At 53.2% G+C, this 57,671-nt stretch carries 51 protein-coding genes and 1 pseudogene (1 of these 52 running past the window's edge); 28 read left to right on the plus strand and 24 right to left on the minus strand.

From position 1 onward, the window contains the following. Positions 1–221: 221 nt before the first annotated feature. From ACMHXE_RS18765 to ACMHXE_RS18775, 3 genes are all read right to left on the minus strand, one after another. Positions 222–875, minus strand: coding sequence for a DUF2290 domain-containing protein (locus ACMHXE_RS18765; RefSeq protein WP_413733064.1), 654 nt, complete (start codon positions 873–875; stop codon positions 222–224). A gap of 4 nt (positions 876–879) precedes the next feature. Then, positions 880–2,985, minus strand: coding sequence for a DEAD/DEAH box helicase (locus tag ACMHXE_RS18770; protein WP_413733066.1), 2,106 nt, complete (start codon positions 2,983–2,985; stop codon positions 880–882). Positions 2,986–3,592: 607 nt separating this feature from the next. Beyond that, positions 3,593–4,054 carry a hypothetical protein gene (locus ACMHXE_RS18775; protein WP_413733067.1) on the minus strand — a complete coding sequence of 154 codons (462 nt, stop codon included), beginning with the start codon at positions 4,052–4,054 and terminating at the stop codon, positions 3,593–3,595. Positions 4,055–4,382: 328 nt separating this feature from the next. Here ACMHXE_RS18775 and ACMHXE_RS18780 point away from each other — a divergent pair, with 328 nt between their 5' ends. Further along, positions 4,383–4,967, plus strand: a complete 585-nt coding sequence (locus tag ACMHXE_RS18780; RefSeq protein WP_413733069.1) for a cold shock domain-containing protein — start codon at positions 4,383–4,385, stop codon at positions 4,965–4,967. A 65-nt stretch (positions 4,968–5,032) separates the two neighbouring features. Further along, positions 5,033–5,265, plus strand: a pseudogene (locus ACMHXE_RS18785) (helix-turn-helix transcriptional regulator). A gap of 282 nt (positions 5,266–5,547) precedes the next feature. Here the strand turns inward: ACMHXE_RS18785 and ACMHXE_RS18790 are convergent. Both ACMHXE_RS18790 and fumC read right to left on the minus strand, forming a co-directional pair. Continuing rightward, positions 5,548–6,096 carry a DUF2799 domain-containing protein gene (locus ACMHXE_RS18790; RefSeq protein ID WP_101056035.1) on the minus strand — a complete coding sequence of 183 codons (549 nt, stop codon included), beginning with the start codon at positions 6,094–6,096 and terminating at the stop codon, positions 5,548–5,550. Between the two features lie 100 nt (positions 6,097–6,196). Further along, complete coding sequence (gene fumC, locus ACMHXE_RS18795) at positions 6,197–7,588, minus strand: class II fumarate hydratase (protein WP_101056034.1); 1,392 nt, start codon at positions 7,586–7,588, stop codon at positions 6,197–6,199. 139 nt (positions 7,589–7,727) lie between these two features. Between fumC and ACMHXE_RS18800 the strand changes: the two genes are divergently transcribed. After that, positions 7,728–8,708 (plus strand): catalase family peroxidase, encoded by a 981-nt coding sequence (locus ACMHXE_RS18800; RefSeq protein WP_101056033.1) that lies wholly within the window; start codon positions 7,728–7,730, stop codon positions 8,706–8,708. Positions 8,709–8,823: 115 nt separating this feature from the next. On the opposite strand, the gene ACMHXE_RS18805 is transcribed toward ACMHXE_RS18800, so the two are convergent. Continuing rightward, positions 8,824–9,057, minus strand: coding sequence for a transposase (locus tag ACMHXE_RS18805; protein ID WP_101056032.1), 234 nt, complete (start codon positions 9,055–9,057; stop codon positions 8,824–8,826). A gap of 519 nt (positions 9,058–9,576) precedes the next feature. Here ACMHXE_RS18805 and ACMHXE_RS18810 point away from each other — a divergent pair. The 3 genes from ACMHXE_RS18810 (at position 9,577) to ACMHXE_RS18820 (ending at position 11,761) form a co-directional block, all read left to right on the plus strand. Further along, on the plus strand, positions 9,577–10,239 hold the full coding sequence (locus ACMHXE_RS18810) for an OmpA family protein (RefSeq protein ID WP_101056031.1): 663 nt from the start codon (positions 9,577–9,579) through the stop codon (positions 10,237–10,239). Between the two features lie 189 nt (positions 10,240–10,428). Continuing rightward, positions 10,429–11,220, plus strand: a complete 792-nt coding sequence (locus ACMHXE_RS18815) for a molybdate ABC transporter substrate-binding protein (RefSeq protein ID WP_101056030.1) — start codon at positions 10,429–10,431, stop codon at positions 11,218–11,220. Positions 11,221–11,377: 157 nt separating this feature from the next. Next, positions 11,378–11,761: a hypothetical protein gene (locus ACMHXE_RS18820; RefSeq protein WP_101056029.1), complete on the plus strand. Its 384-nt coding sequence runs from the start codon at positions 11,378–11,380 to the stop codon at positions 11,759–11,761. A 160-nt stretch (positions 11,762–11,921) separates the two neighbouring features. On the opposite strand, the gene mgtE is transcribed toward ACMHXE_RS18820, so the two are convergent. The 12 genes from mgtE to ACMHXE_RS18880 all read right to left on the minus strand — a co-directional run bounded on the left by mgtE (position 11,922) and on the right by ACMHXE_RS18880 (position 21,130). After that, a complete protein-coding gene (gene mgtE / locus ACMHXE_RS18825; RefSeq protein ID WP_101056028.1) occupies positions 11,922–13,286 on the minus strand; it encodes a magnesium transporter in 1,365 nt (454 codons plus the stop codon). Between the two features lie 83 nt (positions 13,287–13,369). Next, the gene (locus tag ACMHXE_RS18830; protein WP_039033490.1) at positions 13,370–13,645 is read right to left on the minus strand and encodes an HPr family phosphocarrier protein; all 276 of its coding nucleotides are present in this window, start codon (positions 13,643–13,645) and stop codon (positions 13,370–13,372) included. After that, positions 13,632–14,486 (minus strand): RNase adapter RapZ, encoded by an 855-nt coding sequence (gene rapZ, locus ACMHXE_RS18835; RefSeq protein ID WP_039033489.1) that lies wholly within the window; start codon positions 14,484–14,486, stop codon positions 13,632–13,634. The genes ACMHXE_RS18830 and rapZ overlap by 14 nt, the downstream gene beginning before the upstream one ends. Next, complete coding sequence (ptsN, locus tag ACMHXE_RS18840) at positions 14,483–14,926, minus strand: PTS IIA-like nitrogen regulatory protein PtsN (RefSeq protein ID WP_039033488.1); 444 nt, start codon at positions 14,924–14,926, stop codon at positions 14,483–14,485. The genes rapZ and ptsN overlap by 4 nt, the downstream gene beginning before the upstream one ends. 2 nt (positions 14,927–14,928) lie before the next feature. Then, positions 14,929–15,216, minus strand: coding sequence for a ribosome hibernation promoting factor (hpf, locus tag ACMHXE_RS18845; protein ID WP_039033487.1), 288 nt, complete (start codon positions 15,214–15,216; stop codon positions 14,929–14,931). A gap of 31 nt (positions 15,217–15,247) precedes the next feature. Next, positions 15,248–16,711, minus strand: coding sequence for an RNA polymerase factor sigma-54 (locus ACMHXE_RS18850; RefSeq protein ID WP_101056027.1), 1,464 nt, complete (start codon positions 16,709–16,711; stop codon positions 15,248–15,250). A gap of 95 nt (positions 16,712–16,806) precedes the next feature. Beyond that, complete coding sequence (gene lptB / locus ACMHXE_RS18855) at positions 16,807–17,535, minus strand: LPS export ABC transporter ATP-binding protein (RefSeq protein WP_025011764.1); 729 nt, start codon at positions 17,533–17,535, stop codon at positions 16,807–16,809. After that, the gene (gene lptA, locus ACMHXE_RS18860) at positions 17,532–18,065 is read right to left on the minus strand and encodes a lipopolysaccharide transport periplasmic protein LptA (RefSeq protein ID WP_101056026.1); all 534 of its coding nucleotides are present in this window, start codon (positions 18,063–18,065) and stop codon (positions 17,532–17,534) included. Before lptA ends, lptB begins: the two co-directional genes overlap by 4 nt. Next, the gene (gene lptC, locus ACMHXE_RS18865; protein WP_025011766.1) at positions 18,052–18,612 is read right to left on the minus strand and encodes an LPS export ABC transporter periplasmic protein LptC; all 561 of its coding nucleotides are present in this window, start codon (positions 18,610–18,612) and stop codon (positions 18,052–18,054) included. Before lptC ends, lptA begins: the two co-directional genes overlap by 14 nt. Continuing rightward, positions 18,609–19,160, minus strand: a complete 552-nt coding sequence (gene kdsC / locus ACMHXE_RS18870; protein WP_101056025.1) for a 3-deoxy-manno-octulosonate-8-phosphatase KdsC — start codon at positions 19,158–19,160, stop codon at positions 18,609–18,611. The genes lptC and kdsC overlap by 4 nt, the downstream gene beginning before the upstream one ends. Next, positions 19,160–20,137 carry a KpsF/GutQ family sugar-phosphate isomerase gene (locus ACMHXE_RS18875; protein ID WP_101056024.1) on the minus strand — a complete coding sequence of 326 codons (978 nt, stop codon included), beginning with the start codon at positions 20,135–20,137 and terminating at the stop codon, positions 19,160–19,162. Before ACMHXE_RS18875 ends, kdsC begins: the two co-directional genes overlap by 1 nt. A gap of 30 nt (positions 20,138–20,167) precedes the next feature. Continuing rightward, on the minus strand, positions 20,168–21,130 hold the full coding sequence (locus ACMHXE_RS18880; protein WP_413733084.1) for a calcium/sodium antiporter: 963 nt from the start codon (positions 21,128–21,130) through the stop codon (positions 20,168–20,170). A 284-nt stretch (positions 21,131–21,414) separates the two neighbouring features. Here ACMHXE_RS18880 and mlaF point away from each other — a divergent pair, with 284 nt between their 5' ends. Genes mlaF through murA form a run of 7 tightly spaced genes read left to right on the plus strand, consistent with a single transcriptional unit; the run spans position 21,415 to position 26,016 of the window. Next, positions 21,415–22,242: a phospholipid ABC transporter ATP-binding protein MlaF gene (mlaF, locus tag ACMHXE_RS18885; RefSeq protein ID WP_224865895.1), complete on the plus strand. Its 828-nt coding sequence runs from the start codon at positions 21,415–21,417 to the stop codon at positions 22,240–22,242. Further along, positions 22,229–23,014, plus strand: a complete 786-nt coding sequence (mlaE, locus tag ACMHXE_RS18890; protein ID WP_039033480.1) for a lipid asymmetry maintenance ABC transporter permease subunit MlaE — start codon at positions 22,229–22,231, stop codon at positions 23,012–23,014. Before mlaF ends, mlaE begins: the two co-directional genes overlap by 14 nt. 43 nt (positions 23,015–23,057) lie before the next feature. Next, on the plus strand, positions 23,058–23,531 hold the full coding sequence (mlaD, locus tag ACMHXE_RS18895) for an outer membrane lipid asymmetry maintenance protein MlaD (protein WP_101056043.1): 474 nt from the start codon (positions 23,058–23,060) through the stop codon (positions 23,529–23,531). A 10-nt stretch (positions 23,532–23,541) separates the two neighbouring features. Further along, positions 23,542–24,198, plus strand: a complete 657-nt coding sequence (locus ACMHXE_RS18900; protein WP_101056022.1) for a phospholipid-binding protein MlaC — start codon at positions 23,542–23,544, stop codon at positions 24,196–24,198. After that, positions 24,195–24,482 (plus strand): lipid asymmetry maintenance protein MlaB, encoded by a 288-nt coding sequence (locus ACMHXE_RS18905; protein ID WP_101056021.1) that lies wholly within the window; start codon positions 24,195–24,197, stop codon positions 24,480–24,482. The genes ACMHXE_RS18900 and ACMHXE_RS18905 overlap by 4 nt, the downstream gene beginning before the upstream one ends. A 7-nt stretch (positions 24,483–24,489) precedes the next feature. Continuing rightward, positions 24,490–24,747, plus strand: a complete 258-nt coding sequence (locus ACMHXE_RS18910; RefSeq protein ID WP_039033477.1) for a BolA family protein — start codon at positions 24,490–24,492, stop codon at positions 24,745–24,747. Between the two features lie 9 nt (positions 24,748–24,756). Then, complete coding sequence (murA, locus tag ACMHXE_RS18915) at positions 24,757–26,016, plus strand: UDP-N-acetylglucosamine 1-carboxyvinyltransferase (RefSeq protein ID WP_101056020.1); 1,260 nt, start codon at positions 24,757–24,759, stop codon at positions 26,014–26,016. A gap of 65 nt (positions 26,017–26,081) precedes the next feature. Here murA and ACMHXE_RS18920 read toward each other — a convergent pair whose 3' ends face one another. Both ACMHXE_RS18920 and ACMHXE_RS18925 read right to left on the minus strand, forming a co-directional pair. After that, positions 26,082–27,041, minus strand: coding sequence for a GGDEF domain-containing protein (locus tag ACMHXE_RS18920; protein ID WP_101056019.1), 960 nt, complete (start codon positions 27,039–27,041; stop codon positions 26,082–26,084). Between the two features lie 15 nt (positions 27,042–27,056). After that, positions 27,057–28,052 (minus strand): response regulator, encoded by a 996-nt coding sequence (locus tag ACMHXE_RS18925; protein WP_101056018.1) that lies wholly within the window; start codon positions 28,050–28,052, stop codon positions 27,057–27,059. Between the two features lie 363 nt (positions 28,053–28,415). Here ACMHXE_RS18925 and ACMHXE_RS18930 point away from each other — a divergent pair, with 363 nt between their 5' ends. Continuing rightward, the gene (locus ACMHXE_RS18930; RefSeq protein WP_101056042.1) at positions 28,416–29,219 is read left to right on the plus strand and encodes a crotonase/enoyl-CoA hydratase family protein; all 804 of its coding nucleotides are present in this window, start codon (positions 28,416–28,418) and stop codon (positions 29,217–29,219) included. A gap of 90 nt (positions 29,220–29,309) precedes the next feature. After that, positions 29,310–29,813 carry a YqhA family protein gene (locus ACMHXE_RS18935; protein ID WP_039033473.1) on the plus strand — a complete coding sequence of 168 codons (504 nt, stop codon included), beginning with the start codon at positions 29,310–29,312 and terminating at the stop codon, positions 29,811–29,813. 75 nt (positions 29,814–29,888) lie between these two features. Here the strand turns inward: ACMHXE_RS18935 and ACMHXE_RS18940 are convergent, their stop codons facing one another. Together ACMHXE_RS18940 and rapA are read right to left on the minus strand one after the other, a co-directional pair. Then, on the minus strand, positions 29,889–30,869 hold the full coding sequence (locus ACMHXE_RS18940) for a DUF3530 family protein (protein WP_146226012.1): 981 nt from the start codon (positions 30,867–30,869) through the stop codon (positions 29,889–29,891). A gap of 227 nt (positions 30,870–31,096) precedes the next feature. Then, positions 31,097–34,003 carry an RNA polymerase-associated protein RapA gene (gene rapA, locus ACMHXE_RS18945; protein WP_101056016.1) on the minus strand — a complete coding sequence of 969 codons (2,907 nt, stop codon included), beginning with the start codon at positions 34,001–34,003 and terminating at the stop codon, positions 31,097–31,099. Between the two features lie 345 nt (positions 34,004–34,348). Here rapA and ACMHXE_RS18950 point away from each other — a divergent pair, with 345 nt between their 5' ends. The 4 genes from ACMHXE_RS18950 to ACMHXE_RS18965 all read left to right on the plus strand — a co-directional run bounded on the left by ACMHXE_RS18950 (position 34,349) and on the right by ACMHXE_RS18965 (position 44,940). Then, positions 34,349–35,743, plus strand: coding sequence for a PhoH family protein (locus ACMHXE_RS18950; protein WP_039033471.1), 1,395 nt, complete (start codon positions 34,349–34,351; stop codon positions 35,741–35,743). Between the two features lie 134 nt (positions 35,744–35,877). Beyond that, a complete protein-coding gene (locus ACMHXE_RS18955; RefSeq protein WP_101056015.1) occupies positions 35,878–39,570 on the plus strand; it encodes a response regulator in 3,693 nt (1,230 codons plus the stop codon). Between the two features lie 60 nt (positions 39,571–39,630). Beyond that, positions 39,631–42,036 (plus strand): zinc-dependent metalloprotease, encoded by a 2,406-nt coding sequence (locus ACMHXE_RS18960; RefSeq protein WP_101056014.1) that lies wholly within the window; start codon positions 39,631–39,633, stop codon positions 42,034–42,036. A gap of 120 nt (positions 42,037–42,156) precedes the next feature. Continuing rightward, on the plus strand, positions 42,157–44,940 hold the full coding sequence (locus ACMHXE_RS18965) for a M16 family metallopeptidase (protein ID WP_101056013.1): 2,784 nt from the start codon (positions 42,157–42,159) through the stop codon (positions 44,938–44,940). Here ACMHXE_RS18965 and ACMHXE_RS18970 read toward each other — a convergent pair. Then, positions 44,937–46,745: a protein kinase domain-containing protein gene (locus ACMHXE_RS18970; protein ID WP_101056012.1), complete on the minus strand. Its 1,809-nt coding sequence runs from the start codon at positions 46,743–46,745 to the stop codon at positions 44,937–44,939. The two genes, ACMHXE_RS18965 and ACMHXE_RS18970, sit on opposite strands and share 4 nt — an antisense overlap. A 228-nt stretch (positions 46,746–46,973) precedes the next feature. Here ACMHXE_RS18970 and ACMHXE_RS18975 point away from each other — a divergent pair, with 228 nt between their 5' ends. From ACMHXE_RS18975 to ACMHXE_RS19010, 8 genes are all read left to right on the plus strand, one after another. Further along, positions 46,974–47,321, plus strand: coding sequence for a hypothetical protein (locus tag ACMHXE_RS18975; protein ID WP_101056011.1), 348 nt, complete (start codon positions 46,974–46,976; stop codon positions 47,319–47,321). Positions 47,322–47,606: 285 nt separating this feature from the next. After that, the gene (locus ACMHXE_RS18980) at positions 47,607–47,804 is read left to right on the plus strand and encodes a YheV family putative zinc ribbon protein (protein WP_039034984.1); all 198 of its coding nucleotides are present in this window, start codon (positions 47,607–47,609) and stop codon (positions 47,802–47,804) included. A 173-nt stretch (positions 47,805–47,977) separates the two neighbouring features. Continuing rightward, positions 47,978–51,649, plus strand: coding sequence for an ATP-binding protein (locus tag ACMHXE_RS18985; RefSeq protein WP_101056010.1), 3,672 nt, complete (start codon positions 47,978–47,980; stop codon positions 51,647–51,649). Then, positions 51,649–52,299 (plus strand): hypothetical protein, encoded by a 651-nt coding sequence (locus ACMHXE_RS18990; protein WP_025011291.1) that lies wholly within the window; start codon positions 51,649–51,651, stop codon positions 52,297–52,299. Before ACMHXE_RS18985 ends, ACMHXE_RS18990 begins: the two co-directional genes overlap by 1 nt. After that, a complete protein-coding gene (locus ACMHXE_RS18995; protein WP_101056009.1) occupies positions 52,296–53,516 on the plus strand; it encodes a phosphoenolpyruvate carboxylase in 1,221 nt (406 codons plus the stop codon). The genes ACMHXE_RS18990 and ACMHXE_RS18995 overlap by 4 nt, the downstream gene beginning before the upstream one ends. A 273-nt stretch (positions 53,517–53,789) precedes the next feature. Then, positions 53,790–54,932 carry a transglutaminase-like domain-containing protein gene (locus ACMHXE_RS19000; protein WP_101056008.1) on the plus strand — a complete coding sequence of 381 codons (1,143 nt, stop codon included), beginning with the start codon at positions 53,790–53,792 and terminating at the stop codon, positions 54,930–54,932. A 16-nt stretch (positions 54,933–54,948) separates the two neighbouring features. Beyond that, a complete protein-coding gene (locus tag ACMHXE_RS19005; RefSeq protein ID WP_101056041.1) occupies positions 54,949–55,266 on the plus strand; it encodes a mercuric transporter MerT family protein in 318 nt (105 codons plus the stop codon). After that, positions 55,263–55,547 carry a heavy-metal-associated domain-containing protein gene (locus tag ACMHXE_RS19010; protein ID WP_101056007.1) on the plus strand — a complete coding sequence of 95 codons (285 nt, stop codon included), beginning with the start codon at positions 55,263–55,265 and terminating at the stop codon, positions 55,545–55,547. The genes ACMHXE_RS19005 and ACMHXE_RS19010 overlap by 4 nt, the downstream gene beginning before the upstream one ends. A 95-nt stretch (positions 55,548–55,642) precedes the next feature. Here the strand turns inward: ACMHXE_RS19010 and ACMHXE_RS19015 are convergent, their stop codons facing one another. Next, entirely contained in the window at positions 55,643–56,062 is a 420-nt protein-coding gene (locus ACMHXE_RS19015; protein ID WP_101056006.1) for an HPP family protein, read from the minus strand. Between the two features lie 247 nt (positions 56,063–56,309). Here ACMHXE_RS19015 and ACMHXE_RS19020 point away from each other — a divergent pair, with 247 nt between their 5' ends. Then, positions 56,310–57,671: the 5' portion of an alkaline phosphatase D family protein gene (locus ACMHXE_RS19020; RefSeq protein WP_101056005.1), read on the plus strand. The gene runs 402 nt beyond the window's last position; only the first 1,362 of its 1,764 coding nucleotides appear in the window; its start codon is at positions 56,310–56,312; its stop codon lies off the right edge, out of view.

The raw sequence follows: 57,671 nt of genomic DNA on the forward strand, positions 1-57,671 counted from the left end.
CGCTGTGAATACATCCTTGTAAGCTCGGCGCCAACATCCATGTTGGCGACGGTCACTGATGCGCATATGCCGGGTGATTTGGTGCAATCTGTGGGTGAAGTGTTTTGGCTATCCTCACTCTTTCTCTCACTCACTCTTTCTCTGCCTGAGAGGGACTCGAACTAGAGTTAACCTAGTTATCTAGTGTAACTTGTGTGGAAGAGTTTCCGCGAATGCATAATTTAAGATATAGACAAGTGTACTATGTTTCTTTCTTTATCAAATATAGTCGGTTTCATTAATATATTTTGGAAGTTTAAAGATAATTCCACTTGGGCTGTATAATAAAATGAACGCATTATAAAATTTATAAAGTTAGCTGGGCATATTGGTGCGATAACAGGTATACGACAATTTTTATATTGACCTAGGCTTAAGTGGCTTATTGGATGTTCCAATTCTTTAGCATTTTGTGGATCAAAATCAAACCTAACAGGAACCGGTAAGATAGATTTCAAGATCATATCTGCATAGTAATTGCTTTCGTCTAAATAAAGTTCTGGGTCATTTTGGAACGCTTCATAATCTGGTGATGGAAAATAACACAACCTATGTTTTATTAGCTCATTACGTTTATTGAAGCAATATAGTAGCTGGATTAACCCTCCATCTAGCAGCTTAAGGTTAAATTGCCTATTAGATGACAAATATTTATAAATATCGCTGTAATTAACATTCTTTAAAGCTATTGATACATCGGAGAAACCAGAATAACCTACATGGATCTCATTATTGGTAGTAGTTTCTGATGGAAAGTTTTGATCATCACATAGTCCTGATTTTATAAGTTCCTGTGTTATTTGACTTATTGAGCTTATAGCTTGCTTGTTATTCAAATTGTCACCTCTGACTTAATTTTGCTAGAAGCGCCAATCTTATTTCTTCTGGAATATCTTCCAGATTTACTTCGCCATCTAATAGATTTGATAAGTTCTCAGCGCTTCGTTTAGCTGCGTTGACCCTACGTTTTTCAGATGATGTCATATCTCTGTTTACTACACGCATCTTCTGCCTTTCTGATTCAGTAGGATATCTGAAATTGAGTGTATAATTATTCTCAATTATTTTGTTATATTCATTAATTATCCCATCAAATTGAGTGCCAACACCGCAAATTCTTAGCCAAGCTTTTGTTCTTGTCATTGCAGTGAATAATATATTCCTCTTTTTTGATAATTCGTAATCGCTATTGCAATACTCTGAGTGCATAATATAAACCATTGCAGCTTCATTACCTTTTGCACGGTAAATAGATGTAAAAGTAATACTGTTATCAGAGAAGAACTCATCTGGAGAAGCAGTAACACCAGCAATTGATGAATTAATTCCTTTTTGGAAAAGAAAATTTCTAAGATTCCCTACTTCATTCCTAAGTCTTAGCGCATTTGGATGGATTACTACAATATCACTGGCAAGAATTTCATCCTCATTTATATTCTTTTCTATTTGTTCTGCAATCCATTGTGCTTGTTCCATATCATTATTAAACTTTTTAACTTGTAGGGTTTCATCTGGTGCATTATGACCTTTTAGTAGGGCTGGACTCGAATGGTTACTTCTTGATAGTGTAACAATTGAATTTTCTTTGAGTTCCCCATTTACTATTTCATAACCTATTTCGCCCCATAACTCAGGGTAATCAAACATTTGAATCATTGGGTTATGGTATACACCAAATCCAAGGGCGTGTGCTGCAGTTAGAATGTTTCCAGGGTTTCTGTAACAAACATCAAGAATAATATCTTGAGCTGCCTTATCAAAAGTTACAATAGGGTTTCCAGATGCATCTAATCCCCATATTTCGTCTGGGGAAGACATGCCATTATCCCCAAGGTTTTGCAATTCATCATATGCATAAATTAGCTTTTTTGGGTTTTTAAGTATTGCGTAGCAAATTTTTAAAAATGCATTTGAAAAATCTTGTGCTTCATCTATCAAAATTAAATCATAGAGAGGCGTGAAATCGCTAACTTGGTCTAAAAGTAATTCGCATACAGTTTCAAACTCTTTCCCATATGTATTGGATATTCTTTTTGCAGAGGACCAGTCATAATAATTAACATTATTGGAACAGCATGCTTCATAATAAACTCCAGTACTTTTTGGACTGCCCCAAGCATGTAGAATATTTACCATATCCCAATCAGGTTGCTCACCAGTTGCATCTTCATAAAACTGCGTTATTAGGCGTTTGAATTGTTCTTTAAGTGACCTACTATTAAATGTAACAGCTATTTTCCAATTGGGGTTTTGGGAATGGATGTGGGCAACTTTGCGAGCTAGTACTACAGTTTTCCCCGAGCCAGCTAGGCCTCTTATTCTTTGAACTCCTTCAATATTTTCAAGAACAGCCCTAGTTTGACTTATATCAAGGGTTGCTAACTCACCTTCTAAATTTTTGAGTACAGCACCTTTTGAATCATCACTTTTTATGTATGAACGCTTTTTTGTTTTTTTCAAACTAGACAATGACTGTAGCCTAGATAAAGTTGGTTTTAATAAACTTGGACTGGGAAGACTTTCTGATTTAACTGAAGCAAGAACTTCTTCTGGAGTTCTGCAAACGTTAATTGCTTCGATTAAATCTTGGTTGTAGCCATTTGGTATAAGTGGAGCAAAAGTAATCGAGTTTACTGGTACGATTAACTTTCTATTTTTTGTCAACTCTTTTAATTCTGAAAGTCTGGCTGTCACTTTTAGGTGTACTTCATCAACATGATCAATATCGTCTTCTGTAATAAATCTATTGTTGTTAAAGTGAATAATACTTACTCCGCATTCTTTTGTGCAGAGCAAAGCATCTAGCTTTATGCCACCCTCACTTGAGGAAATAATTGGAAATCCTCTGTAAAAGTGACCTTCTAGCTCTTTATCTTGTCTTAATATGTTGTCCAAACTTGTGCCTAGAGCTTGGCCTTCTGCAGGTGTACCTAAAAACGTGATCATTTCATTTCCATAATTAAGAGTTTAAATAATGTACTTTGGAAGTTTATGAAGTCTATATAAGGTATAGACCGGAATTTATTGCTAGTTCTGAGTATTGAAAATGCTACCACTAGATGGTTATCTAGACTACCATACTGCAGGAATTACTCATTAATTCAAGTTAGATGAAAAGAGTGGGAACACCCACAACTATTTCACTACATACTATGACCAAAGGTTTCAGACTGTTTCAGCCCATAAGGCCAAAGTGCTCGGCTTTGTCGGGTGAAGCTTGGAAGGCTTAGATTCTGTGTCGCTTGTAAAGCAACAAATCCCAAAAGGTTTGGCCAAGCGCAGCTTGGCGCATGGTTGCAATTGGACAGGGATGGCTACCGCAGTGAATTCTAGCTATCCCAGAGCGTACTAAACCGAGTTAAATTTCAATAAAAACAACACTAAAACTATCAATTTGTGGCTGGCAAAACCTTAGCTTGGGTCACAAGTTGCACAGCGGTTAAAGTGGCTTGAGTCAGGGAGGAATATGAGGTGAGGTATTGAAAGCTTGTCCTTGCCTTTTGCCTACTCGGGTGAGCGCGGCTGCCATCCCTGATTGTTGTTAACACTTTAGCTAGCGCTTAAGTATTGCTTTTCGTTGGTTTTTTGTTAAAAGCCTAGCCAATCCTACAGTATTGCTGCGGTGAAAAACAAGCTTTACCGCATGGGGTTTTGTTGTGCGGTTTGGCCCAAGTAACTTGTTTGAGTGACTTGTTTGAGTGGCCTGCTTTAGTTGCCCGTTTAAGTTGGTCGGCTGAGCTAGCGGCTTCTGTGAATGGTTTTGCCGGCATTTTAACTGGCATAAAGTGGCTGGCGGGGAAGCGGCGATGATTTTTAGGAAAAAGTGAACGGTTTTAACCGGTTTTTGAGGATGTTGCAGCAGTAGCTGCCGGGTTGAGATGTTAGTATCGGTTGCTTGGATCTGTTCTGTTGCTGCGGCGGTTTTTTGTGGCTGTTGTTGTATAGGGCTTTGGAAGTCGTAGAGAAAGTTATCGGGATTGTGTAGTGAAAGGAAAAGTCGTTTCGTATGTCTCATCTAAAAAATTTGGCTTTATCAATGGGGATGATGGTGAAAGCTATTTTCTGCATGTTTCGGCGTTGGTGAACAGGAGTGATGAGGTAAGGAAGGTGCGAATAAGTCCTCGTGGCACTCTGGCTTACACAGCAATTGGCGTTCAAGGCATCTGACTGAAGGCATGCCGGGGCCTGTCGAAGTCGGATAACGCAGAGAGCCGGTTGCTGTGAAAGCCCCGAAGGGCGTGGCTTACAGACCTGTCTGCTGTGTTGTGCTTCTTGCAAAGGACTAGGCCATTTGCTGCGAACCACGCCTTGCATCCAAGCCCGTAAGCCGACGCAGAGCACACATGGGACTTGTTCGCACCTTCCCTAAGAATGTGCTGGTCGAGTTTGACCCTACGCCAACCCCAAAGGGATTGTCTGCCAAGCAGGTCCGTATTCCTGAAGTCTATATAAGCGAGCGACTGCTGAATTTCTTCACCTCCAAGGGTATCAGCCCCAAGCATGGTGATGCTGCGTTGCGCTTGCCTATTTCGACCCGTTTTTTCAAAGATCCGGCCAAGGGGCGCCAGTATATAGAAGAACTGGCTAAGCAGTGTGGCTGCAATGCCGTGCTCGGGCTCGAGTTTGAAAAGAAGACCTTCTCCGAAGGCAACTATCGCTTTACCGGGCATGCTTTCAAGGGGGAGTTGGCCCTGGTCACTGAAAAGCAGCCCTGTGACACCAAAGAGATGGCCCTTGCTGCCGAGCGGCAGTTGCAGCAAAGAATTCAGGCGGCTGATCAGGCCTTTGGGCCGATACAAGAGGCTGAGCTTAAGGCCAGACAGAGCCAGCTTTCCGGCTGCCTCGGCAGCGCCGTCGCCGTGCTGGCTGTGGTGGCCATCCTGCCCGCGGCCATTATCGCCGGTATCGCCGGTCTGTTCCCGCAGTAACAGGCATGGTGATTTCAGCTTGAATGGATGAAAAAGTGTATTTCACTACACTTTGCGTCGTTCTTATGGCCCCATTAACTCCATATGCGTCGGGCGCTTGGATTAAGGCCCGCAGAAAGGAAGCGGCACTCACTCAGGATGTGGCGGCAATGCTTTGTGGTGTCACCAACAAAACCTTGATCCGGGTAGAGAAGGGGGAAGATGTCCATATCTCTACTGTCTTCAAGATACTCGATGGTTTGGGGTTCGTTTGCTGGCGCAGCCCAAGCCTGATGTTGATTCGACCGGGTGGTACTAGATATGAGTGGTACTGGATATGGGGGGTATAAGTGGAACCGCAAACCTTGTCTTGGATATGCATCTTGGTGACCGAATCAAAGGTGAGTTGTTATTCGATGCCGCCTAGAGCTTTGCCGTCAGCTATCGCCGGTATGTTTCCTTGCTGAGGTAGGCTGTTGTTTCAGCGCTTCTCTGTCTCTTGCCCGAGCGACAGATAAGCGGCGAGACTAAGCTTCTTGCTTAGTCCTTTGCTTATCTGCCTGTGCGGTCTGTCGGCGGTTTAACTCAAGGTCGGTAAGTCTCAGAATTGCCACCTGAACTGCACATCCGGGACTTGCAGATATCTGAGCTCGTTCACCAGCTTGTCTTTTTCATTCAGCAGCTGTTTTTTCTTCTCCAGGGTGCTGGCCTTGTCTGTCATGGACACCAGCTTCTGATCCAGATCGCGGATTTGATAATCTATCTGACGCAGGCGGCTGCGGATCTCATCGGCGCGTTTGTTGAGCTGGTATTGGCGGTAGCCGGCATTGTACTGTTCGACAAAGGCGTTGCTGGAACAGACCCCGGCATAGCCTTCACCCGCCAGGCCGACTCGGTAGCCGTTTTCCGGCTGACAGTAGTTTTGCAACCCCTGTAGATAGCCATCGCGCCACTCGCCATGATCAACCCGAATGCCGAACTCGGCACAATCCTCGGCATAATCATTGACTCTGCTGGCATGAGCGCCATTGTTGCCATCCTGAAGCCCGAGGGAAAACCAGTTTGAGTTTTGGCATTGGTTGAGGTCGAGTGAACTGCATTGGGTCAGCATGAGCGCGCTCAGTGCCAATAAGATATTTTGGTATTTCATTCTGTAAATGACTGCTTATCAGTTGAATAAGCCTAATCCATGGCGAGGAGTTGGCATAATACAGCGATTAGCTCTAATGTTGATACGTTTTAATACAAATTTACAATTTAACCTCGAAAGGACCTAACATGTTCGCCGGGTTGACCCAAGTATCAAACTCGGCCTCGGTTACCAGTCCTGACTCCAACGCGGCTTGCCTCAGACTAATGCCTCTTTGGTGGGCGTCCTTGGCGATTTGGGCAGCCTTGGCATAGCCTATGTGAGGATTGAGGCTGGTGACCAGCATCAAGGAGCGCTGCAACTGCTTGGCAATCATCTGGCGGTTGGGTTCCAGCCCCGAAGCGCAGCGCTCATCAAAGCTCAGACAGGCATCACCCAGCAACTCGGCGCTTTGCAGCAGATTGGCGGCGATGAGCGGCCGAAAGACATTGAGCTGAAACTGACCGTTGCTGGCACCTATGCTGACGGCAAGATCGTTGCCCATCACCTGAGCCGCCACCATGGTCAGCGCCTCGCACTGAGTCGGGTTAACCTTGCCGGGCATTATGCTGGAGCCGGGTTCGTTGCCAGGCAACTGCAGTTCCCCTATACCGCAACGGGGGCCGCTGGCGAGCATGCGAATATCATTGCCTATCTTCATCAGGCTGACCGCCAGGCGCTTGAAGGCGCCGCTGAGTTCCACCATGGCATCGCTGGCACTCAGTGCCTCGAACTTGTTGGCGGCGCTGACAAACTGCTCACCACTGAATGAGGATATCAGCTCGGCGGCGCGCTCGGCGTAACCTGCGGGAGCATTGAGCCCTGTCCCCACGGCTGTGCCGCCAAGGGCCAATTCACGGCAGTTTGCCAACGCCCGCTCTATGGCGCCTATGCCTTTATCCAACTGAGTCACCCAGGCACTGATCTCCTGTCCCAGTGTCAGCGGGGTGGCATCCATAAAGTGGGTGCGGCCGGTTTTGGGAATATCGGCAAACTGTTGTGACTTGTGTTTTAGGCTATCGCGCAGCGCAGCTATGGCGGGCAGTGTGTGCCTACAGGTCTTGAGCACCACGGCAATATGCATGGCGCTGGGGAAGGTATCATTGCTGCTCTGGCTGCGATTGACATCATCATTCGGGCTCAGGTTGATGGCCTTGTTTGCCAGAGCCATGCCGCGATTGGCTATCACCTCGTTGAGGTTCATATTGGTTTGGGTGCCGCTGCCGGTCTGCCAAATGACCAGTGGAAAGTGCTGCTCCAGTTGGCCCGCCAAGATTTCGTCGCAAACTCTGGCGATGAGCGCCGCCTTGTCCTTGGGCAGTTGCCCAAGCTCGGCATTGGTCTGGGCTGCGGCTTTTTTCAACAGGGCGAAGGCGTGGATGATGGCCTTTGGCATACTCGCTTGCGGGCCTATGGGGAAGTTTTCCAGGCTGCGCTGGGTTTGGGCGCCCCAGTATTTGTCTGCTTCGACCTTGACTTCGCCCAGAGTGTCTTGCTCAATCCGATATTGCATTGCCGCCTCCTGTCGTCTGTCATCGTCCTCAGCATAGCATGGCCTTTGGCCCACTCCTGAAATAATCCGCCGCTGTTCCCGGTCTGGGTTGGGCGGCCTGTTTCAGGCCTGGATTCTGATTTTTACAAAGGGAGTAAGCATGAGAGTATCGGTTTGGTCTGCGTTATTGCTCTTGGGGACTCAGTTGGGTGTTTTGGGCTCCAGTTCGGTAATGGCGGCTCAGGCAAATGATTTTATTCAAGTATTTGAAGCACTTTCCGGTCAACATCCGGGAGAGCGCAAGGGACATGCCAAGGGAATTTGCACCATTGGCAGTTTCCGGCCGAGTGCCGGGGAGGTCTGGCTTAAGGAACTACCTCTGTTTGCCACAGAGCAGGCACTGCCCGCTCAGGTACGTTTTTCCATGGCGGGTGGCGATCCTTTTGTGGCCGATACCAGTCGCAGCCCAAGAGGGATAGGCGTGCGCATCGAACTGCCAGACGGGCAGGTGCATCAGTTGGCCGGGCTGAGTACGCCTGTGTTTCCGGGTAAAGATCCCGACAGTTTTCTTGGTTTGCTGCGCGCGTCATTGGCTCAGCGTGAGGGGGAAACCGGCGCGGTTGCACGCTATCTACAGCAGCATCCGGATGCTGCCCGCCAGGGGCTGTGGCTCAAGCAGCACAATCCACCGGCGGCCTATACCTCGGTCAGCTACTTTGGCATTCACAGTTTTATTTTTGGTAACCAAGGCCAGCAAAAGCGCTTTGGCCGTTGGGAGCTTTGGCCTGTGGACGGGGAGCAACCACTGACGGATGCCGAGTTGGCACAATTGCCGGATGATTTTCTGCAGGACAGGTTGATGCAGAGGCTGAAAACTGGACCGGCTCAGTTTGAGCTTAAGCTGGTCCTGGCCGAGGAGGGGGATCCCTTGCTGGACCCTTCACAGCAGTGGCCGGATAACCGGCCCAGAGTCGCCCTCGGGCGCCTGAGCATAGACTCGGTTGCGACTTCAGCCTGTGACAAGCTGAACTTTGATCCCAATGTGCTCAGTAAAGGGATCGCCGCCAGTGACGACCCTGTGCTGCGGCTGAGATCCGCGGCCTATGCCATCTCTTTTGGCAAGCGCTTAAGCGGCCGGTAACGGTAATAAAATGACAGGAACGAACCTAAAAAATGTAGCGCTTTATCATTGTTATATGTACATTTTTTATCGTTGGGGGCGATAACTGTGTGTCAGGTTCGCTCCTGTCGAAACTTTAACGGATTAAGCTGAACTCCTGGCTCAACTGACGAATGCGCTGCTGCAGTTGCTGCAGTTCCCCCATCAGCCGGGATTGTCTGGGTCTGCCTGCCGCTTCATCCTGCGCCAGCCATTGATAAACCAGTTTGGTGGAGATCCCATGCTGACGGGCAACGTCAAACATGAGCCTGCCGTTTTGAGTCACTTCCTTAATGGCTTGCTGTCGCAGCTTCTGCTCGTTAATTTCCATACTGCCTCCTTGATGCTCCAAGAATGGTTTTCCAGAGCTGTGATTCCACCTCTGTTATTCCACATCCCATTGGCTGTAGCCCAAGTGCTTGAGGCAATGCCAGAGTGAATGCCAGAGCGAATGCCAACTGTCGCGTATTTTCATCAGTGTTTTCATCATGACTCCTGAACAGTGGAATACTGCTTTATAGGTATGTAAGAAACATGCCAGTTTTTATATTTACTTTAATGCATTGATATAAAAGTGAATTAACTCATTTCCTTGTCGATAGAGCCTGCCGGGCGCTACCCAATAGAGTGCAGTCTGCTCTATTTTGGGGTTTTACTTGATGTCAACGCCATGACACTTGGTTGACAATCCGGGATGGAAAAGTCGGATTTGACTGAATCTATGCTGAATGCCGTGCGGATTTGCCACCTCTATGACCTCCGGGGGATTGTCTGCTTGAAGCGCTGCTATATACTTTGGCGCCAGATAGGTTCCGCTTAGGTTGGAACAAGCAGACGAAGGAAAAATAACATGAAAAAGCGCGCTTTTCTGACAGCTCCTCTGTTGCTGGCATTGCTGGCAACTGGCTGTACCACAGTGAATCCTTATACCAATGAACAACAGACTGCCAAGGCGACCAACGGAGCACTGATCGGTGCCGTAGCCGGCGCGGCCATAGGTGTGGCCTCTTCCAGTAAGAGCGACAGGGGCAAGGGCGCCCTGATCGGGGCAGCATCCGGCGCTGCCGTAGGCGGTGGTATCGGCTATTACATGGATGTACAGGAAACCAAATTGCGTCAGCAACTGGCTTCAACCGGCGTCAGCGTAACCCGGGTGGGCGATACCATAGTGCTCAATATGCCCAATGAAGTGACTTTCCAGGTCGACAAGACAGATCTCAGTAGCGGCGCCATGCGGGTATTGGACAGCGTAGTGCTGGTGGCCAAGGAATATGACAAGACTCAACTGAATGTGGTGGGTTATACCGACAGTAGCGGCTCTGAGTCCTACAACCTGAGATTGTCACAGGTTCGTGCCAGCGAAGTAGGTAATTACTTGATCCGTAAAGGTGTATCCGGACAGCGAGTATTGACCCAAGGCCGAGGTGAGGCCAGCCCAATCGCCTCAAATGCCACCCCTCAGGGGCGGGCACAGAACCGTCGGGTAGAGATTATTCTTAGTCCTCTCGGCTAAGATTTTAAGTTTAAGGGTCGCTGCGGCGGCCCTTTTTATTGGGTCAAATTGTCCCTTTCTCCGGTTTTCCCTGTCAGATGGCGTGATCTTGAGGGGAATTTATGACAAGTTTTGCCGTGGTGCGTTGATTTGTGATGCGGTTTGGTTGAGTTTAGCGGCATCTGTATCTTATACACCGGAGAAAAATAAATGAAAAAGAGTGTCTGCTTACTCGCCCTGTTACTGCCCGCCTTCTCTCAGGCGGCGGATCTTGAGTTCAGGGCTGCGGGAAGTTTGAAGACCGCCATGACGGATGTTATCGCCAGTTATCAGGCCGATGGCGGCGTTAAGGTCAATGCCCAGTTTGCCCCTTCAGGCTTGCTCAGAGGCCGAATTGAAGAGGGCGAGAAGGTCGACTTGTTTGCTTCGGCCAATATGAAGCACCCACAGAAGCTGATGCAGGAAGGCAAGGGCGCGCCTGTGGTGATGTTTGCCCGTAACCGCCTGTGCGCCTTGGCGCAAGATAATGTCCCGCTGACGACAGAAAACATGCTGGATACTCTGCTGGACAGCAAAATCAAGCTGGGCACCTCCACTCCCAAGGCCGACCCTGCCGGTGACTATGCTTTCAAGGTGTTTGACCGCGCCGAAGTTATCAAGCCCGGTAGCCAGGCCAAATTGGCGGCCAAGGCGCTCAAGCTGACCGGTGGTGCCGACAGTGCCAAACCCCCTAAAGGCAAAAACCCCTATGGCTGGGTGATGGCCAATAAACAGGCGGATGTATTTTTAACTTATTGCACCAATGCCGTATTGGCCAAGAAAGAAGTGCCTGATCTCAAGATAGTGGCGTTGCCTGAGTCGCTGGCAGTAGGTGCCAACTATGGCATGCTGGTGCTGGATAAGGCCGACCCTGCCGCTTGGCCGCTGGCCATGTATATTCTTTCTCCCAAGGGGCAATCCATTCTGGCCTCTTACGGCTTTGAAGCGCCGCTTAAACCTTAAGCGCTATAACTGAAAATATTTGGAGAGTGTGCTTCAGTTCCCCGGAACTGAAGCACACTCTCTTTATGGGTATATAGCTACTTTTTGGCCAAATCAGCTTGCACCGGCAATTATTATCCTTCTAAAGTAAGGCATTATATCCTTACCAGGGGGGAGCATGCTCGAAACCAAAGGCTTACCGATAGCGACAGATTATCTCGGTGATGAGGTGAGGTTTATTCGCCTTTGCTATGACAGTCAGGGCTTGGATATCGAGGTAAGTGTCGAAGGCTGCAGGGCGCAGGTTCATTTTGACTCTGTGGTTGGCTTTCGAATGTTGGATGAGGGCGATCTGATGGAGTTCTGGACCGAATGCAGCCTCTCCAATGGCTGGTTATTTCAGATCTCCAACGGCGGCTGGTACCGCCAGGAGGCCAAGCGCAGCGGCTTTATGGCCAGCGCCAACCTCAAGTTGCAGGAATTTCTGTTGGTGAGCCGTGGCGAGTGTGTCTCCGTCTTCTGTGAGCAGGATGAACCCAAGGTGTATTGGCTTAAAGACTGACTCGCTTTCTTTCACAGCCCAAGGGCGAGCTTGGTCGCCCTCTGTTATTTATTCTATTCATCAAGGTCAGAGCTTGATGCTCTCGGCCCCCGTTCTTCTACCCTCAAAAGCAGACTTTTGCTCACTAAAACCAGAGCCTCAGCCCATTAATACCTGAGCCTCAGCCCATTAATACTAGAGTCGCCAACCCCAGGAAGGCGAACAGGCCTATTACATCTGTCACTGTGGTCAGCACCATGCCACCGGCCAATGCAGGATCCACATTGAGCTTTTTCAGTATTAAAGGGATGCTGGCTCCGGCGAGACCGGCTACCGTCATATTGATTAACATGGCACCGCCAATAAGGGCGCCGAGTGCCAGATCGCCTTTCCAGATCCACACGGCAGTGAATACCAGCGCCGACCACAACAGGCCATTGAGAAAGCCGATGGCCAACTCCTTGCCGATAAGCCAGCGGGAGTTGCTCTGACCTATGTGGCCGAGGGCGATACCGCGGATCACCAGCGCCAGAGTCTGGTTACCGGCAACGCCGCCCATGCTGGGCACTATGGTCATCAGAATCGCTATGGTGGCAAATTTTTCCAACGTGCCTTCAAACATATTGCTGACCGAGGCGGCCAACAAGGCGGCAAACAGGTTGAAGGTCAGCCACAAAGAGCGGCGAAAGGCACTCTTGAACACAGGGCCGAAGGTGTCTTCATCATCGTCCATCCCCGCCATACCCATCATGGAGTGTTCGGCGTCTTCTCGGATAACGTCCACCACATCATCAATGGTGATCCGCCCAAGCAGATGGCCTTCACTGTCGACCACTGGCGCCGAAACCCAGTCGTGACGCTCAAACAGCTGGGCCACTTCATTGTCCGGCATGGTGACGGGAATGCTCTCAAGCTCGGGATCCATTATGCTGCGGATCCCGGCGGTGGGGTTACAGGTCAGTAGGGTGGAGAGCTTAACGCCACCGAGCAAAATATCGCGCCTGTCCACCACATAGAGGGTATCAGTGGCTTCGGGCAGCTCGCCCCTTTGGCGCAGATAACGCAGCACCACATCGACGTTGACGTCCGGCCTCAGGGTCACGGTATCTGTATTCATCAGACTACCGGCGCTGTCTTCCGGATAGGAGAGCGCCTGTTCGACCCTGGCCCTGTCTTGGGCACTCATGGAGTGCAGTACCTGTTTGTAGAGTGTATCCGGCAGGCTTCGCAGCACGTAGGCCAGATCATCGGTATCCATACCCGCGGTCGCTCGTGCCAAACGCTCAGGACTCATCAGGCTGATCAGCTGGTCTTTCATATCTTCACCCAGCTCTTCGAGGATCTCACCGCTCTGTTCCTGATCCACCAGTTGCCAGAGTACCTGACGGGTACGTGGCGGTGAAGATTCGAGAATAAAGGCGATATCCGAAGCCGTCATTCGCTGCAGCATGTCGCGCACATGCACGAACATACCACTGCCAAGAGCTTGGTTTAGTTGAGTAAGACGTTGTTCTGTCAGCTCTTGGTCGAGCGCTTCTATTGGCATGCAGTTCCCCCTGTGATGCAAAGCGAGGATATGTTACCTCAAGACAGGGGAGTTATAGAAACAAAGAGTGCAGCGCTAAGGCTTTAGCTGGCTTCGTCGAAACGGGCGTTGATCAGGGCGCAGATGGCATCCATCGCCGGTTCGGCATCCGGGCCTTCGGCAATAAGGCGTATGGTTTTGCCTTGACCGGTTTCCAGCATCAAGAGCCCAAGCACGCTGGCGGCCGAGGCCTTTTTCTCGCCTTGGATCAGAGTGATATCGGCTTCGAACTCGCTGGCCAGCACCGCCAGCTTAGTGGCGGCGCGGGCATGCAGGCCCAGTTTATTGACTATGGTGACTTCCCGTTCAACCTTTGCCATTGCCCAGCTCTCTATGACGGGCCTGTACCTTGTGTTTGCTGTTGCCAAAACGCTTGGCCAGCTGGTCGGCGACATAGACAGATCTATGCTGGCCGCCGGTGCAGCCTATGGCTATGGTGAGGTAGCTGCGGTTGTTGCGCTCAAGGTGTGGTAGCCAGGTTTCCAGCAGATTTTCTATCTGCCAGATAAACTTGTTCACCAATGGCTGACGGATAAGGAATTCCTGCACCGGTTCATCCAGCCCGGTCAGCGGCCTGAGCGCCGGTTCCCAGTGGGGGTTGGGCAGAAAGCGCACATCAAACATGAAGTCGGCTTCCTGGGGCATGCCGTGCTTGAAGCCGAATGATTCGAAGTTGATCACCAACTCTTTGTCGACGCTGCCCAGCAGAATTTCTCGCACTTTGTCACTGAGTTCATAGATATTCAGTGCCGAAGTATCTATGTAGTGATCCACCAGTTTCGACATGGGCTCCAGCAGTTTACCTTCGTGCTTGATGGCATCCTGCAGCGAGACAGTGCTTTTGGATAGAGGGTGTAGTCTGCGGGTTTCGCTGTAGCGTTTTAGGAGTACTTTATCGGAGGCGTTGAGGAAGAAGCTGGTCAGTTGGGTGTTTTCCGGCAGCGCCGCCAACTGTTTTTCCAGCACCTTTTCCTGATCCGGCATGTTGCGCACATCTATGCTGATGGCGACCAGATCATTGCTGCCGCGGAGGTTTTCCAGCAGGCTGCCTATCATGGGCAGGGGCAGATTATCCACACAGTAGTAACCCAGGTCTTCGAGTACCCTGAGGGCAACGGATTTTCCGGAACCGGAGCGGCCTGAGACTATCGCGAGTTTCATCCTGTGATCACCTGATAGAGTTCTGTTTCATCGCGGGATTTACGCAACTGCTTGAGTATTGCCTTATCGCTGAGCTTTTCAGCCATGGCAGACAGGGTACTCAGATGTTGCTGGCATTGATCTGCGGGCACCAGAAGAGCGAATAGTATGTCCACCGGTTGGTTGTCTATGGCATCGAAGGCGATAGGCTCTTCGCATTTGACCAGCACGGCAATCGGCTCTGTGATATCAGGCAGCCGGCCATGCGGAATCGCAATACCATTACCTATACCTGTGCTCCCCATCTTTTCGCGGGCCAAAAGGCTTTCAAAAATCGCTTGAGAGGAAAGGGTGGGGTACTGGGCGCTGGCGAGATCGCTAATTAGCTCCAGTACCTTTTTCTTACTGCCCGGAGTGGCACAGGTAGTGCACTCCGGCCGCAGGATGGTACTCAGTTCCATCGTTAGTGTTTTGTCAGCTTTTCTTTGTGTTTAATGACCTGACGATCCAATTTATCAATCAGAACGTCGATGGCGGCATACATGTCGGCATGTTCAGAAGTTGCATAGACTTCGCCGCCTGTGAGGTTGATCTTGGCTTCGGCAATCTGTTGCAGTTTTTGTACATTGAGCACAACGTGCACATTATTGATCTGTTCGAAATGGCGTTCAAGTTTCGAAAACTTACTTTCCACATAGTCACGCAGTGAGTCGGTGATCTCGATATGATGTCCTGTCAGGTTGATTTGCATAGAAAGATTCCTCCAATTTCCAACTGTGGATTTATAAACTCTTACGCTGGTTCGACGGTGGTATCATCATAGCCTCGCGATACTTGGCTATGGTGCGTCTTGCAACGTTGATTCCCTGTTCTGCCAGAAGTTGTGCCATTTTGCTGTCGCTCAAAGGTTTCTTCTGGTTTTCCGCCGCCACGAGCTTCTTGATAAAAGCCCTGATCGCCGTGGAAGAGCATTCTCCGCCATCTTCGGTACCGACATGGCTGGAGAAGAAGTACTTCAATTCAAATATTCCCCTGGGGGTATGCATATACTTTTGAGTGGTGACCCTGGAGATGGTCGATTCATGCATCTCGACCGCCTCGGCGATATCGTTGAGTACCATGGGTTTCATGGCCTCTTCACCATATTCGAAAAATCCCTGCTGGAACTGCACTATGCAGTTGGCCACCTTGAGCAGGGTGTCGTTGCGGCTCTCCAGGCTCTTGATAAACCATTTGGCTTCCTGAAGATGACCACGAATAAACTGGCTGTCTGATTGACTGCGGGCGCTGCGGGCCATGGCAGCATACTGTTGGTTGATCCCGAGTTTGGGCATACAGTCCGGATTGAGCTCTACCACCCAGCGACCGTTCTTCTTCCAGACGCTGACATCCGGGATCACATATTCCTCGTCCATCGGCTGCACCAGCAAACCGGGGCGGGGATTGAGGCTCTGAATAAGGTTGATGGCGTCACGCAGTTGATCTTCCTTGAGCTTGGTCTTGCGCATCAGGGTGCGAAAGTCGCGGGTAGCGATGAGATCCAGATGCTCGTCGATCAACAAGCGGGCATCGGCCAGATGCGGGGTGTCGGCGTTGAACTGTTGCAACTGGATCAGCAGACATTCGCGCAGATCTCTGGAGGCGATGCCGACAGGGTCGAAGTGCTGGATCCGCTTGAGTACCGCTTCGACTTCATCGAGCTCAATCTCAGGGTTACCCATGGCTTCGAGGATCTCCTCTGTGCTCTGGGTCAGATAGCCCTGCTCGTCGATGGCATCTATGATGGCGGTGGCAATAGCGTCGTCGGTATCGGAAAACGGGGTCAGGTTCTTCTGCCATTCCAGGTGTTCATAGAGACCTTCGCTGGTTTCCCCCTGAAAGGGCATATCATCTTCACGGCCCATGGCTGGCCCTGAGGCGCTGGCGGCGGTAAAGACTTCATCCCAGGTGGTATCCATAGGCAATTCATCCGGCATAGACTCATTGTTCAATGCCTCTGAGGTTTCTACTGTGGAACCATCTTCCTGCTTGGCGCTCAGTTCGCCGGCGTCGTTTTCCTTGTGATTGTCGTCAATCTGTTCCTCCTGGCTGTCCTCGGCCATCTCCAACAGAGGGTTGGCTTCCAAGGCTTCCTGGATTTCCTGCTGCAGCTCAAGGGACGACAGTTGCAGTAGGCGAATGGCCTGCTGCAACTGAGGTGTCATGGTCAACTGTTGACCTAGTTTGAGCTGGAGTGACGCTTTCATTATACCGCTAATCCCTACTCGTTATTTTTCAAGGAAAAAATTCAATAATAACAAACTATAATACCCGGAATTGCCGCCGGATGACATGATCCTAACTATAGCCTGAATTGTTCGCCTAAGTACACAGCACGCACTTGCTGGTTGTCCAAGATTTCAGCGGGTGTGCCCTCGGCGATCAACTGCCCATGGCTGACAATGTAGGCTCGCTCACAAACGTCGAGCGTTTCGCGAACATTGTGGTCTGTGATCAGCACCCCCAAACCGCGGGACTTAAGCTGTTCGATGATTTTCTTGATATCGATAACTGAGATGGGATCCACACCGGCGAACGGCTCATCCAGCAGAATGAACTGTGGATTGGCGGCCAATGCCCGGGCGATTTCCACCCGGCGGCGTTCACCGCCGGAGAGGGACATCCCCAGGCTGTCACGTATGTGGGTAATGTGGAATTCTTCCAGCAGCTGTTCGAGTTGTTCCTCGCGCTCGTCGCTGTTGAGTTCTTTGCGGGTTTGCAGCACGGCCATGATGTTGTCATGCACCGACAGCTTGCGGAAAATACTGGCTTCCTGTGGCAGATAGCCTATGCCTTTACGGGCACGCAGGTGCATGGGATCCAAGGTCAACTCGTCGTCGTCAATGAAGATACGACCCTTGTCACTTTGTACCAGCCCAACCACCATATAGAAGGTGGTGGTCTTGCCAGCTCCGTTGGGGCCCAGCAGCCCGACGATTTGGCCGGTGTTGACCGATAGGCTGACGTCTTTGACTACGTTGCGCTTCTTGTAACTCTTTGCCAGGTTTTGTGCCGTCAGGGTGCTGGTCATTGCGGTTCCTGCTGCTGTTCTTTCTTGTTGAGATCCTGATAGTTTTCCGGCTGGATAACAGTGGTTACCCTGTCTTGGCCTTTGCCGCTGCTTTCCGCTTCAAGCTGTTGCTTGTTGATGTCGTAGACTATCTTCTCGGCGGTCACTTCGCTGCCGTCCTGTTCCACTTTGGCCTGGCCCAGCAGGGTCATGATACGACTGTCTATGTTGTAGTGGATCTCTTTGGCCTTGGCACTGGCCAGACGGCCGTCTTCCAGTTTCTGGGTATAGGTAGCGGGTGAGCCCTTGGCCACCAGGATCCGCTCGCCACTCTTGTCTTCTGTGTAAGCCGTGAGTTCATCGGCCAGCAGTTTCAAACTGCCCTGGGTGACTGTGACAGGCCCGCCGTATACCACACGCTTGTTTTTGATATCGGCAAACTGATTGGCGGCTCTGATCTGTACTTTTTGCCGCAGATCTTCTTCAATGGCCACTGCCGACAGGCTTGTGATGCACAAGAGGGCACCGATAAAAAGCTTACTTGGTTTCATAGGTTCCTTTCACCTGACTGGTCAGCTTCACTTGCTGAGCATTGAGATCGGCGTACAGGCCGGATCCCTTGATATTAAAGTCTTTGCCTTCGATCAGGATCTCGCGATCTGAGGTCATGATCATGGTGTCCAGATCCAGCTCCACATAACTGGTTTTCAGGCTCTGGATCGGTTCATTGGGGCTAATGGCGTCGATGATAACATTATTTTCAAGTACCACTCGGTTACTCTTGCGATTGAGCCTGCCCTCGTTGGCAGACAGACGCCACTGTGCCTCGCCCTTGTCCGGATAGACCAGATAAACCGGTTGGTTGAAGAAGGTCTTTTCACTGGCTTCATAATGTTCCATGTGCGCCGCGGCGACCCTACTGGCGACATTGCCCTGCTCGTCAAAGTTGACCGAGCGCAGGTCATCGGCGACAAAGTCAGGCCTAACCACATCCACAGGCGCCTCACTCTGTTGAGCGTTGCGCTTGTTCTGCACCTGCCAGTAAAGGATAAGTGCAGTGGAGAAAAACAAAATAATGGCCAGGGTGACCCTATTCATATACTCATTCCGTGGGCATTTTCAAATTTGTCCTGACTGAGCAGGATAAGATCCGCCAGCTCCCGGAGTGCACCATGGCCGCCGGCAATCTGAGTGACCATGTGGCAGTGTTGCCTTACCCAAGGATGACCATCGGCCACGCAAACCGCCAGTCCAACTTGCTTCATCACCGGCAAGTCGACAATGTCGTCACCTATATAGGCCACTTGTTCAGGCTTGAGATCATAATGTTTCAGCAGCGCCTCATAGGGCTCCAGCTTGTTGTCTATGCCTTGATAAATCTTGTCTACCCCCAGGGCCGTCATACGGTTTTCGACTATCTGGGACTTGCGGCCGGTGATCACCGCCACCTGGATACCGCAGGACAGCAGCGAGCGCACCCCATAGCCATCGCGGGTATGGAAGGCTTTCAGCTCTTCACCGCTGTTGCTCATATAGATGCGGCCATCGGAGAAGACACCGTCGACATCACAGATAAGCAGTTTGATTTTGGCGGCTCTTTGCCAGTTATCTTCGCTTATGGGGCCGTAGAAACCTTGATGACTCATCAGATAACCCCCGCCTTGACCATATCCAGCATATTGAGTGCCCCAATTGGCTCATTGGCGCCATTGATGACAATAAGACCGTTGATGTCATTCTCGTCCATCACCTTGAGCGCCTGAGCTGCGAGGATATTGTCACCACTGGTGATGCAATTCCGGGTCATGACGTCGCTGATTTTTGTGGTACGCAGGTTGACTCCGGCGTCTATGACACGTCTCAAATCACCATCGGTGAAAATACCCACCAGTTGTTTCTGTTGATTGACCACTGAGGTCATACCCAGGCCCTTTTTGGAGATTTCATAGAGGGCGTCGGTGATACAGATATCTTCTGTGACCAACGGCAGCTCTTCGCCTTTGTGCATCACATCACTGACCTTGAGCAGTAGCTTGCGTCCTAAAGCGCCGCCGGGATGCGACAGGGCAAAGTCATCTTTGGTAAAGCCCTTGGCCTGCAACAGCGCGACCGCCAGGGCGTCTCCCATCACCAGGGTAGCCGTGGTGCTGGAGGTGGGTGCCAAGCCCAGCGGGCAGGCTTCTTCCTGCACCTTGATGCACAGATGCAACTGCGCCAGCTTAGCCATGGTGGATTCTGGCTTGCCTGTCATGGAGATCATAGGGATCCCCTGGCGCTTGATGACGGGTATCAGGGTCAGAATTTCGCTGGACTCGCCCGAGTTGGAGATAGCCAATACGATATCGTTTTCACTCAACACCCCCAGGTCGCCGTGGCTGGCTTCGCCCGGGTGAACGAAGAATGCCGGGGTGCCTGTGCTGGCGAGGGTGGCAGAAATCTTGTTGCCTATATGGCCCGATTTCCCCATCCCCATCACTATCACCTTGCCGCTGCAGTTGAGGATCAGTTCGCAGGCTTGGGCGAATTCGGGGGAATCAACAAACTGGTACAGGTTGTCCAGTGCTTGTTTCTCGATATCTATTACTCTGCGGCCCCATTGGCGCAGTTGCTTAGCTTCTGCCATAGTTGTCTCTCGTCTTTTTGCCCTTCATCGCTAGTGGGATTGAAACAGGCTGTATTGATAGCCAATGAAGCTTATCAGTAGTAAGGCACCGTGCCAGCGCTTGAGTTCACGTTGTTTGCCTGTGCTCAGCACCAGGAGTGCCAGGGCACAACTGGTGCCCAAAACCATATAAAAGTCGCGTCCGGCCGCCGCGGCATCGATTACGCCCGGGGCGATAAGGCCGGGTATTGCCAGTACCGCCAGTATGTTGAACAGGTTGGAGCCGACAATATTACCTATGGCCAAGTCGTCCTCTTTCTTGAGTACTCCGGCCACGCAGGCCGCCAGTTCCGGCAGGCTGGTGCCCACGGCAATGATGGTCAGGCCGATAACCAGATCAGACAGTCCAAAAGACTTGGCAATACCTACAGCACCTTCGACCATCCAGTCTGCCGACAGCGGCAAGAGTACCAAGCCTATGATCAACCAGAGTACCGCTTTGGCAGTGGGCACATCTTTGGGGATCTCGGCATCGGCTTCGTCGGCGAGCGGATCCTTGTTCTTGTTGGTCAGTGCATGCCAGATAAGATAGCCCATTAAGCCGAAGAACAGCGCCAGCAAAGTACCCCCTTCGCTGCGGCTCAGATACTGATCGTGCAGGAAGTAGCCTGCCAGCACAGTGGCGCCCAGCATCATGGGGATCTCCCGCTTCAGGGTCTTGGAGCTGACGGCAATAGCTCCGAGCAGGGCGGTTAAACCCAGGATCAAGCTGACATTGGCGACATTGGAACCCAGCACATTTCCCACGGCCGTATCCGGCATGCCGGCCATAGAGGCGCTGGCGGCAACGAACATCTCAGGGGCCGAACTGCCCATGGCGACTATGGTCAGTCCTATCAACATGGGAGGTAATCCCAGGTTACGGGCAAAAGCCCCGGCGCCATAAACGAATTTATCGGCACTCCAGACCAGGACGGATAAGCCGGCGAGCAGCAAGAAAATATTGAATAACATGCAGTAAATAAAGCTACGGATTCTGGCGTGCATTTTCGCCGTATTTGCTACAAATTGAAAGTATCACGGCGCGATACTATTGATTCAGTTGTGCGCTTATCCTCAATTGCGTACAATTTATCGCTTATCTTTGGCTTGGCCAGACGGGTTACCGGGCGCCATTCAGCGTCAATTCAGTAAGCCTGCGGCAGTATCAAGCCTTATAACGGCGGGCCTTATGTGCCGTGGTGCTACAGCCGCGCCGTAACTTGAATTCCACTAGACAAGGTCTCCATTTCATTTTGATGCCGGAATCCAACAAGCAGCAAAATCCTTCTCCCCTGGTCGAGGTCAACAACCTCGGCTTCAGTCGTGGCTCGAGGGTAATTTTTGAGCAGGTAAGCCTCACGATTCCCAGAGGTAAAGTCACTGCCATCATGGGACCCAGCGGCATAGGCAAGACTACGCTGCTGAAGCTCATTGGTGGGCAACTGACTCCGGATCATGGCGAGGTGCTGTTCGATGGTCAGGATCTTCACAAGCTGAGCCGCCACGAGCTGTTTGAAGCTCGTAAGCGGATGAGCATGTTGTTCCAGAGCGGCGCCCTGTTTACCGATATGAATGTGTTCGATAACGTGGCGTTTGCACTCAGGGAGCACTCAGGGCTGCCGGAAGCTATCATCCGCCGCATAGTGTTGATGAAGCTTGAAGCCGTAGGACTTCGCGGGGCGGCGCAGTTGATGCCGAGCGAACTTTCCGGCGGTATGCAGCGCCGGGCAGCCTTGGCTCGTGCCATAGCACTCGAGCCGGAAATGGTGCTGTATGACGAGCCGTTTGCCGGTCAGGACCCCATCTCCATGGGAGTGCTGGTGAAGCTGATTAAAGAGCTGTCCGATGCCTTGAATCTCACTTCAGTGGTGGTTTCCCATGACGTTGGCGAAGTGCTGAGCATTGCCGACTATGTGTATGTGATTGCCGACAAGCGCATCATAGCCCATGGCACACCGGCCGAGCTCAAGCAGGCCGACAATCCACAGCTGAGGCAGTTTATCGACGGTATGCCGGATGGCCCTGTGCCTTTTCACTATCCGGCGCAGGATTATCAGAAGGAGTTGCTCGGTGAGCTTGACTGATTCGATAGCCAACCTTGGCCGCAATGCCCTGGGTCTGATAACAGGTCTCGGCAAGGCCGGAGTGATGCTTTGGGGCGCCCTGGTGCAGCTGCCACGGCCGCGCAAAGGCTTGCCACTGCTGATAAAGCAGGTTTACGTCGTCGGCGTGCAGTCCATGGTGATCATTTTGGTTTCCGGGCTGTTTATTGGCATGGTGCTGGCGCTGCAGGGCTACAACATTTTGGTGGATTTTGGCACCGAAGAGAGCCTGGGCCCCATGGTGGCGCTGAGCTTGCTCAGGGAGCTTGGGCCAGTGGTCACAGCCCTGCTGTTTGCCGGCCGCGCCGGTTCAGCCCTGACTGCTGAACTGGGGTTGATGAAATCCACAGAGCAGCTCTCCAGTTTGGAGATGATGGCGATAGATCCGCTACGGCAGGTGATTGCGCCGCGCTTCTGGGCCGGGGTGATCAGCATGCCGTTGCTGGCCTTGATGTTTACCACTGTGGGTATCTATGGCGGTTATCTGGTTGGGGTTGAATGGAAAGGTATAGACAATGGCGCCTTCTGGTCGATTCTGCAGGCCGCGGTGGAGTGGCGGCAGGACATAGTCAACTGTCTGATTAAAAGTTTTGTTTTTGCCATAGTGGTGACCTGGATAGCCCTCTATCGAGGTTATCAGGTGGTGCCTAATCCGGAAGGGATTAGCCGCGCGACCACTCAGACTGTGGTGCAGTCCAGCCTGGCGGTATTGGCGCTGGACTTCTTATTGACGGCGCTGATGTTTGCCCGCTGATTTTGGCGCCGGCGCATAATGGATGATTAACTCTGGTGACTCTATGTTGACACGAAAAATTGAATTTATGGTGGGACTCTTCCTGTTGGCGGGACTGGTGGCTTTTTTGCTGCTGGTATACAAGGTGGCCAATGTGGAGGTGCAGTCCGCTAGCAATACTTACACTCTGACAGCTAAGTTCAGTAATATTGGCGGCCTTAAAGTACGCTCGCCGGTCAAAGTGGGCGGTGTGGTTGTCGGCCGGGTCAGTCAGATCACCCTGGATCCCAAGCAGATGGTGCCAGTGGTGACTCTGACTATGGATAAGCGTTACGACCAGTTTCCTGAAACCAGCAGCCTGGCTATCTTGACCTCTGGCTTGCTGGGTGAACAGTTTCTCGGCTTGACGCCCGGGTTTATGGATGACGATATCGCGATTTTGCAAGATGGCGATCGCATTGACGATACCCGTTCGGCACTGGTGCTGGAGGAGTTAATCGGACAGTTTTTATATAGCATGGGTTCAAAGGACAACTAGGAGCACTGAGATGTTTAAAGGGATAATCCGTAATCTGTTGGCCGTCGCCTGCCTGGCGTCTGCATCGGTGGCACAGGCGGCCGATATCGATACCAGCAACCCTTATGTCATGGTGGAGCAGGTTGCCGACAAGACATTTAATCGTTTTCACCAGGATAAGAGCATTATCGACAGCAATCCGGATCACCTCAAGGTGATCGTTAAAGAGGAGCTGATGCCTTATGTGGATTACAAGTACGCCGCTTACAAGGTGATGGGCCAATACCTGCAGCAGACCACCAGAGAGCAGCGTGATGCCTTTGTCGATGCGTTTGAGGGCTATCTGGTTTCCACCTATGCCCAGGCTTTTACCGAGTACACCAATCAGAAGGTGGAATTTGGCCGCGCCATCGACTTCAGCCAGGAAAAGATAGTCGAGGTGAATGTACAGATCATTGAAGCGGGTCGTCCGCCCATCAAGTTGCAGTTCAAGGCACGTCGTTTGAAGGACGATACCTGGAAGGCCTTTGACCTGGTTGCCGAAGGTGTCAGCTTGCTGGCCTCCAAGCAATCGGAAGTCACTACACTCATTCGCCAAAAAGGCATAGATGCCGTGATTGAGATGCTTAAAGAGCGCACTCAGGCTCACGTGGATCCCGATGGCCCCAAAGGCAAGGATGCGCTATGAAGCTTGAGCCACAGGGCGATAGCTGCAAGTTGAGCGGGCGTTTGACTCAAGAAGAAGTCACCCGCTTGTGGAAAACGCGCAAGACACTGCTGCCGGCCGATGTGCGCCGGTTGGATCTCAGCGAGCTGACATACTCGGACAGTGCCGGCATGGCGTTTCTAATGGAGCTTGTCAGTCTCAGAAAGGGGGAGCTGACCCTGGCTTCTCCCTCGCCACAGGTGCGTAAGTTGATCGCCCTGTATGATTTGGATGCCTTCTTTACCAAAGAGGGCCAAACTAGGTAAGTTTCCTATGAATACCACAGAGATAGAACAAATATTAAAGGACTCACTCTCGTTGACGGAAGTTTATGTCAGCGCCGAAGGCAGTCATTTCAAGATAGTGGCCGTGGGTGAATGTTTCGATGGCATGAGCCGTATCAAGCAGCAGCAGGCTATCTATGCGCCCCTGATGGATAAGATCACCAGTGGTGAGATGCATGCGCTCAGTATCAAGACTTTTACGCCTACCCAGTGGCAGCGTGAAAAAATCTTCAACATGCCAGCCTAGAGTATCAATGTGGATAAACTGAAAATTCAGGCAAGCGGTGCGCTTGCCGGTAACGTGGTGATCTCAGGAGCCAAGAACGCCGCTCTGCCTATCCTGATGGCCGGGGTGTTGACTGAATCGGAATTCCTGGTCTCCAACGTACCTAATCTGAGGGACGTTAACACCAGCTGTAAGTTATTGCGTTGCCTCGGTGCCGATGTCAGCGAGCAAGGTAAAGGGCAGATACGTATCGATGCCAGCGGCATCAATGAGTTTTGCGCCCCTTATGATCTGGTGAAAACCATGCGCGCCTCGATTCTGATCCTGGGGCCCTTGCTGGCACGTTTCGGTAAGGCGGATGTGTCTCTGCCGGGGGGCTGCGCCATAGGTGCCCGGCCGGTGAACCTGCACCTGCATGGCCTGGAGCAGATGGGCGCCAAGATAGAAGTCGATGAAGGCTATATCAAGGCGCGGGTCGATGGTCGCCTCAAGGGCGCGCATATCTTTATGGATATGGTCAGTGTCGGTGCCACGGAGAATCTGCTGATGGCCGCGGCCTTGGCCGATGGTGAAACCGTGATTGAAAACGCCGCCCGCGAACCCGAAGTGGTGGACCTGGCCAAGTGCCTTATCGCCATGGGGGCCAAGATTGAGGGCGCCGGAACAGCCACCATACGGATTCAAGGGGTGGAAAAACTCAATGGGTGCCGTTATCGGGTGATGCCGGACAGAATTGAGACAGGCTCGTTTCTGGTGGCTGCAGCCGTGACCCGTGGCCGGATCCGTTGTCTGGATGCCGATCCTGGCTCGCTGGAAGCTGTGCTGGCCAAACTGGAAGATGCCGGCGCCGAAATCCTTACCGGCAGCGACTGGATAGCCCTGGATATGAAGGGCAAGCGTCCCAAGTCAGTCAATATCAAGACTCTGCCTTACCCAGGATTTCCGACCGATATGCAGGCGCAGTTCTGTGTGCTCAATGCACTGGCAGAAGGCACAGGCACTATCACGGAAACCATCTTTGAGAACCGCTTTATGCATGTGCCCGAGTTGAACCGTATGGGCGCCAATATGGAGCTGGAAGGCAATACTTGTATTATTCACGGTATTGAACAGCTCAATGGTGCTCAGGTGATGGCGACCGATCTGCGGGCGTCTGCCAGTTTGGTGATTGCCGGACTGATGGCCGAAGGCACCACAGTGGTGGATCGTATCTATCATCTGGATAGAGGCTATGAACATATCGAAGATAAGTTCAAAGGCCTAGGTGGCTCGGTAGAGCGCCTCTCCTGACCCGGTTGCACGACCAATAAAAAACCACTCTCAGAGTGGTTTTTTATTGGTGTCTTCCCGGCAAATCAATCGCTGAAAATACTGACGCAGTTGCGGCCGGAAACCTTGGCCTGATATAGGGCTTGATCGGCATTGGCCAACCATTGGTCGCTGTTTTCCACCTCGTCACTCAGATCGCAGATCCCCAAACTGATAGTAAAAGGTACCGGCTGACCATTGAAGCTGAAGCGGCTACTTTCTATCTGAGTGCGTAGCCGCTCGGCAAAGGAGCGGGCATCTTCGGCGCTGGTGTGGGACAAGACCACGGCAAACTCTTCGCCGCCATAGCGCCCGGCGCAGTCGGTTTCCCTGAGGTTTTGGCTGAGAATATGGGACAGATGCTGAATAACCCTGTCTCCGGCGATATGCCCCAGGCTGTCGTTAATCCGTTTGAAGTGATCTATATCGAACATCACCAGGCTGGCTGGCTCGCCATAGCGGGTGTGGCGATCAAACTCCCGCTGCATGCAAAATTGCCAGTGTCTGCGATTGTGCAGTTGGGTCAGGCCATCGGTTTGACTCAGGTGTTCCAGGCGTTCGTTGGCGCTTTTGAGCTGTAGCTTGTTGATGGCGATATCCGTCACATCATAGATAATAATGCTGATATGGGAGATCTGCCCGGTCAGAGAGGCCAGCGGCAGCAGGGTGACATTCTGGAACATGAATTCGGCGCGGCCTGTGATGGGCCGATAGTTCTTGAATTTGAATACATAGGGCCTCTGCTCCCAACTGATGAAGGCGCGGTTTTTCAGCAGAAACACAGATTCCATCTTCTGCTTGAGCCAACTGGCCGGCAGATCCGGAAAACGTTCAAACAGGTTGTTGCCCTTGATATCGTTGGGAGAGACGCCACTGTGGTTTTCCATAAAGCCATTCCACAGCTGAATATTGTATTCTCTGTCCAGCACCACCAGGCCAACCTCTATGGTTTGCACCATGTCGATCAGCCAGTGCAGTTCATTTATTGCATTCAAATCCTTTGCCATGGCAAACCTGTTTTGTCAGTTCATCAGATAGCCGAGCTTGAAATTCAGCGTCGGCAAGGAGTCTTCGGTAAAGAGCAGTAGCAGATCACACTGCACATTGTGATCTTCGATGCGATAGTTGATCTCCATCGCCAGCGTGCGCTGCCAGCGATCTGAGTTATCGTGGATCAGATCGTTCACTGTGCAATGCCGTCCGAGCACCACAGGGTGTGCCTGGCTGAATTGCATATCCAGCTGCTCCGAGATGCCGCTGAGGAAGGCGCCGATCAACACGTTGGCTGTGTCGATCATCACCTCGATTTCCGTGTTGGTGTCTTCGGGGTCTGACAGGCCCATCAATTTGGCCATATCCTTGAAGCTGGAGTCGTGAAACAGCAGTAGCGCCTCACCGGCAATGCCGGCACCGATAAAACCCTGACACAGCGCCGATATCTTGGGGCTTTGCTCTGTGGCTTTGAGTGCCATGGTCAACTCACTGACCTCCAGCACATTGACGTTGGGAATGGGCAGGAGCACAAATACATCCAGCAACTTGGCCAGCAGATCGGCGGCGCGACCCATGGCAACGTTGGCGACTTCCTGGCAGGCATCACGCATATCCACCTGGATCATTGGCTCTTCGTTGCCGTCGCCGCCTTCGGCCAACTGTAAAATGCCATATTCCTGTAGTATGTTGCGAATGGCATCTGCACTGACGGGCTTTTGAATAAAATCCAGCGCGCCCAAGGCTTTGACTCTTTGATGGGCTTTAATTTGGATATCGCCCGAGACGACTATCACCATGGCCGGCAGATCTTGTTGTTGAATGGCTTGCAACACTTCATAACCGTCCATGACCGGCATATTGAGATCCAAAAAGACAATCTCACCCTTGCCGGCGCGGATAGCCTCAAGTCCTTCGGCGCCATTGGCAGCAAAGTTGATGTCGACTTCCCATTCTTTGGGAAGAGTACGGGCCATCTGCTTTCGCGCCAGTGCAGAGTCGTCGCATATGAGTACCGGAATCGCCATAGAGATTTCCTGTTCTACCGCATTACTTGAAGATAACACCTACAGCGGCATTTTTTGTGATTATCCTCTGACTATGCCGCTGGATCAGTGAGGACAGGGCCGATAGCAATATACCGGCGGATACGGACTTTATGCCCGTTTCTCATATTTGGCAGGATAAAATCTTATTTAGTGCAATGGCTTGCCTGTTGAGGGTCGATATTGTGAACACTTGTCGCCACTAAGTCAAAACCAATGTCAGTTTATTGACGTAAGCCAAAATTTAAACTGTGCTGTGATATTGAAATAGAGAGATTTTTGATCTGGCCTGACCTGTTTGATGGTGATACCGTTAACATAACTTCAACTTTCAAGGACCTGCAGATGCAGTGGCAGACTCTCAGCCTGGAATGGCAGCAACAGTTGGCTATCGTTAGCTTGAACCGGCCGGATAAGCTCAACGCCATTAATTACACCATGTTCAGCGAGCTCAAGGCGATGGCGCGTCATTTGCGCCGTCAACGGCATTTGCGGGCGGTGATCCTTAGAGGCGAGGGCGGCCAATTCAGCTCGGGCTTGGATATCAAGAGTGTGGCTAACTCTCCCTGGCAAGCGCTGAAGCTGCTGTTCAAGTGGCTACCGGGCAATGCCAATTTGGCGCAGCAGGTGTCTGTCGCCTGGCGAGAGCTACCGGTTCCTGTCATTGCCGTCTTGGATGGCCGCTGCTATGGCGGCGGCTTGCAAATTGCGCTCGGCGCCGATTTTCGTATTGCCGCCAATGACGCCGAGTTGTCAATAATGGAGGCCAAGTGGGGCTTGGTTCCCGACATGGGTGGCCTGGTGAGTTTGCGGGAAATTCTGGCAAAAGATCAGGCATTGAAACTCAGTATGACGGCGGAATTAATCCCGGCTCCCAAGGCGTTGGAACTTGGGCTGGTGACCGAGTGCTGCAGTGATCCTCTGGCCCGGGCACAAGAACTGGCATGTGGGCTCAATGAGCGCTCTCCGGATGCGTTGGCGGCGATAAAGCTGAGTATCAACCGCAGCTGGAAAGGTTCCCGCAGGCGCCTGCTGGCGCGGGAGTCCTGGAGTCAGGTACGTTTGCTCTTGGGGCGTAACAGAACCATTGCCGCCGTGCGGCAGGGCAAGGACCCCGAGCGGGCCTTTGAACCGCGGCGAAACTGGTGAGATATCCTTCACGGCTAAATAAATATTAACTTGACCTATATGACAGAAGCGCCTGAAAATCCGTCACTTTATTTATAAATAGGAATTGGGATGCGGATTTTTTTTGAACGCTTGCTCTGGGGCAGTCGCTTGTCTGTCATGGTTGGAGTCTTCTCCTGTGTGTTGGCGGCCTTGGTCACTTTTGTCATGGGAGTCAAGGACGTGCTGCATATGTTTGCCCTACTGTGGGAATACCTGCTCAGTGGCAGCTATGATGTGCGCAATGATCTTGTGATGGTATTGGTGGAGATACTGGATACCTTCCTGCTCGGGGCCGTGCTGCTGATCTTCGCTTTCGGCCTCTATGAACTCTTTATCCGTAACCTGGAACCGGCCAGTAACTCGGATACCGGCGGCAAGATATTGATCATCTCCAGCATAGATGCGCTCAAGAGCAAGCTGGGCAAAGTGATATTGATGATGTTGATCATCAAGGTGTTTTCCTTCTTTGCCGATATCAAACCCAGCTCGGCACTGGACTTGCTGTTCATGGGCGGCACAGTGGTGCTCATCTCCCTGGCATTAATGTTCTCCAATGGCGGCAAGAAAGAGTAATCGCATTCCCGACATTTACTCTACGGAAAGCTTGGCCTGGGAGCCGATTTCGGCAGCAACTTCTGTATTAGACGGTCACTGATTGGCTTCAGTGGCCGTTTTTTCGTTTGCTGCCAGCTGTTTCAGCACCTTTCTGGCCATGCCTTCTATCATCATCAAGGTGTTTTCAAAGGCTACATCCTGACGCAGATCCAGCGCCAGTAATTGCTGCCGGTATTGATTGTCCGGCTGGCTCATTGCCAGCGATTTACGACTTTTTACCGTGGCCTGCGAGGCTTGATGACCGTCGGGGGATTGGATATCGAGTACCGCCAACTCCAATCCGGCCAGCTGCTTTGGCAAGGCCAGATTGGCATCGGGATCGTCAAGGTAGGGATTGATCACCACCAGCAAGTCCGGTTTGGCCAACTTCTGCGCTGCCAACAACTCAATTACCAAGGCGGCGGACTGATCCTGGGCTATCAGCAAGCGCTTGCCTGGAAAGGGGGCTCCCAAGGTGTCCAATTGCGCCAGACTCTGTTGGATAAAGCTCTGTTGCTGTTTCCTGAGTTTCTGCCATTCCTCTGCCTCTCGGCGGCTCGTTGCCTGGTTGCGTTTCCCCGGCATTTTGCCATCGCCTGCCTTGCTTATTTCCTGGGCCTCTGTGGTGAAGTTGGGCTGCTCAGGAAAGGGCGGTGGTGTGATGCTGAGACTGGCCCAGCCTGCGGGATTGATGTTGCGGCGCAAGAAGGCGTTGAGCCCGGGGGCATCGGCGTGGGTGCCGGGAGGCGGCAGTAACAGCGCCGCGCCCAATTGTTTCGGGCCACTCCAGGGGCGTATCAGAACGGCTTGCTCCTCGCCATCTACTTGGATCTTTTGCAGTTCTGAGGCGGCGACATGCTCCAACGCCCGGCTATTGTCTCTGGGTTTCATAGGGGCTGTTTCAGGCGTTTGACTCGCTGGCTCTGGTTGAGTCTGCGCCTGGTTGGCCATGTCTTTGTTGGCTGGTTCGTCGGCTGCCAGTGCCATCAAGGGGAAAAAGCACAGCATAGCTATCGTCCTGGATATCAGCGCCAAGGGAACTCCTTAAACTTTTCATAGGCTGGAATAGCATGATTCTGCAGCCTTTATTGACTCAATGCCAAAATTATAAGCCGCAAATTTGTGCACTAGTAGCTGTTGTATCGAAAGTTTGTGTGTCGATCCAATGCTTGAAGGCGTGGTGCACCAGGGCTTCTGAAATTTAGCGCAAAAAACAAGACCCGCAGTTAGCGGGTCTTGGGGGATGATATTTGAGTGGATTATCAGGCGTGGCTGACCAGCACCAGGCGCACGGCATCGAGCTGCAGCTGGCATTGATCCAAATAGCCGCGTAGTTCGGCTATCTGATTTTGCAGATACTCAAGCTCGGCATCGCGGATATTGGGGTTCACCGCCTTGAGGGCTTCCAGACGTTCCAGCTCGGCGCCCAATTGGCGCTCCATCTGCTGCTGCGCTTCGGCCTGCAGGTTGGACATAGCCTCCATAGCGTGGGCTTCGCCCTTGGCCAGCAGTGGATGCAATATCGCCTGCGAGGCGTTGACCAGTTTGCTGCCGATATGGCGGTTAACCGCGCTGAGCTGGCGATCAAAATGCTCGTAGCTCACCTTGTCAGACAGATTGTTGCCGTCTTTATCCAGCAGAATACGCAGTGGTGTCGGCGGCAGATAGCGATACAGCTGGCTGGACTTGGGCGCCGAGGCCTGTGCCAGATAGATAAGCTCCAGGAACACGGTACCTGCCGGCAACGCCTTGTTCTTGAGGATGGCAACACTTGTGGTGCCTGTCTCAGAACCTGTGATCAGATCCAACCCGGTTTGCACCAGAGGATGCTCCTGGGTTATCAGGGCGATATCGTCGCGGGACAGGGCGGTTTCCCGGTCGAAAGTCACGGTAATGCCATCTTCCGGCAGGCCAGGATAAGTGGGATACATCATGTGCTCACTCGGGCGCAGCACTATGGTGTTTTCGCCTCTATCGTCCTGATCCAGACCTATGATGTCCCACAGACGGATCACTGAGCCGATAAGCTGGGTGTCGTTATCCATCTGCGCCAGTCTCTCGGCCAATGCCAATGACCTGTCGCCGCCGTGGGAGTTGAGTTCCAGCAGCTTGTCGCGGCCCTGCTCCATTGCCTGCTTTAGCTCTTTATAACGGCTGCGGGTGTCGCGCAGCAGCTTAGCCATCTCTTCTTCGTTTTCTTCTACCAGCAGTGGCAGCAACTGGGCGCCAAACTCCTTGAACAGAATATGACCGCCGGGGCAGGTGAGTTCGAAGGCGTTGAGGCCTTCATGGTACCAGGCCAACAGACGCTCCTGCGCCGTGTCGGTGAGGAAGGGCAGGTGGATCTCTACATCATGGTTCTGACCTATGCGATCCAGGCGACCTATGCGCTGTTCCAGCAGATCCGGGTTCAATGGCAGATCAAACAGCACCAACTGGCTGGCGAACTGGAAGTTACGCCCTTCGGAACCGATTTCCGAGCAGATCAGCGCCTGGGCACCACCCTCTTCCTGGGCGAAGAAGGCACCGGCTTTGTCCCGTTCTATGATGGACATGCCCTCATGGAACACAGTGGCGAGGATCCCTTCACGGGTGCGCAGCGCTTCTTCCAGACTCAGCGCCGTGGCGGCCTGACTGGCGATGATCAGCACTTTCTTGCTGCGGTTTTGCTTGAGGAAATCGATGAGCCAGTCGACCCTGGGGTCGAACTTCCACCAGGCGGCGGAGTTTTCATCAAACTCCTGATACATTTTTTCCGGCGCCAGCGCGTAGGCGGCCTTCATTTCCAGGGTGCGGTGACCATTCATCATGGCACTGACTCGGGCCGCAGTGAGGTACTGCTCCGGCATGGCCTGTGGATAGGCGTTGAAAATGCGTTTCGGGAAGCCTTTGACCGAGGCGCGGCTGTTGCGGTACAGCACCCGACCCGTGCCGTGCCTATCGAGCAGCTCTTGCAGCAGCTCGTCACGGGCGGCTTGCTGCTGCTCGGCATCGACGCCGTCAGCCTGGATAAGGCGAATAGCGGGGGCGATATCTTTCTCGGACAAGAGTTCGGTCAGGCTGTTGATGGCATTGTCGGGCAGCTTGTTGCCACTTGCCAGCGCCTCGGCGGCGAGGGCCACCTCTTTGTAGCCTTGTTCCTCTTTGATAAAGGCTTGATAGTCGTAGAAACGATCCGGATCCAGCAGTCGCAGTCGGGCAAAGTGGCTCTCATGGCCCAACTGATCCGGGGTCGCGGTCAGCAGCAGTACGCCGGGCACCACTTCCGCCAGAGCTTCAACCACCTGATAGGCCCGGCTCGGAGCCTCTTCGGTCCACTCCAGGTGATGGGCCTCATCGACCACCATAAGATCCCAGTCGGCATCCAGCGCCTGGTCGAGACGGCGCTTCTTGCGCAGCAGTTCCAGTGAGCAGATCACCAACTGTTCGGTGTAGAAGGGGTTGTCATGGTCGGCAAAGGCTTCGATGCAGCGATCTTCATCGAATACGGCAAATCGCAGGTTAAAGCGGCGCAGCATCTCCACCAGCCATTGGTGGCGCAAGGTATCTGGTACTATCACAAGTACCCGCTCGGCGCGGCCTGTCATCAACTGTTGATGAATGATGAGGCCGGCTTCTATGGTCTTGCCCAGACCCACTTCATCGGCCAGCAGCACCCGTGGCGCGTAGCGGCGCCCGACCTCATGGGCAATCCACAGCTGATGCGGAATAAGGCCGACTCTGGGACCTTGCAGCCCCAGCAGATCTGAGGTGGCCAGATTGTGGCGCAGCTGCTGGGCGGCGTAGCGCACTCCGAATCTGTCCAGTCTGTCTATCTGGCCGGCAAAGAGCCTGTCTTGCGGTTTGTTGAAACGAATATTGTGATCCAGCAAGGTTTCCCTCAGCTGCACTTCTTCGCCGGTTTCGCTGTGAATGCCGGTGTAGATCACCAGCCCGTCTTTTTCATCCAAAGAGTTGATGGTCAGTGTCCAGTTTTCATGGCTCTTGACCTGATCACCTGGGTTATAAATCACCCGGGTTAACGGGGCGTCGTTGCGGGAGAACATGCGGTTCTCTCCGGTGGCGGGGAACAGCAGTGAGACCATGCGGCCTTCCAGTTGTACTACTGTACCCAAACCAAGCTCTGATTCGGTATCACTGATCCAGCGTTGACCTAAGGCGAAGGGCATCTTTAACTCTCATCTTCGGGCGGATTCACAAAGGGCGCGTATGTTATACCAATCCGAGTATAATACCAATCCTGCCCAGCAGGCCTTTTCGTCCGCTTGTCATCCAATCGTCATCTTTAGCATCCTACACTCAAAAACGGATACCGCGCAGTGGCCATTAAAGAGACTGCAAAGGGTATTTGTCATCCGTTGCTAAAGGTGCCAGTATTAGTTTAAGCCATGTCACAGTGGTGAAACCTACCCGCAATCAGTTAGAAACAGGAGTGACATATACCCCAACCCCAGGCCTGCGCTGGCCCATGACAACAAAGCTGTGAGTAGCTCATTGACGCAAATGGAGGCGCCATGGAACAAGACGACAGAAAGTTGTTTGTACTTGATACCAATGTGTTATTACATGAACCCTTAGCGATTTACTCCTTTAAAGAACATGATGTTGTGGTCCCAATGACGGTACTGGAGGAATTGGACCAGATAAAAGACAGAAAGCGGGATGTCAGCCGCGATGCCAGGGTCGCCATTCGGGCGCTGGAAGATATCCTCGGCGGCAAGACCACTCCGGAACAGATAATCAAAGGGGTTCCCCTTCCAAGCCGCGAAGGGCACACAGATGCCACAGGTACTCTGGCCATCTTCCCCGACCACCAGATTGAATTCACCATAGGCTCGCTGCCCGGCGACAACAACGACAACCGCATCATCAACACAGCCCTGCATCTGCAAAATCAATACGAGCCCCGTACCGTGGTGCTGGTCACCAAAGACATCAATATGCGTCTCAAGGCCAAAGGTGCCGGGATACTCCTGGTAGAAGACTACCGCACAGATCAGCTGATCGATGACATACGTTTTCTGTCCAAGGGTTTTCATCAATTTGAAGGCAACTTCTGGGAGCATCTGCACAAAGTGGCCACCGAGCGTCATGGCCGTCATACTGTGCACGATGTGCCGCTCAAGGACCTGGGCGACGATCTGTTTTATATCAACCAATATCTACTGGACGATGAGTCCGAATTTTGTGGCCGGGTGGTCGGCCGCAGTGAAACCAGTCTCAATGTGCTGGATCTCGGTCGCGATCGCCTGATGAATATGGAGGCCTGGGGCGTGAGACCGAAGAACATCTATCAGGGCATGGCGCTGCAGGCCTTGATGGATCCCGATATCGATCTGGTTATTCTCACCGGCCCAGCAGGATGCGGCAAAACACTGTTGGCGATGGCGGCAGCATTGGAGCTGGTGGTGGAGCGAAATCTCTACGACAAGGTGATAGTCACCCGTAACACCCCGGAAATTGCCGAATCGATAGGCTTCCTGCCGGGCACGGAAGAGGAAAAAATGGCTCCTTGGCTGGCGGCAATTACCGATACCCTGGAGGTGCTGCACAAGCATGATGTTAACCCCAGTGGTTCACTCAACTACATAATGGAAAAGGCCAATATCCAGTTTAAGTCGATTAACTTTATGCGTGGGCGTTCGATTCAGAACTCGGTGGTATTGCTGGATGAGTGTCAAAACCTGACGGCCTCACAGCTGAAAACCATGATCACCCGTATGGGAGAAGGCACCAAGCTTATCTGTTGCGGTAACCTGGCGCAGATAGACTCCAACTATCTGACCGCGGTCACCTCGGGTTTAACCTATATGGTTGAACGCTTTAAAAATTTTGAGGGTAGTGCCAACATTTATCTCAACGGCGTAGTGCGCTCACGGCTGGCAGAGTTTGCCGAAGAGCAGCTCTGATAAACCCTGCTACTGAAAAAGGCCCCATTTCGGGGCCTTTGCTTTGTGCGGGGTACTGCATATGCAGCCAAATTAAGTATATGATATCTTTCTTCCCCACCGCTTGGGGATGGGCCGTGATGCAAGGGTAATGGATGAAATTGAGTGAGCCGGATCTGCAGCTGAAATCTCCGATCCAGAAAAATTACAACCGTGCAGTGTTTTACACCTATATGGGGGTGATTGTACTGGCGTTGCTCACCGCCTGGGTGTTTTTTGAACGCCAGAAGACCCAGCAGATGGAGCTCAGGGAAGAACAGGTCGATCGCCATGTGATGCAGATTGACCTCTTGCTGGAATCCAGTATCCGTGCGGTCAAGAGCCTGCGTAATGTGGCCGTGGACCACTTGCGCCTGGCCGAGCAGGTGCGCAAGGACAGGCTGCCTCAGTACGAGAAATTCAACGAAAGTGGGCAGTTCTTTACCCTGGAGCCTAATTACGCCAGGAGTGGTGAACCCTTCACCAACATGGGGCGGATAACCGGCTCAGGTACTCTCGATGGCCGCGGCGACAAGTTCTATCAGGAACTGGAGATGCTGTTTGAGCTGTCATTGTCGTTCCCGGTCGCCAAGGAGGCTGCGCCCAAGGCCTCGGCCATCTATTATCTGTCCAAGCGGCGGATGATGTCCTATTACCCCTGGCCCTCGGACGAGCAGCGTTTTCGCGATGAACTGCTGAACAAGAAACAGTTTCAACTGGCGACTCCGGCGATGAACCCCCAGCGCAGTGTGTTCTGGAGTGAGGCCTATGTGGACTCGGCCGGTAATGGCCTGTTGACCACCCTCGGGGTGCCCATCTATCTCGAAGATGAGTTTATCGGCTCAATTAATCTGGATATGACACTGGCATCGCTCGCCAAACAGATACGTCTCTATTTCAAAATGCCGGGCACTGTGATTTTGCTGGATCAGGGCAATAATATTCTTTCCCACAGCGATTTTGATACCTCCAGCATTAACCGGGTCTACCACATCAGTCAGCGGATCCCATCCGAGCTGCATTCATTGCCTGAGTCCGAGCTGTTCGATGCCCACGAGGGGATGATCCGTAACGGCTATTACATCCACTCAGTGGCGCTGCACAACGCCCCTTGGCGCTTGCTCTATCTGCAGGATGTTGACGATCTGTTTCTGGACTCGTTCGAGAAGCTGCAGCTGAGCTTTATTTTAGTGGTACTGGCCTTGTCTGTGCTGGTGACCATAGTGCACTGGCAGACTCGCCGCTCTTTCGTCAGCCCGGCCTCGCGCTTGCTGTCACACCTGGAAGACTGTTCCCGTGAGCCGATCCGGCCGCCGGCGAAGATCACCCAGGGCTGGGAGCCCTGGTTCCAGTTGGTCAGCCGCATTTTTGAAGAAAACCAGCAATATACCCGTCACCTGGCAGAGCAGAACAAGCGGCTGGATAAACTGGTGGCCCGGCGCACCGAGCGGCTGAAGGAAACCACAGAAAAGCGGGAGCGGGAATACGCCCTGCTGCGCTCTTTGTTGGACTCGATTCCTGAAGCCATTGTCTTCAAAGACAAAGAAGGCAAGTACCTCGGCTGCAACAAGTCAGCCGAGCGGGTACTTGGCTATACCGAGGCCGAGATGATCGGCCTGAATTCAGATACTTTGACCACCCCGGAGCAGGCCGCCAGAATTCGCGCCGAGGATGAACAGGTGCTCAAGGACAGGGCGCCGCTGCGCTATCAGGAAAAGGTCGAGCTGGCGGGCAAGCCCGTGCTGCTCGATACCCTCAAGCTGCCGTTTTATAACCGCCGCGGCGAGATGCTGGGCTTGATTGCCGTTTGGCGTGATGTGACCCGCGAATATGAAGCCGCCGAGCAGTTGCGTTTGTCGGAAGAACGTTATCACCTGGCGATGGATGCGGTGGAAGATGGCCTGTGGGACTGGTATCTGGATTCGGAGCAGATCATCTGCAACCCGGCCTACTACACCATGCTGGGCTACAAGACCAATGAGTTTCCGGCGCTGCTGTCGACCATAGACGAGCTGATCCATCCGGACGACAGGATCCGGGTTGAAGAGTATCGCGAGCAGTATCTGGCCGATCCCATAGGCGCCTATGAGATAGAGTTCCGAATGCGCGGCAAGAGCGGGCAGTATCACTGGGTGCTGTCCCGTGGCCGGGTGGTGGAATTTACCGCCAACAATGAGCCCAGGCGTATGCTGGGTACCCACAAGGACATTACCCGCAGCAAGAGCAACGAGGTGGCCTTGCTGGAGGCCAAGAAAGATGCCGAACTGGCCAACCTCTACAAGAGTGAATTCTTGGCCAATATGAGCCATGAGATCCGCACGCCGATGAATGCCATCATAGGCATGCTGCAACTGGCGCAGCGCACCAACCTGACGGTGCAGCAGAAAGATTATCTGGAGAAGGCCGGCTTCTCGGCCCAATCATTGCTGCGGATCATCAATGACATTCTCGACTTCTCCAAGATTGAAGCCGGGAAGCTGGAGCTGGAGCGGGTCTCCTTCCCGTTGGACAAGGTGCTGGAGCACGCCTTGGATATCAACTCACTCAAGGCGCAGGAGAAAGGGGTTGAGCTGTTACTGTATGCCCCTGTGACCGCCGGACTTATGCTCAAGGGTGATCCGCTGCGTCTCGGCCAGGTGCTGGTGAATCTCTTGTCCAACGCGGTCAAGTTTACCTCTGAAGGGGAGATTGAACTCGGCTGTGAAGATGTCGGCGAACGCGATCATCGTATAACCCTCAAATTCTGGGTTCGCGACACAGGCATAGGGATCAGCAAGGAGCAGCAGGAGATACTGTTTGATGCCTTTGCCCAGGCGGATGGTTCCACCACCCGTAAATATGGTGGCACCGGCCTTGGCTTGTCCATCAGCAAGCATCTGGTGTCCATGATGGGCGGCAAGATGCAGGTGCAGAGTGAGCCGGGTGTCGGCAGTGTATTCAGCTTTACCATCAGCTTTGAAATCGCCGAAGAGGCCAAGATTGAACCTCTGGTGATGCCGGAGCAACTCAACAGCCTGCGGGCGCTGGTGGTGGACGATAACTCTACGGCGCTGCAGATATATTCGACCCTGATGCGCGATTTCCACTTCGAGGTGGACACTGCTGCCAGCGGTGCCGAAGCCCTTTATAAGTTGGAAAAACAGGAAACCGACCTACTGCTAATCGACTGGATGATGCCGGAAATGGATGGCCGTGAGGTGATCCGTACCCTGGATGAAATGGTGGCCAATGGCAGAATAAGCAAGCGCCCCGTGGTGATCATGATGACGGCCTATGCCGCCGGTCCATTGGCCCAGGAAGTGGAAGATGCCAATGTGTTTGCGCTGCTGCAAAAGCCCTTCAAGGCCTCGACTCTGTTTGATGAGATAATCTCAGCCTTTGCCGAGAAACCTCATTCGGCGACTGTGGCTGAAATTACCGACAACCAGAGCGGTGGTCATAAAGGCCTGGTACTGCTGGTGGAAGACAACCTGATCAACCAGCAGGTGGCCTCCGAACTGCTGCGCAGCGCCGGTTATGAGGTAGATCTGGCCGACAATGGTCAAATTGCCCTCGATATGGTGGAGCAGCGCCAATACGATGCGGTATTGATGGATATTCAGATGCCTGTGATGGATGGCCTGACGGCGACCCGGGAACTGCGCAAGAAATACGACAGGGAGACCTTGCCGATTATCGCCATGACGGCCCATGCCATGTCAGGCGATCGTGAGAAGAGCCTGGCGGCGGGAATGAACGCTCATATCACCAAGCCTATTATGCTCAATGAACTCTTTGATACCTTGAGTGAATGGGTGGGCAGGACTTGAGATAAACCGGCCGATCCCTTAACTTGAATGGCAACTTACAGATAACAATCAGGAGATGGGATGAAACCTCAAAGTTGGACCTTGTTGTTGGCGCTGATCGCGGTACCCGGATTGGCGCAGGCGGCACAGGAGAGGGAGGCCGCCGACGTCATCAGCGAAAGCACTCAGGCCGAAGGTTTTATCAATCTCTTTTATGATGCCAAAGCCGGGCAGCTGTATCTGGAACCGAGCAAACTTAACCAGCCTATGTTGCTGCTCTCCAGCTTGCCCCACGGCGCCGGATCCAATGACATTGGGCTCGACCGTGGGCAACTTGGGTATACCCGCATGGTGCAGTTTGAGCGCCAGGGCCCCTATATTCTGCTCAAACAGCTCAATACCCGTTTTCGCGCCGATACCGACGACCAAGCCGAGCAAAGAGCCGTGCATGAAGCCTTTGCCGAATCAGTGCTCTGGCGCGGCAAACTCCTGCCGGGAAAACGTCTGCTGGTGCCGGTCAACGACTTGATGTTGCAGGACCTGCACGGCATCAGCCAACAGTTGGCGGCCAGGGGCCAAGGGCATTATCGTCTGGACACCAGCCGCTCTGTGGTGTTGCCAGCCTCGGTCAAGTCGTTCGAGCGTAACTCGGATGTGGATGTGCAGCTGACTTTCGCCAGTGATAAGGCCGGCGCCAGAGTCGCCGAGGTGACCCCGGATGGCCAGGCCCTGTCTCTGAGACTGCGCTACTCCTTTATCGCCTTGCCCGAGCCGGGTTATCAGGCGCGCCTCTATCACCCCATGAGTGGTTATCTGTCCGATGAATACAAGGACTATGCCACCGCCATAGATCAGGATATCAACCAGCGCTTCTTGCTGCGCCACCGGCTGCAGAAGGTTAATCCTGGCCCTGAGCCAAGCGAAGTGGTTGAGCCCATTACCTATTATCTGGATCCCGGTGTCCCCGAGCCTATCCGCGGTGCCTTGCTCGAAGGCGGCCGCTGGTGGGAGCAGGCTTTCAATGAGGCGGGGTTTATCAACGGCTTCAAGTTGGAGCTATTGCCGGAAGGCGCCGACCCTCAGGATGTGCGCTACAACGTGATCCAGTGGGTGCACAGGGCCAGCCGTGGCTGGTCCTATGGTGCAGCAGTGACAGATCCCCGCAGTGGTGAAATCATCAAGGGCCAGGTCACTCTGGGAAGTCTGCGGGTACGTCAGGATCACCTGATTGCCCGTGGCCTTACCGCAGGTTGGGAAGACAGGCAAGCGGCCGATGAAGCCGCCATGGCCTTGTCTCTGGCGCGTATTCGCCAGTTATCGGCTCATGAAATCGGTCATACCCTGGGGCTGGATCATAACTTTGCTGCTTCCACCAATAACAACGCTTCTGTGATGGATTACCCCCATCCCTATGTGCGCCTCGATGGCAAGCGGGTGGATATCAGCCAGCCTTACGCCGAAGGGCTGGGGGCCTGGGATAAGTTTGCCATCAAGTACGGTTATGGTGACTTTGGTGATGAAGCCCAAACCCAGGCCGCGCTCAAGTCGCTGCTCAAAGAGGTGCAGCAGCAGGGGCTGAGATACATAGGCGAGGGTGATTCGAGGGCGACTTCAGCCGCCCATGCCTATGCCAGCCTTTGGGACAGAGGCGAGGATCCGGTTAAGGAGTTGGCAAGAATGCAGCTGGTCAGGCGCCAGGCGCTGGAGACCTTCTCCGCCAAGGCGCTGTTGCCGGAGCAACCCTTGGGCGAACTCAGTGATGCCCTGGTGCCCATCTATCTGTTGAATCGCTACCAGATCAGCGCCGCGGCCAAGTTTGTTGGCGGCATTGACTACAATTACCTGGCTGATGCCGGTAGCGGTAACTGGCACTTTATTGCACCGGAATTGCAGAAGCGGGCATTGGAGACTGTGCTGGCGACTCTGGATCCCAGAGAGCTATATCTGCCAACTGAGCTTTTGGAGCAACTGGTGCCCAAGGCTGGCAACTATTACCGTAGCCGCGAGAGTTTCGACTCATCTTTGGGGGTTGCCGTGGATCAATTGGCCATGGCAGAAGTGCTCAGTCGTCACACAGTGTCGACGCTGTTGAACCCTGAGCGGCTCAATCGAGTGGATCAGGCCTTTGCCAGAGACACAGAGCAGTTGTCGGTAGAGGATTTGCTGGATAGATTGCTGGCTAAGACACTGCTGAAATCACTGCCTTCGGGAGATCAGACCAGTATTGCGATGAGGGTAAATGCGGTAGTTTTGGACGGTATGTTGCAGAGTCTGGAGAGTGACGCCAGCGCCCCGGAAGTCAAAGCCATGTTGAGGATGAAGCTGGATTATCTGCTTAAGCAGTTGCCCAGAAAAGAAAAAAGAAGTTCAGGTTACAAGGCTGCCCACTATGGACAACTGCAAACAGTGCTTGAACAGGCACTGAAACAAGCCGGGGGCAGAGTGATCAGCAAGCCTGCGAAAATGCCACCGGGCTCACCGATTTAGTACGTTGTAAGGTATTGATTATGTGACACAATTAATTTCTTGTCTTATATTGGCATCTTTCATGTTCCAGAGGTTCGGGCCCTTTTGCACCGAACCTCTGTTTTTTTGAGGGAATTCGTTATGCCAAAAATCCTGTTTCTCAGAGCCTGGCTCGGCAGCTTGTTGCTGCTGTTCTGCTTCGTTGCCAAGGCCGAAGGGCTAAGCGTTAGCCCTCGCATTCATCAGGGCCAACTGGACAATGGTCTTAAATATCAATTGGTGGACAATAAGACGCCGGCCAACGCCATAGTGATGCGGATGCGGATCGCCTCCGGCTCACTGCTTGAGGCGGAAAATGAGCAGGGGCTGATGCACTTGCTGGAGCATATGGCGTTCAAAGGCTCGGCAGCTGTCCCGGAAGGGGATATGATCCCAAGATTGCAACGTCTTGGTTTAAGTTTTGGCGCCGATACCAATGCAGTGACTGATTTCGAACAGACGGTCTATGAGTTCAACATCACCCAAGGGGATGAGCAGAAGTTGGATACCGGGCTGATGCTGATGCGGGAGATTGCCGACAGACTCACTCTGGATCCCAAGGCACTTGCCCAGGAAAAAGCCGTGGTGTTGGCCGAGCTCAAGGAGCATCAGTCGGCTGAGTTTGAAAATTATCGTAATCAGCTGCACTTTTGGTATCCATCGAGCCTGCTGCCAAGACGTTTACCTATCGGTGAGGCTGATATCATCAAGGCTGCAGATGTAGCCAAGTTGCGCTCTTTATACCAGCGTTTCTATACTCCTGAGCGAACAACACTGATCCTGGTAGGCGACTTTGATATCGCCCGTACCGAGGCTCAAATCAAGCAGTTGTTTGCCGATTGGAAGCCGCACCCTCAGGCGGTTGCCCCGGCACGGGTGAAGCTTTCACCGCCTGTGGTCAGAAAGCAGCCTCAGGCGGACGCTTTCTTCAATCCTCGTTTGTCGACTCAAGTCTCTCTGGGGGTACTGACTCCCAGAACACCAAAGCCTGACAGTATTGAGCTCCGTCAACAGATGATACTCGAGTCGCTGCTGGGGAGTATGCTCTATCAGAGATTGCAGTCACACCTGTTTGCCGAGGAAGGTGTAAGCCATGCTTCTGTTGAGTTGGGCACAGAGTTTGGCACTGCGGTAAGGGTGGAACTGGCGCTGGAGACCCAGGAAGACAACTGGCCGCAAGCCGTGGCTCTGCTGGAGCAGACTATACGTCAGGCCCTACAATACGGCTTTAGCAGCGACGAGCTGCAGCAAGCGCTGAAGAGCGAACACAAGCACTACCAGCGCAATCTGGCCGGTAGCAATACCATTCATAGCTTCGACTTGGCAGAAGTCTTGGTATCATTAGATGCCAACGACATGCTGATGTTGGCCCCCTCAGATCAACTGGCCATTTTTGAGGCCTTGGCGCCGCAGATTACCCCGGCTCTTATCCAACAGACATTGGCAGAGCTTTGGCAGGGGCAACCCGGTATCTATCTCTCCGCTGCCAAGATCCCCGTCGATGTAGAAACACAATTGCTGAAGGCATATGAGCAGAGTCAGCTGCAGCCCGTTGCCCCCTATACAAGCACAAAAGCCAGCGAGTTTGCTTATCAAAGCTTTGGGGAACCGGGCAAAATTGTCGCCGACAACAGGGATCCCGATACCGGAATACGCCAGTTGCGTTTTGCCAATGGGACTCTGCTCAACCTCAAGCCTACCGAATTTGAGCAGAGCAATGTGGCCGTCAGCTTGTCATTGGGATTCGGTGATTTGCCATTTCCGCGCCAAGAGGGTTTGGGCACCCTATTTAACAGCGCCTTTCTGCTCGGCGGGCTTGAGCAGCACTCCTGGCAACAGTTGGCGGATATCTTTGCCGGGCAGGACATTTCGGCAAATATAGGAGTCAGTACTGAAGGCTTTGGCGGCGTCACCCATACCAATGCCGCTGAACTCAGAACCCAGCTGGGGTTACAGGCCGCCTTTTTAACCGCACCGGGCTGGCGCCAGGAAGCCATTACCCTCTTTCGGCAACAAGTCAAGGCAGAGAGCCAGAGCCGTAATGCCAACCCGAATAGCGCTTTCTGGGATGGTTTGAGTGGACTCCTGCACCCAGGCGATCACCGTTATGGTTACGGCCGGGAAGAACAGGTATTGCAGCGGGACTTTTCTGAAATTGCCAAGGTGTTGGCATCGGCACTGGATAAGGGAATGCTGGAAATCGCGCTGGTAGGTGATTTCGATGAGGCTCAGGGGATAAAAGCGGTTGCCGAGACATTCGGTGCCATCAAGCGGCATCCTGCCAAGGCCCCGGCCTTCGAGCGGCCGGTATTTCCCAAGGTGCCGGCTCAGAGACAGATTTTCCATAGAGGCGCCGAGAACTCGGCGGCATTGGCCTGGCTGTGGCCGACAACCGACATGCAGGATGTTCGACGCCACAGTGAACTGATGTTACTCGAACAGGTGATGGGCATTTTGTTGAATGAAGAGGTCAGGGAAAAAGCTGGTGCCGGATATTCGCCTTATACCTTCAATCATTTCGATTGGCATCCAACAGGTTACGGTTATCTGGGACTGTTTACCGTCACAGATGCAGCCAAGCTGAAGGCGGCCGAACAGGGCTTTGCCGCAGTCGAGGCCAGAGTCAAGGCCAAGGGCGGCATAGATAGCGATCTATTGGAGCGGGCGCGCCAGCCCTTGTTGCAGTGGTTGGATAGTGCACCTGCCAGCAACGGTTTCTGGTTGGATCTGGCGGCAACGGCCCAGAGCCGACCGGGCCGTTGGCTGAGTTGGCAACAGCGCAGGCAAATGCTGGGGCAACTGGATAGTGAAGCCCTGGAAGCCGTGGCCCGTGAGTATCTTGAAAATGAGCGCCGCTTGAGTGTGACCACTACTTACGGCGACTAACCACCGCTCTTGGGGTTTCTCGGATAGAAGCGCTCCGGCTTGCGCTGCAGGTGCTCGAACCTGCGGGTATTTTTATAGGGTAGCTTCATAAACCCCGAGACCCCCTGGCCCTGGATCTTGTCGACATGACTGAGGATCCTGTCCAGACAGGCGCGAAACTGCGCCTGTTTTCTAGGGTTGAGCAGTCTCAGATAACTGTGGATCTTCATATGGGTTGGCAGGGCTTCGAAGATGATACAGCCTGTGTGGTGTATCTGGTTGAGCCAGCCCAGCTCTGTCATGATTTCCGCAGGCAGCTCCAGGTTTTCATCCGGATCCCGGCCATCTTCAAAGTAGGAGTGCAGCCGGGATTGATCTTCGAGTGTCGGCACATCGCCCACCTCAAAGGGCAGCAGCTGATCTGCTTTGGCCTTGAACTGCTCTGCAGGGGCGCTGCGCTCCAGGTGCAGGGTATCTTTGGCGTTGAAGAAACAGGCCTTGAAGATACCTATGCGATGAATGCCCCGGGCCAGGGTCACCATGTTGTTGACCGCCTGAATCAATGCCGGCCTGAGCTCTTCATCATAAAGCGCCAGGTTGGAGTCGATATAGACGCCTGTCTCCTGCCAATGAATCGCCAAGCCACCCACAATCGGATACTGCCCTAGGCGGCCGACGGCAGCGATAAAGCCCTTCTCTGTGTCTCCCATACCGGCGAGGAAGTTGCGGTAGTACTTCTCCAGTTGAATATCTTCTGCGCGAATAGCCTCGGCATCGGCGTCCGGATGATGGCTGCGCAGAAACGACTTACGCGAACTGTAGCTGACGGTTTCCACGTCCCGGGCCCGCTTCTGTACCCAGACGGGGATCTCGGCATTCAGCTCCTGTGGCAGCGGCGGCAGTAAAAGATGCTGGCTGTATCTCATGCTACGCAGGAAGTAGTCGCCGGCCTTGAGACGGGTGAGAGGATCCGAGCCCAACATCCCCTCGAGGATCCTGGCCAATTCTAGCGGCAGACCTATGCTGGTGGGCGGGATCACCTGGGAACCGAAGCGGCTGGCCTGGCCGGACGCCAGCGCATAGAGGGTGGCGGCAACCCCCTGTTCATCAAACCTGGGGCTGGAAAGCGCCCCCGAGAGTTGCTCATCGCCGATAAAGTAAACATCGCCCATGCGGGCGTTGGTATGCTGCTGATCGCTCGACATTAACTCCATCACATTGCCGCCAACCGGGCGGTTGTCGGCATCGCGCTGGGCAAATACTGCCGAGCCCCAGTCAATCAAAGACAGCTTATCTTCCTCTGGGTCATAAACCAGGTTGGAAGGTTTGATATCCCCGTGTACCAAGGGTCTGCCACTGCGCAGATACTGCAGCAGATCCGCCAACTGCCTGGCAATGCTCATGATTTCCGCCACAGGCAAGGCGCCTTGGCGGCGGCAGCGTTGATCCAGATCCTGGCCCTGAGCTCTGGCCATCACCAAGATCCCCTGGCGCCCGACTCTGTCGAACTTTATCAGTGGCGGCACATTGGGATGATTGACCTGAGACAGCATGAAGGCTTCTTCTTCCAGTCTGTCCTGCACCTGCTGAGGCAGGGTAATACGGGAGAACTTGAATACATGTTCCTGGCCATGGCGGTTTCGTCCGGCGAACACAAAACCATAGGCACCTTTGCCTATCAGTTGCGGATCGTCATAGCCCAACTTGATCAGTTGCTGGCGGCAGAGGCGGATCCAGGCTCTGTGTTTGCGAGCGTCATCGGCCTTGAGCAGATAGACAGACTGCTCTTCCGAAATATAAAAGTGCTGCAGCTCAGGTGTTTGCAAGCGATTTCTCCATTGGCAGAAGCAAGGATACAAAATAACAACAAGCAGAAGCTCATTAAAACAGCAAGGGATAACAGCGGCAAGTTGTGACTCTGGGATCCAGCTCAGAACCAGGCTTCCTAGCGTATCCTTTTGGGCGGCACTTTGACCTATATCAATTTCATTGCGCCCTCCCCAGAGTAACCTGTTTGCAACAAGCCGCAGTGGCAGAAGAGATTTGGAGGCCTTATGTCAGTGCCAGATAAGCAGGAGCTGATCGAATTGTTCGAGTATGCCCGTCCCAGGGTGATACAGTCGATGGAATTGCGTCATTGTCCCCATGCGGGTTTCTATAATCCGGTGGATGAGCGCTGTAACTTTTGTCATCAGGGAATGGAATGTATCTGGATGAATCAGAATGATGAACTGGTGGATCTGGAGCAGAAATCACTCGAAGAATTGAAGCAGCAGTTATTGATAGCGGTCGACTTTGTCGATTCCAGCCTGAGCCCGCACCATTTGTCACGGCGCAAGTGTCAATGTGATAACTGCAATTGGTTGCGCAAGGTGCAGGAGACCCTGGCCAGATTGTCTTGATAGTACTCCGCATAAAAGTTTGTGTTGCCACTCAATGATGCCGGCTCATTGGGTTAAGTGAACTTCCTGGTGGAATGGTATTGGAATTGCGCGATACCATTCCTTGTCTGGACTCAATCCCAAATAATCTGCTACATATTTCCTTCAACATTCAGCTGTAACCTTCTGGTTTTATATGGGTTATTTCTTAATGGCACAAACATTGTCCTAACGCTGCTTAAAATGCGCCACAGCGGCCACAGATATGGCAAAATAATGCCATTGCTTATCAACTAGACTCAGAAGATGAACAGGATCAAGAAACGCTTTGTGGCCGGAGCCAAATGCCCCAAATGTCAGGCCCAGGACAGCATAGTGCTGTTCAAGGAGAACGGCATAGAAACGGTCGAGTGTGTCGAGTGTGATTACCGCGAGCAGCAGACCGATGATAAGGTCAGCGACAAGGCGACCGGTGAAGTGATAGGCCTGTTCAAACCTGAATAATATTCTTTGATACCCGCAGCGGATCCCGCTTTCTTTACCGGCCCTTCAATTGCCAAGGGTGGGGCTTTCCATTAATTTAAGGGTTTTGCTGTATTGAGGCGGTTTGCCCGCCTGTTGCCGCGAGTGCCGGGGCCTCTGGCTATTTGGCGCTTGCTGTCTGCATAAGGATTTATATGCCAAGCTTGATTCGAATAGTGCTGATCGACACCCATCTGCCGGGCGTGGTGGAACTGAAGCTCGATGGTCATACCAATATCTGTGGTACCAACGCCTCGGGCAAGACCACGCTGCAGCGTCTGGTGCCTGTGTTTTATGGTGAATACCCCAGCCGGGTCGTGCCTTCGACCCGTGACAGCTTCGAGCGCTGGTATCTGCCCAGAGAATCCAGCTATATCATTTACGAATACCAAAAGAGTGATGGCTTGCTGTATCAGGCGGTGCTGGCCTCGGCCGGCGATGGCAAAGGGGTCAACTATCGCTTTATCGCCAAGGGATTTGAACTGGAAGACTATATCAAGTCCCAAAACGGCGACACTATTTTGTGCCATACCATGGCTAAACTGGGCAGCGAGATGAAACGCGCCGGAGTGAACCATACCAAGCTTTTGAATACCCGAGAGTTTCGCGCCATCATCCAGAATGACCGTACCTTGCTGAACACAGGTTCCAGCCGCACAGAGCTGCGCAGCTATGCCCGTTTGTTCTCTCTGTGCGAGGCCGACCATTCACTGCGCCATATCGAAAAACTGGCCAAGGCGGTGCATTCCAAAGAAGGCAAAATGGAAACGGTCAAGTCGATGATCGCCGCCATTTTGGAAGAGGATGGCGTTAACCCGCCGGCATCAAGGCTTAATCCACAACGCGTCGAGGCCTGGATCCGCGAGAGCCAGCTGATCGCCGGGTTCGAGCAGATCCGTCCCGAATTTGACAAGCTGGAGCAGGAGTTCAACGAGCTGCTGTCGGCCGAACTGCGTCTTGGCAGCCTGGCCAAGGGCTATCGCAATGACGAAGTGCTGGAGGCCCAGCGTCAGGAGCAAAATCAGACCCTGTCGCGGGAGCTGAACTTCCGTCTCAAGGCATTGGACGATGAGTGGAAAGAGCAGCGCGATGAGCTTAACCAGGAGCTGTCTGCCGCCAAGGGCGATGTCGCCAAGCTGGAATATGAACTCGACGCCATCGAAAACCAACATGCGGCGTTTCTCGATGCCGATATCGAACAGGCCAAGGCCAATCTGGAACAGCTGCCGTTGTGGCGTAGCGATCTTGAGAACCTCAGCGAAAGACACAAGCTGCAAACAGAGAAGCATCAGGATATAGAAGCCGCCTATAACGCCCGCCGCAGCAAGATTGGCGAACAGCTCAACAAGGAGCTGGAAAAGCTGCAACAAGAGTTGGATAAGCAACGCGAGGCCCGCGACAAGCAGCGTGAAGTGGCCCGGGAAGACTTGGCGCGCCTCGATGCCGAATTCCGTGAGCAGCAGGAAAACGGCAAGGCCAAATTCCAGGAGCAGGAGTACCAACTCAAGCTCAATGCGGCCGAGCTCAAGCTGCAGGTCGACAGTGTGACTTATACCGAGGAGGAGAAGCTCAGCCTGGCGGTATTCGACGAGCGTATCGACCGTGCCGATGCCGAGCAGGAGGCTGCCAACGCCAAGGTGGAGCGGCTGATGAGCGAAGAGCGCAAACAGCGCTCACTCAGGGATCAGGCCAGCGAATCACTCAGAATTGCCGCGCTCAGAGTCACGGAGCGCCAGGGCGATCTGGACGATCTCAAACACATGCTGTTCCCTCAGTCCCACACCTTGCTGGAGTTCCTGCGAAAAGAAGTGCCGGGTTGGGAGCAGCACCTGGGCAAGGTGGTACATCCCGACTTGCTGCACCGCACCGACTTGCACCCCAATGTCGGCGCCGAAAGTGACAGCCTTTTTGGGATCTCATTGGATCTCAAGGCGCTGGAAATCCCCGAATACGCCAGTTCAGAGCCTGAGCTGAGGGCAAAGCTGGCCAAGGCCGAAGATGCCCTGCAAAACGCCTATGGGCTGCAGGAAGAAGCGGAAGAGCGCCTGGTGCAGGCCAACGAAGCACTGGATAAACTGAACCGTGAGCTGACCTTTGCCCGCACGGCATACAAGAATTTGCGTGACGATTTGCGGCGTCTGTTCGAGGAGCGCCGCACTGTGCAGGAGCAGATCAACAAGGCGTTGGCTGAGCGTAAGGCACAGGCCGGTAAACGCCTGACGCTGCTGGATCAGGAGATGAAACAGCTGCGTAACCAGCACCTGGAATGGCTGGAGGAGCTCAAAGAGCAGGCGCTGGATGCCAGAATGGAAAAGAACGCCTACTGGCAGGAAGTGGTTGGCGCGCTGGAGCAGCATCTGGAGCAGCTCAAAGAGAGCATCAATCAGCGCCGCAGTCGTGCCAAAGAGGAACAAAAAGCCTGCGAGCTGTGGTACAAGAATGAGCTTAAGTCCCGCGGGGTGGATGAAGACAAAATTCTCGCCCTCAAGCGGGAGATCCGTGAGCTGGAAGGTGCCATTGCCGCTGCCGAGCAGCGTCGCAGTGAAGTGCTGCGCTATGACGACTGGTATCAGCATACCTGGCTGGTGCGTAAACCCAAGTTGGTGACCGACCTGGGCGAAGTCAAGCGCGCCGCCTCCGAGCTGGATCAGCAGCTGAAAACCAAGGCCAACGAAGTCAAACATGCCCGCCAGCAACTGGAGCTACAAAGGCGCCAGTCTGATGCCGCTCAGGTAGAGGCCTCGGAAAACCTCACCAAGTTGCGCGCCTTGCTGCGTAAGCTGGCCGAGCTGAAATTGCCGCGCAACGATGAAGAGCCTCAGGGTAGCCTGGGTGAACGTCTGCGTCAGGGCGAGGAGCTGCTGCTCAAGCGCGAGCATCTGCTGGGTTCGGTCAGGCAGTATGTGGATCATTTCGATCAGGTGATTGCCAGCAAGTCAGGCTCCAGCCTATCCGAGTTCTGGGAAAAGGCCCGTGAAGAGTCCAGCTCTGTCAATGACAAGGGCATACGCCTGCTGGATTACCGCAAGTTGGTGCCGCATCTGGCCCAGTTGCTCAATGTGATGGTGCCGCAGTCGATTACCGCGCTGCGTGAACAGGGCCGGATCTTCGGTGTCGACCTGACTGCCTTTTACGATGTATTGGCCGATATCGACCGCCGTATTGCCTCCCAAAGTGCCCGTATTACCCGCGAAGTCGGGGAGGAGCTGTTTCTTGAAGGCGTCTCTGAATCTGCGGTCAGGATCCGCTCGCGGATCAGTGAGCTGGAGTTCTGGCCTGAGCTGGAGCAGTTCGTTAAGGCGTTCCGCGCCTGGAAGGCCGAAGGCTTCACCGGCCTGCCGGATGAGCACTATACCAACAGCATGCGCCGGGCGCTGGATATCATAGGCCGCTCGGCCCTGACCGGCGGCATCGCCAAGCTGCTGGAGATTGAGCTGCGCCTCAAGGAAGGCAATTCGGATCTGGTGATCCGCACCGACCGTCAGCTCAACGAGTCATCCAGTCATGGTATGGCTTATCTGATCCTCTGTAAGTTCCTGCTGGCCTTTACCCGTTTGCTGCGGGGCAAGGCGGATGTCACTGTGCACTGGCCGATTGATGAGCTGGGCACCTTGCACCACGCTAACGTGAAGAAGATCTTCGATGCCTGTGAAAACAACAATATCAGCGTGTTGGGTGCTTTCCCCAACCCTGAGTCCGAGGTACTGAATTTGTTTGCCAATCGCTACATCATCAACAAGCAGACCAAGCGACTGCAGGTGGTTAAACCCAAGGTCGATCCCATAGCGCAAAAGCTCTCTGAGCGCTTGGCCAAGGAGGCGGTGTAATGAGCGAATTGCAAAGTACCATCGTCGGCTCAGGCGCCCTGATTGAACGTCTGCTCAAGGGTGAATTTATCTGCCGCACCACGGATGAGGAAGGTTGGCGTTCACTCAAGAGTCCGGCCACCCGTGACAGAGTCGAGGCCTATCTCAACCAAATCAACCGCACTGTGGCCCAGGCCGCCGAGGGCGAAGTCTTTTTCTGTGGTTATCTGCAGTTGGGGGAGGACGAGCGCAAAGTGATTTCGGCGCAGTTTCGCGATATCTGCCAGGCGTTGATCCCCATGGTGGAATGGCTGGTATTGGTGCAGGAAGCCAGCGGCCAGGACGCGCCCCTGACTGAAGGCGCGGCGGTGCGGCTTACCGAATTGCAGAGCCGCATTGAGGATACGCCGGCGTTTCGCGAGCAACTGGCCAAGCTGAGCCAGTATCGCTTGTTCGGCTCCAGCTCAAGCAGTGTCGATGGCCAGATTAAACTGGTTTTCAAGCGCTTGCAGGAGCTGGGTTATCTGGTGCGGCCGAATCCGGAAAAACAGATCTATATCGCCACCGGCAAGCTGGATTACCTCTACGAAGTGATCCGCTTTATCGATGAAACCGAGGGCCTCAGTCTGGAGGCTCAGGCTGAAACTGCCACCCAGAGGGATCTGATATGAGCAGCAACCTGCATCAGGCCGGGGTCAAGCTGCTGAGGCTGCTTGGGCGTAACGCCGAACTGGTGATGGACGCCTATCTCTCCGGTAGCTTGGACGAGACCCGGCAGGAACCCGCGCTGCTGAAGAAGCTTACCGACAACGGTATTCTTTGGCGTCCCGAGCCGGACGAACCGCTCAGATTGTCGCGTAATGTCAGGGCCCTGCTGGAAGAGGGCCTCAAGGATGAGCGTAACCGCCAGATCAACGCCAACGTCGGTTCGGCCCTGGCCACCATCAAGACCTTGGCCAATCACTACCGTGAGGCGCGCGCCAGTGTGGATTACAGCGCCGCCGAGGCCTATCTGGCGGACTTGACCGAACACGTATTCAGCTTCACCGAGAGCCTGCGTTACTCCATTCGTGTGCTCTGGGGCCGGATCAATAATGAGTTCGGTTATGTGGGTTCAATTAACGCCAAGATCCGTGAAAACGAGCTGGCCCAGAGCCAGGTATCGGAACTGCTTAACGGCCTGGAGCTGTTTGAGTTTACCGAGCTTGGCGAAATTGCCGGTGATATCCGTGAACTGCGCCGCCTGCTGGTGACCATGTTGCAGGAGACCCTCAGCGATTGCACCCAGGAGCTGAGCGTGGTGCAGGGGCGTCTGCTGGAATTGCTGGGACGCTTCAGGCAGATCCGCGGTCGTACCCGTTTGCTCAAAGGCTGGTTGCTGTATACAGATTTGCACCCCGACTATCAGGTAGCCGACCATGTGGCGCACAAGCAGGTGCCTGTGTTGTTCAATCATGCCGAGGCCTTGCTGGCACCGGCATCTGTGGATGTGAATAACAGCGGCCAGGAACTGCAACTGATGGAGATGGTGGCCCGTATCAAGGCTATCAGTCGTGACCATCTGCCCAAGAGGTTGCAGGAGCACGACGTGCCGGTTGCGGTTAATCCTCAGGAAGACTTTGATATGCCGGATAACCCGCTCAAAGAGGCGGTAGATGAGTACTTCTGCGCCGTCATTGACTCGGGCCGCAACACTTCGGCGCTGGAATATCTGCAGCAGCAACAGCTGTCCTGGGATCCGGAAAGCTGGCTCTATCAGGTGATAGGCGGCTTCGAGGGGCTCAGTGAAGAGCACAAGCGCTTCTTTGCCCTGGAGCCTTTGGGTGAACCCCATCCGCTTTATTCGGGTAACTTCATTATCCGCGACGTGGAAGTGGGGCTGAGATAAGCCCAGGTAAGAATGTGATCCGGCGCCGGTTTTCCGTCTGCAATACCGGCTTTACATTGGTAAACGTAAGGCGAGACAAGATGACCAATATGGTTGTTTTGTCTCGCAAACTTGTTAATTTTTCTTATTATTCCACCTTACTGATGACTCTGGCTACACTAACCCTGTGTCTGCGGCTTTGTTGCGGTGCCAGGGGCCGCCACTTATAATGCTTCTGCCCGCCAGCGGGCACCTCATTGACTCGTCTGTTAATCAAACGTAAGGAATCGAATAATGCAAAGACGCAATTTTTTAAAAACTGCGGCTATTTTGTCGACGGCCGGTATCATCAGCCCTGTGATGGCGGCCACATCGAAGACCAAGGCCGTCGAGCATTATTCCGCCGACGGCCGCAGACACTTCACCCTGACTCAAGATTACCAACTGATTGCACCCGAGGGCTCAGAGGGCGTGGTCAAGTTGTGGATCCCGCTGGTGGAAGACACCCAGTTTCAGCAAGTTCGTAAGCTGAATTTCAAAGGCAATTTCCAGGACGCTTACATCACTGCCGCTAACAGCTATGGCGCCAAGACACTATTTGCCACTTGGCCTGATGCCAAAGGCAAGATGGAACTGCAGTTGGTGATGGAGCTGGAAACCCTCGACTGGGAACCGCTGAAAAACGGTGAACTCGAACATTATCGCGCCCCCGAAACTATCCAGTACCCGGTGGATGTGGAACACTATCTGCTGCCCACCAAGCATATGCCCATTGATGGCATAGTGAAGCAGACTGCAGACAAGATTGTTGGCAAGGAAACCGATCCGCTGCAAAAGGCCCGTCTCATCTACAACTGGGTCAGCGCCAATATGTTCCGCGACAACGACGTTATCGGTTGCGGTACGGGTGATGTGGCCACTATTCTCGAGAGCGGCAAACTGGGGGGCAAGTGTACTGATATCAACTCGGTATTTGTGGCCTTGGCTCGTGCCGCCGGTATTCCGGCGCGGGAGATGTTCGGGATCCGGGTAGGACAGGCTATTAAGATGGGCAAATACTCCAAGAAAGCCTTCGGCAGCAGTGATGCCTATGGCCTGGCCAAGGTCAGTGGTGGTCAGCACTGCCGCGCCATGTTCTATCTGGCGGGTTACGGCTGGTTGCCGGCCGACCCTGCGGATGTGACCAAGATGCGTTTGACCGAGAACAAGCAACACCAGGATCCCGATGTGCAGGCGGTCAACGACTATCTGTTCGGTAACTGGGAGATGAACTGGGTTGGTTTCAACTTCGGTCGCGACTTCGATCTGGCGCCTATGGCCGAGCAGACGCCGCTGAACAACTTTGGCTACCCTTATGCCGAAGTGGATGGCGACCCTGTGAACTACTATGACCCTAAAGTTTTCGCCTATGATTTCCAGTCAACAGAACAGCTCTAAGGGGTTTTTGGCGACACTGGCAGCAGCCGTTGTTGCCGCCGTCGCCTCCAGCCTGTGCTGTATTGGGCCGCTGATCTATCTGGTTTTTGGGGTATCGGCAGCCTCGCTGTCGGGCATTGAACAGCTGGGCTGGCTGCAAATACCCATGCTGGCGTTGTCGACTCTGTTGATCCTGCTGGGCTTTTGGCGTTTGTATTTCTCCAAAAAGCCTCTGTGCACCGCGACCATGAGCCGCACCAGAATGTTGCTGCTCTATTGGCTGGCCGTGCCTGTGGTCTTGGCGTTTCAGCTTTACCCTTTTGTATTACCTTGGCTGTTAGAGGTGTTTGAATGAGAAGCTTGTTACTGGTTTTACTGCTGCTGTGTACGCCGTTTGCCTGGGCGGGCAATCAGGTGGTTACCCTGGATGTTAAAGGCATGACCTGCCCTTTGTGTGTCACGGTAATCAACAAGGCGCTGCGCAAGACAGAGGGCGTTATTAAGGCCAAGTCCTCGCTCAAGACCCAGCAGGCCAGAGTGATAGTGCCTGAAGGCTTTGATATGGATGCGCTGATAAAGGCGGTGGATGAAACCGGCTATAAGGGCAGTATCAATAAGATAGAGCCAGAGGCCTAAGCTCTAAGACCCGGTTCATTCAATAGGTTCAGCTTGCGCCAAAAGCAAAAGCTCTGTCCAATAAAGCGTGCTCTAAGCACGCTTTTTTGATGGGTTCAGGCCTTGAGCAATTCCCGGCACAGTTTGACGAAGTCAGAAGAGGTGACTATGCCCTGCACCTTGTTGTGCTCGTCCACTACAGGCAGACAGCCATGTTTGTTGGCAATAAAATAATCCACCACTTGAGTCAGCGGCGCATCGGCCATGAGTGGTTCAAAGTCGGTTTCAATCAGATCGGCTATCAGGGTGCCACGTTCCTTTCGTTCCAGTGCTCCCTGGCCATAACGAGTCAGTAGATTGACTACTGTGGCAATCATCTTTTTATGAGTGAGTATCCCTACCAGAGTGCCGCTGGTTTCTGATATCACCGGCAGATGGCGTACGCTGCGGGAATGCATCAGTTGGTGGGCGTCCTTGACGCTGGCGCCATCACTGATACACACCACTTGGGTACTCATGATGTCTTTGACTTTCATTGTTTTGTTCCTTCAGCAGGGCCCTGGCAGGGCTAATTATTTGTCCTGTAAGGCATTTTGCCCTCAGCCACTGTAGGCTGCAAGCGCCTTGGCCTAAAGCTGGCATTATTTTGTTTAACTGACTGAATTCATTTGAATATCAATACATGGTTACCTAATTGTCACAATTGTGTAATAGTTTAACTTCACAATCTGGACATCCGACCTCATACCAGCATGATGAAGCGTTTTTAAAGGAATAATAACAATGACCCGTAACTTCTCCCGTCGTGACTTTCTTGCCCTCTCTGCCAAAGGTGTTGGCGCCGCCGTACTTTCATATGGCCTGATGGGCTGCTCCAGTGACAATGATGACAATACTGTCGCCGCCGATTTTCTTCATGGTGTCGCCAGCGGTGATCCCACTCAGGATGCCGTGATTATCTGGACCCGGGTCACACCGCAAACGGCGGGGGATGTCAGAGTATCCTGGCAGGTGTCTCGTGATGGTGCCTTCAGCGACTTGGTGACCACAGGTGAAATGGTGACCAATGCCGAACGTGACTACACGGTTAAAGTCGATGCCATAGGGCTGGAGAGCGGCAGCCGCTACTTCTATCGTTTTATGACGGGTGATAAGACATCCACGGTCGGTATGACCAAGACCCTGCCCGAGGGCGCGGTCGATTCGGTTAAACTGGCGGTTATGTCCTGCGCCAATTTCCCGGCCGGTTACTTCAATGTCTATGAATTGGCGGCGCAGCGGGACGATCTCGACGCCATGCTGCACTTGGGCGACTATATCTATGAATATGGTCGTGGTGGTTATGCCAGTGAACATGCCGCCGAGCTGGGCCGTGAGGTACTACCCGCGGGAGAGTTGCTGTCCTTGAGCGATTACCGTACCCGCTATGGCCAGTATCGCGGCGATGCCAGTTTGCAGAAGCTGCACGCCAAGCTGCCGTTTATTACTGTCTGGGACGATCACGAAGTGGCCAACGACACCTGGAAGGATGGTGCCGAAAACCATAACCAAGGGGAAGGGGACTTCGACGCCCGTAAACAGGCGGCATTGCAGGCTTACTTCGAATGGCTGCCTATCCGCCCATGGCGCGAGGGCAATCATGAAGAGATCTACCGCAGTTTCAGCTTCGGCGATCTGCTGGATCTGCATATGCTGGATACCCGGGTGTTAGCCCGTGACAAACAGTTGGACTATGGCAACTATCTGGATTCGGCTACCGGCGCTTTCAACGATCAGCAGTTTCTCGCCGACGTGACCGACACTCAGCGTACGCTTCTGGGCCAGACCCAACTGCTGTGGTTGCAGGGAAAACTGTTGCAATCCAGCGCCAAGTGGCAGCTTTTGGGGCAGCAGATACTGATGGGGCGGATGATGTTGCCGGCGGCGATAGCCACGCAGCAGCTGCCTATTCCGCAGTTTGCCGAGTTGGCGGCATTGGCGCAGCTGGCGGCTCGTGCTCAGGCCGGCGATCCGACGCTGACCCAAGCGGAACTGACCTATCTGGCTGCCAACCAGGCCAAGCTGACGCCGGAAGTGCTGGCGCTGTTGCAACTGCCGTCGATCCCCTACAACCTGGATGCCTGGGATGGCTATGCCTATGAGCGT

Source organism: Shewanella sp. BJSY2023SW007 (genome assembly GCF_047314525.1).
In the GTDB taxonomy this organism is placed as follows: domain Bacteria; phylum Pseudomonadota; class Gammaproteobacteria; order Enterobacterales; family Shewanellaceae; genus Shewanella; species Shewanella chilikensis.

Bases quoted from the DNA above. Each gene is read 5' to 3' on its own strand.
- ACMHXE_RS18925 (WP_101056018.1), bottom strand. From the start codon at position 28,052: ATGGCGATTCCGGTACTCATATGCGACGACTCTGCACTGGCGCGAAAG.
- ACMHXE_RS18990 (WP_025011291.1), top strand. From the start codon at position 51,649: ATGAGCGAATTGCAAAGTACCATCGTCGGCTCAGGCGCCCTGATTGAA.
- kdsC (WP_101056025.1), bottom strand. From the start codon at position 19,160: ATGAGTCATCAAGGTTTCTACGGCCCCATAAGCGAAGATAACTGGCAA.
- ACMHXE_RS18815 (WP_101056030.1), top strand. From the start codon at position 10,429: ATGAAAAAGAGTGTCTGCTTACTCGCCCTGTTACTGCCCGCCTTCTCT.
- hpf (WP_039033487.1), bottom strand. From the start codon at position 15,216: ATGCAAATCAACCTGACAGGACATCATATCGAGATCACCGACTCACTG.
- ACMHXE_RS18905 (WP_101056021.1), top strand. From the start codon at position 24,195: ATGAAGCTTGAGCCACAGGGCGATAGCTGCAAGTTGAGCGGGCGTTTG.
- ACMHXE_RS18985 (WP_101056010.1), top strand. From the start codon at position 47,978: ATGCCAAGCTTGATTCGAATAGTGCTGATCGACACCCATCTGCCGGGC.
- ACMHXE_RS18910 (WP_039033477.1), top strand. From the start codon at position 24,490: ATGAATACCACAGAGATAGAACAAATATTAAAGGACTCACTCTCGTTG.
- rapZ (WP_039033489.1), bottom strand. From the start codon at position 14,486: ATGAAACTCGCGATAGTCTCAGGCCGCTCCGGTTCCGGAAAATCCGTT.
- lptC (WP_025011766.1), bottom strand. From the start codon at position 18,612: ATGAATAGGGTCACCCTGGCCATTATTTTGTTTTTCTCCACTGCACTT.
- ACMHXE_RS18880 (WP_413733084.1), bottom strand. From the start codon at position 21,130: ATGTTATTCAATATTTTCTTGCTGCTCGCCGGCTTATCCGTCCTGGTC.
- mgtE (WP_101056028.1), bottom strand. From the start codon at position 13,286: ATGCCAATAGAAGCGCTCGACCAAGAGCTGACAGAACAACGTCTTACT.
- ACMHXE_RS18950 (WP_039033471.1), top strand. From the start codon at position 34,349: ATGGAACAAGACGACAGAAAGTTGTTTGTACTTGATACCAATGTGTTA.
- ACMHXE_RS18965 (WP_101056013.1), top strand. From the start codon at position 42,157: ATGCCAAAAATCCTGTTTCTCAGAGCCTGGCTCGGCAGCTTGTTGCTG.
- ACMHXE_RS18930 (WP_101056042.1), top strand. From the start codon at position 28,416: ATGCAGTGGCAGACTCTCAGCCTGGAATGGCAGCAACAGTTGGCTATC.
- ACMHXE_RS18900 (WP_101056022.1), top strand. From the start codon at position 23,542: ATGTTTAAAGGGATAATCCGTAATCTGTTGGCCGTCGCCTGCCTGGCG.
- ACMHXE_RS18805 (WP_101056032.1), bottom strand. From the start codon at position 9,057: ATGGAAATTAACGAGCAGAAGCTGCGACAGCAAGCCATTAAGGAAGTG.
- ACMHXE_RS18875 (WP_101056024.1), bottom strand. From the start codon at position 20,137: ATGGCAGAAGCTAAGCAACTGCGCCAATGGGGCCGCAGAGTAATAGAT.
- ACMHXE_RS18820 (WP_101056029.1), top strand. From the start codon at position 11,378: ATGCTCGAAACCAAAGGCTTACCGATAGCGACAGATTATCTCGGTGAT.
- ACMHXE_RS18775 (WP_413733067.1), bottom strand. From the start codon at position 4,054: ATGAGACATACGAAACGACTTTTCCTTTCACTACACAATCCCGATAAC.
- ACMHXE_RS18830 (WP_039033490.1), bottom strand. From the start codon at position 13,645: ATGGCAAAGGTTGAACGGGAAGTCACCATAGTCAATAAACTGGGCCTG.
- fumC (WP_101056034.1), bottom strand. From the start codon at position 7,588: ATGCAATATCGGATTGAGCAAGACACTCTGGGCGAAGTCAAGGTCGAA.
- ACMHXE_RS19010 (WP_101056007.1), top strand. From the start codon at position 55,263: ATGAGAAGCTTGTTACTGGTTTTACTGCTGCTGTGTACGCCGTTTGCC.
- ACMHXE_RS18920 (WP_101056019.1), bottom strand. From the start codon at position 27,041: ATGGCAAAGGATTTGAATGCAATAAATGAACTGCACTGGCTGATCGAC.
- ACMHXE_RS18790 (WP_101056035.1), bottom strand. From the start codon at position 6,096: ATGAAATACCAAAATATCTTATTGGCACTGAGCGCGCTCATGCTGACC.
- lptA (WP_101056026.1), bottom strand. From the start codon at position 18,065: ATGAAACCAAGTAAGCTTTTTATCGGTGCCCTCTTGTGCATCACAAGC.
- ACMHXE_RS18800 (WP_101056033.1), top strand. From the start codon at position 7,728: ATGAGAGTATCGGTTTGGTCTGCGTTATTGCTCTTGGGGACTCAGTTG.
- ACMHXE_RS18810 (WP_101056031.1), top strand. From the start codon at position 9,577: ATGAAAAAGCGCGCTTTTCTGACAGCTCCTCTGTTGCTGGCATTGCTG.
- ACMHXE_RS18960 (WP_101056014.1), top strand. From the start codon at position 39,631: ATGAAACCTCAAAGTTGGACCTTGTTGTTGGCGCTGATCGCGGTACCC.
- ACMHXE_RS18995 (WP_101056009.1), top strand. From the start codon at position 52,296: ATGAGCAGCAACCTGCATCAGGCCGGGGTCAAGCTGCTGAGGCTGCTT.
- rapA (WP_101056016.1), bottom strand. From the start codon at position 34,003: ATGCCCTTCGCCTTAGGTCAACGCTGGATCAGTGATACCGAATCAGAG.
- ACMHXE_RS18780 (WP_413733069.1), top strand. From the start codon at position 4,383: ATGGGACTTGTTCGCACCTTCCCTAAGAATGTGCTGGTCGAGTTTGAC.
- ACMHXE_RS18975 (WP_101056011.1), top strand. From the start codon at position 46,974: ATGTCAGTGCCAGATAAGCAGGAGCTGATCGAATTGTTCGAGTATGCC.
- ACMHXE_RS18935 (WP_039033473.1), top strand. From the start codon at position 29,310: ATGCGGATTTTTTTTGAACGCTTGCTCTGGGGCAGTCGCTTGTCTGTC.
- mlaF (WP_224865895.1), top strand. From the start codon at position 21,415: ATGCCGGAATCCAACAAGCAGCAAAATCCTTCTCCCCTGGTCGAGGTC.
- ACMHXE_RS19015 (WP_101056006.1), bottom strand. From the start codon at position 56,062: ATGAAAGTCAAAGACATCATGAGTACCCAAGTGGTGTGTATCAGTGAT.
- ACMHXE_RS18955 (WP_101056015.1), top strand. From the start codon at position 35,878: ATGAAATTGAGTGAGCCGGATCTGCAGCTGAAATCTCCGATCCAGAAA.
- ptsN (WP_039033488.1), bottom strand. From the start codon at position 14,926: ATGGAACTGAGTACCATCCTGCGGCCGGAGTGCACTACCTGTGCCACT.
- lptB (WP_025011764.1), bottom strand. From the start codon at position 17,535: ATGACCAGCACCCTGACGGCACAAAACCTGGCAAAGAGTTACAAGAAG.
- mlaD (WP_101056043.1), top strand. From the start codon at position 23,058: ATGTTGACACGAAAAATTGAATTTATGGTGGGACTCTTCCTGTTGGCG.
- ACMHXE_RS19000 (WP_101056008.1), top strand. From the start codon at position 53,790: ATGCAAAGACGCAATTTTTTAAAAACTGCGGCTATTTTGTCGACGGCC.
- ACMHXE_RS18770 (WP_413733066.1), bottom strand. From the start codon at position 2,985: ATGATCACGTTTTTAGGTACACCTGCAGAAGGCCAAGCTCTAGGCACA.
- ACMHXE_RS18850 (WP_101056027.1), bottom strand. From the start codon at position 16,711: ATGAAAGCGTCACTCCAGCTCAAACTAGGTCAACAGTTGACCATGACA.
- ACMHXE_RS18980 (WP_039034984.1), top strand. From the start codon at position 47,607: ATGAACAGGATCAAGAAACGCTTTGTGGCCGGAGCCAAATGCCCCAAA.